This window comes from Streptomyces hyderabadensis (assembly GCF_020404845.1).
GTDB lineage: Bacteria > Actinomycetota > Actinomycetes > Streptomycetales > Streptomycetaceae > Streptomyces > Streptomyces hyderabadensis.
Map to the genome: position 1 here is coordinate 1 of NZ_JAIOJZ010000054.1, position 52,255 is coordinate 52,255.

Below are 52,255 nucleotides of genomic sequence, written 5' to 3' on the forward strand. Positions count from 1 at the left end.
GGGGGGGGGGGGGGGGCCCCGCGGCGCGGGGGGGGCGGGGGGGGGCGGCGCGGGCACGGCGGCCGGAGGTGCGGGCGCGGCGGCCGGAGGTGCGTGCTGCGGTTCGTCCACCGAGATGCCGTAGTCCGTGGCCAGGCCTTCGAGACCGCTGTCGTACCCCTGCCCGACGGCACGGAACTTCCAGGCGCCCTGGCGGCGGTAGAACTCGCCGAGCACGAAGGCCGTCTCGACGGTCGCGCCCGGGTTGTCGAAGCGGGCCACGACGCTGTTCTGCGTGGTGTCGCGCACCTCGATGTACAGCTCGGGCACCTGTCCGAAGGCTCCGCCGTCCGAGGAGGCGGCGAGGATCACGGTCTCGATCGCGGGCTCCACGCGCGTGAGGTCGACGAGGAGGCTGTCGGTCACCCGGCCGCCAGCGTCCCGCTTGCCCTCGTGCCGGACCGATCCGGAGGCGTGGGCCGGCTGGTTGTAGAAGACGAAGTCCGCGTCGGAGCGCACCTTGCCGCCCACCAGCAGGAGGGCGGAGGCGTCCGCGTCGGGCACGCCGGGTCCGGACCGCCAGCCCAGTTCGACCCGCAGCGCCGTGGTCGGCACCGGGGTGTTCGATCCTTTCGACATTGACATGTCCGCCCCCATCACGTGTCACCGAGCCGGGTCGAGTCCCGGCGATTCGTCGAGTTCCTGACGCACAACCTATTCTCCTGGCCGCCCGCCCTTGAAGAAGAGTCCGGCAGAAGGTTCGGCCAACCGCCGGTAACCCGCCCGGAACTTGGCCTTTACCGCAAAATCGCGCGGCCCGACGCCCTATTTTGCCAAGTTCGCTCGCATTGGGGATGCCCGGTCACTGCGGACACGGAAAACAACCCTCTTATCGGTCTCCCCAACCAGCACATCGTGGGCTTAACTTATGGCCATGACCTCCCCCCGCTCCACTTATGGCGGCGGCTACTACTCCGCCTCCTTCCCGGACACCCCGATCTACGACTCGCTCGTGGCCGAACGGGGCACACCGCAGATCGCCCCGATCCGGGTCCCCGCCGCGTACGACATGCCGAGCAGCAGCCATCTGCCCGCGCTGCCGTCCGCCCTGCCCGCCCTGCCGGCGGGCCCCTCGCAGCCCGCCTACGGATATCCGCAGCAGGCCCCGCAGCCCGCCCCGCTGCAGCAGGCGCCCGCCGCGTACATCCCGCACCAGGCGACCGCGCCGCGCGGATACCCCGGCCCCCAGCAGCCGCAGCAGCCCCGCCCGGCCGCGCCCGGTCCCGCGGGGTACGAGGCGATGCGCCCCGCGGCTCCCCGGCCGGCCCCCGCGCCGTACCAGGATCCGTACAACCAGCAGCAGTACCGCGGCTACTGAGCCGTCCTCCGGGTTGTCGCAGCCACCTGGCACGATGACCCCATGGGGTACGCGCGACTGCAGTCGATCCACGTCCATCCGGTCAAGGCCTTGCGGAGCCTGTCGCTCCAGGAGGCCGTGGTGGAGCCCTGGGGGCCGGCCGGGGACCGACGCTGGATGCTGATCGACGACGGGGGAAAGGTCGTCACGCAACGCAGGCAGCCGCGCCTAGCCCTGGCCGCCGCCGAGCTTCTGCCCGGCGGCGGTGTACGGCTGTCCGCGCCCGGCACGGCGCCGCTCACGGTGCCGGTCCCGCGCGCGGGCAGCACCGTGCCGGTGCAGATCTTCCGGGACAAGGTGGAGGCGGTCCCGGCCGAGGACGAGGCCGCGCACGCCTGGTGCAGCGCGCTGCTCGGCACCGACGTCCGGCTGGTGCACCTGGACGATCCCGCCACCCGCCGCCCCGTGGACCCGCGGTACGCGCTGCCGGGCGAGACCGTTTCCTTCGCGGACGGCTTTCCGCTGCTGCTGACCACCACGGCCTCGCTGGACGCGCTCAACTCCCTGATCGCGCGCGGTGAGCACGCGGACGAGGGTCCGTTGCCCATGAACCGCTTCCGGCCGAACCTGGTCGTCTCCGGCACCGCGCCCTGGGCCGAGGACACCTGGTCGCGCATCGCCGTCGGCGAAGTCGTCCTGCGGGTCGCCAAGCCGTGCGGGCGGTGTGTGGTGACGACCACCGACCAGGGCACCGCGGACCGCGGCGCCGAGCCCCTGCACAGTCTCGGCCGGCACCGGCGCGTCGACGGCAAGCTGGTCTTCGGGCAGAACCTGGTCCCGCTCGGCCGCGGCACGGTCCGGGTCGGCGACCCGGTGCGGATCGTCGAGTGAGTCCTCGCCCTCACCGAGTGAAGTCTCGCCCCTCACCGGGGCCGTGCTCCGGTTCCGGACAAACGGCACGGTAACGGGAACCCGGTGCGGGGTACGCGCGTTGGGGTTTCTGAGAGGTTCATGAGAACCCGGCCGTGCCGGGCCGTCCGGAAGGGGCGGCGCGCCTGGGCGGTCCGGCCCGCCCGGGACCGGCGTGACCGGCTCGACGGGGGTGCGGCGGAGGCAGGGAAGGGGGTGCGTGTGTGCGGGCGATCGGAGGGCTGTGGCGTTGGCGAGGCAATCCGCTGTGCCGCACCAGTGACCTGGCCGAGGCGTGGCTGGCCCTGACGGCGCTGCTGCTGATCGTGTTCGTGGCGCCGCTGGCCGGCGTGCTCGTCGGCGGCGCGGCGCAGAGCGCCCTGCAGCGGTCGGTGCGCGAGCAGCACGAGGCACGGCACCGGGTGACGGCCACCGTGGTCCGGGCCCTGGAGCGTTCGCCCCTGACCGTCGACCCGGAGGGTGCCCCGGGCGAGGAGCTGCGCAGCCGTGTGCTGGCCGACTGGACCGGTCCGGACGGCTCGCGGCACGAGGGCCCCGTCCTGGTGGGCATCGACCGCCCGGCCAGCGGCGACCGGTTCGCGATGTGGACGGACGCGCGGGGCCGGGAGGTGGCCCGCCCGCTGGACTCCGCGACCGCGGCCACGCACGCCGTGCTCGCCGGGGCCGGCACCGCGGTGGCGGCCGCGGCCCTGGTGGAGGCCGCCCGGCGGATCGTGGTCTGGCGCATGGTCCGCCGCCGGTACGCGCGTCTGGAGCGCGAGTGGGAGCGGGCGGGACCGGACTGGGGCAGGACCGGCGCGGGCAGTTGACGGGCTTCGGCCTCCGGTCAACTCACCACCTGCGCGCACGCTACGGTGGACCGGCCGAAGCGAATCGGCGACGACCCGCGTACGACGAGGTGGGGGCACAGCAACGCCATGGCACAGGGCACGGTCCAGGTGACGCACACCGGCACCTCGCGGTGGCGGCGCCGCACGGGTGAGTACGCATCGCTCGCCGCCGCCCTGGAGGCCGCGGCCGACGGTGACGTCCTCACCGTCGCCCCCGGGACCTACCGGGAGAACCTCGTCGTCCAGCGGGCGGTGACCCTGCGCGGCCCCGAGGGCGCCCAGGGCTCGGTCCGGATCACGCCCGCCGACGGTGTCCCGCTGACCGTGCGCGCGTCCGCGGTGATCCAGGACCTGCACGTCGAGGGCCAGGACGCGGCGGCGCCCGCGGTGCTGGTCGAGGACGGCACACCGGAGCTGCTGGGCCTCAGGGTCGTGGCCCGTTCCGCCTCCGGGATAGAGGTGCGCGGCAGTGCGCGTCCCACGGTGCGGCGCTGCACCGTCGACAATCCCGCCGGTGTCGGCATCGCCGTCCTGGACGGCGGGGGCGGCGTGTTCGAGGAGTGCGAGGTCGTGGCGGCCGGTCAGGCGGGCGTCGCGGTGCGCTCCGGCGCCCACCCCCGGCTGGAGCGCTGCCGGGTGCACCACGCCGCCGGTTCCGGGCTGACGGCGACCGGCGAGGGCTCCGCCCTGGAGGCGGTGGGCTGCGAGGTCTACGAAGTGCGCGGCAGCGGCGTGCAGGTGACCGGCCGGGCCACGGCCCACCTGACCGACTGCGACGTGCACCGCACCACCGGCGACGGCGTCACCCTGGACACGGACGCGGTGCTGACCCTGGCCGACTGCCGCATCCACGACATCCCGGAGAACGCGGTCGACCTCAGGTCCCGCTCGGTCCTCACCCTGACCCGCACCAGCGTGCGGCAGTTCGGGCGCAACGGCCTGTCGGTGTGGGACCCGGGCACCCGGGTGGACGCCAACCAGTGCGAGATCTTCGACAGCACCGGCGACTACCCGGCGGTCTGGGTCAGCGACGGTGCCACCGCGGTGCTCGACTCCTGCCGGGTGCACGACGTGCCGGACGCGCTGTTCGTGCTGGACCGCGGCTCGCGCGCGGACGTCGTCGACAGCGACCTCTCCCAGGTGCGCAACACCGCCGTGTCGGTGAGCGACGGCGCCACCGCGCAGCTCGACGACTGCCGCATCCGGGACGCCGCCACCGGCGCCTGGTTCCGCGACCACGGCAGCGGCGGCACCCTGAACAACTGCACCCTGGACGGCAACCGCACCGGCGTGATCGTCACCAAGGGCGCCGACCCCACGATCGAGCGCTGCACCGTCGACTCCCCCTCCGAGGCGGGCGTCTACGTCTCGGCCGGCGGCCGCGGCAGCTTCCTCAGCTGCCGGGTCACCGGGAGCGCGGGCTACGGCTTCCACGTGATCGACGGCTGTCGTACGACGCTGCGGAAGTGCCGCACGGAGCGGTGCGCGCGCGGCGGGTACGAGTTCGCCGACGGCGGCCCCGACACGGCGTACGACTCCGGTCCGCTCGTCGAGGACTGCACGAGCGACGAGAGCACCGGCCTGACGGCGGCGCCCGCCGCGCCCGAGCCGGTGGTGCAGACGGCGGCCCAGTCCCCCGGTCTGCTGGGCTCGATCCCCGGGCAGCGCACCACCGAGCAGGAGCCGCTCATCGCGGGCCCCGCCCCCCAGGAGCCGGCCCGGACTTCGAAGGCCGTCCTGGGCGAACTGGACGCGCTGGTGGGCCTGGACAGCGTCAAGCGCGAGGTGCGCGCGCTGACCGACATGATCGAGGTGGGCCGGCGCCGGCAGCGGGCGGGCCTGAAGGCCGCGTCGGTCAAGCGGCACCTGGTCTTCACCGGCTCCCCCGGCACGGGCAAGACGACGGTGGCCCGGCTGTACGGCGAGATCCTCGCCTCGCTCGGCGTGCTGGACAAGGGCCACCTGGTCGAGGTCTCCCGGGTGGACCTGGTGGGCGAGCACATCGGCTCGACGGCGATCCGCACCCAGGAGGCGTTCCAGCGGGCGCACGGCGGCGTGCTGTTCATCGACGAGGCGTACGCCCTCTCCCCCGAGGACGCGGGCCGGGACTTCGGCAAGGAGGCCATCGACACCCTGGTCAAGCTGATGGAGGACCAGCGGGAGTCGGTCGTCGTGATCGTCGCGGGGTACACGGCGGAGATGGAGCGCTTCCTGTCGGTCAACCCCGGGGTGGCGTCCCGCTTCTCACGCACCATCACCTTCGGTGACTACGGCCCGGGGGAGCTGCTGCGGATCGTGGAGCAGCAGGCGGACGAACACGAGTACCGGCTGGGACCGGGCACCTCGGACTCCCTGACGAAGTACTTCACGGAGATCCCCAAGGGCCCGGCCTTCGGCAACGGCCGCACCGCCCGGCAGACCTTCGAGGCGATGGTGGAGCGGCACGCGAGCCGGGTCGCCCAGCTGCCCGACCCCAGCACGGACGACCTGACCCTGCTGTACCCGGAGGACCTGCCCGAGCTGCCCTGACGGCGCCGGTGCCCGGGCCGGACGGCCTCGGCCTCAGCAGTCCCCGGTCGCGTCGTCCGCGGCCGGGACGGGCGCCTCGGCGCCACCGGTGTGGCGCGGCGCGGGTACTCCCGGCCGAAGCCGGGCCAGCAGGCGTCCGCGTTCCTCGGCGAAGGCCGGGTCCGCCTGGTAGTCGGAGTGACCGAGGATCGGCGCCGGCAGCGGGTGGAGTTCGGTCCGGCCGTAGGTCAGCGGGTCCTTGAGGGGCGCGCGGTCCACGGCGGGGCCCGCGTCGCCGGGCAGTCGCATCGGGCCGCCGATGGGGTCGGTGCGCCGGTGGAGGTTGCGCCAGCAGTCGACCTCCTCGTGCAGCGAGGCGAGCGCGTCGGGGCCGAAGTGGGCCGGGAACCAGCGGCCGTACAGGCGCTCCAGCGGGGAGCCGTAGGTGAGCAGGGCGACCCGTTTGCGGGCGGACGGTTCGAGCTGCCAGGACGCGGCGGCCGCGAGCACGCTGCCCTGCGAGTGCCCGGAGATGACCAGCCGGCCGCCGGTGGCGCGGGTCCAGGTCGCCATCCGCCAGGTCAGGTCGGGCACCGCGCGCTCGGCGTAGCAGGGCGGTGCGAAGGGGTGCGCGGCGCGCGGCCAGAAGGTGCCGACGTCCCACAGGATGCCGATGGTGCGCCGCGCGGAGGCGTCCTTGTAGGCGCGCCTGCCCCAGGTGACGAACAGTATGAAGCCGAGTCCGATCAGCCAGGAACCCAGGTCCTGCGCGGTCTGCGCGGCCCCCTGGACGACGGCGTAGGTGCCGCGCGCGGCCTCGCCGGGCACCTTCTCGGTCATCAGGGCGCCCACCAGGGCTCCGGCGCCGAGCAGCAGGGTGGCGGCGGAGGTGATGGCCACGAGGACGGGTGCCCGGTCGGTGAGGGTGGCCATGGCGCGGGTGAGCGCGATGCGCCGGGTGCGGCCCGGGTCCCCGGTCTCGCCCGGGTGGTCGCGTTCCACCGCGTCCCGTTCGGCCCGGGCCAGGCGCAGGGTGTGCCGGGCGAGCACGGCGCACATCAGCAGGACGACGACGAGCAGCGGCGGGATGACGGACGCCTGCCAGGTCAGCAGGACGGGCGGGCCGACCAGGAAGGCGCCGGTGCCGTCCATCCAGTCGGCCACGCGCTGGGCGACGCCGCCGGACATCACGCCGCCCAGCGCGCAGGCCAGCATGGCGACGGCGGGACCGCCCAGGCCCCGGATCGCGGCGCGGGCGTCCGGGCGGCTGCGGTGGAGCAGGTGGGCGACCACGGCCAGCGCGATGACCAGCAAGCCCTGCACCAGGGCGATGCCGCCGAAGGCCGCGTCACCGGCCAGCCGGCCCTCCGACGTCCACGACGGGCGGGTCCAGCCGCCGTACAGCAGGGTGAGGACGAACAGCAGGAGGGCGGCGAGCGGCAGGCGGCGTACGAGGTGCTCGTCGAGGGTCCGGTCGAGGCGCCTCTCGCTGCGGCCCCGGCGGCACACCACCGCGACCACGGCCACCGACCCCGCGGCCAGCGCCCCCAGCAGGACCCAGCCCAGGGCGTCGAGCAGCGCCGGTCCGCCCGGCCGCCGGTCGAAGCGGGCCGCCGGCAGGCCGACCGCCACGGCGACGGTCAGCAGGCCCGCGGCGGTGTGCGCGGCGCGCAGCCGGGCCACCAGGCGGCGCCCGTACCAGAACCCGGGGCGGCCCAGCGCGGCGCGGCGGGGGTCCTCCTCGGCGTCGGCCCCGTGGTCCATCGGCTGCCGGGACTCGTACGCCCGCCAGGTGCGCAGCGACAGGTACCACAGCAGCCCGGTGAGCGCGGCGGGGACCGCGGCCGCGAGGGCGAGCCTGCGGCCGGGCGTGCTCCACCAGCCGCCGTCGGACGTCACCGGCGACAGGAAGCCCAGCCAGGAGTGCCGCTCGGCGCACGCGCGCGTGCCCGCGCACTGCCAGGCCACGAGGTCGAGGGCGACCTCGCAGGCGGCGGCGACCAGGAGCACCGTCAGGGTGAGGCCCGCGAGCCGCAGCAGCAGTCCGTAGAGGCGGATCGTGCGGATCCGGCCATGGGCGGCGGGCCGCATCCAGTGGGCGATGTTGACCACCATGAAGGGCAGGAGCAGCAGCCACAGGGCGCGGGTGCCGTTGCCGGAGGTGAGGTTGCACCAGACGTAGGCCTCGGGCACCGGCCGGCCCCGGTAGTCCTCGGGCCGGGACTCGGCGTCGGCGTCCTCGGTGCGCCGGAAGACGGCCGCGACGTGGTCGCCGGTGATCCGCACGGTCCGCGGGTCGTCCAGCATCTCGGCGGGTGTCGTACCGCCCACTCCGTGCACCAGGAGTTCCAGGGCGGTGCCGCTTCTCGCGTCCGTCCCGCCCGCCCCGGCCCGCTCCTGTGCCTCTTCCACTGTCCGCACTCCCCCGTGACGCGCCGTCGGCTCTGTCCGTGCGGGCACAAGGATCTCCCGTCCGGGTCCCTCCTGCACCCCTCGGCACGGAATCTCCCCGATCCGCGTGACCGGTGACGGCGGGCGGGCGGTGGCGCGGGCCGTGGCGGGGCGTGCGAGGATGGACGTCCGCGCACGGGTGCGGGAAGAAGCCCTCATCGGAGCGGGTGCGTCGGCGTGTCGGACGGTTTTGCGGCGAAAGGACCGAAGCGTACGTGAGTGAGAATCCGAACCTCCTCGCGGAGCAGCGGCGCGCCCTGATCCTCGACGAGGTGCGCCGCCGGGGCGGTGTCCGGGTCAACGAGCTGACCCGGAAGCTCGGCGTGTCGGACATGACGGTCCGCCGCGACCTCGACGCGCTGTCCCGGCAGGGTGTGCTGGAGAAGGTGCACGGCGGAGCGGTACCGGTGGCGGAGGCGAGCACCCACGAACCGGGGTTCGAGGCCAAGTCCGGGCTGGAGCCGACCGCCAAGGAGGACATCGCGCGGGCCGCCGCGGAGCTGGTCGCGCCGGGCGCCGCGATCGCCCTGTCGGGCGGTACGACGACGTACGCGCTGGCGCACCGGCTGGTGGACGTGCCGGACCTGACGGTGGTCACCAACTCGGTGCGGGTGGCCGACGTCTTCCACGTGGCGCAGCGCACCTCGGGCGCGCGGCAGGGCGGGGCGACGGTGGTGCTCACCGGCGGCGTGCGCACGCCCTCCGACTCGCTGGTGGGGCCGGTCGCCGACCAGGCGATCGCGACGCTCCACTTCGACGTGCTGTTCCTGGGCGTGCACGGGATATCGGCCGAGGCGGGTCTGTCCACGCCGAACCTGGCGGAGGCCGAGACGAACCGGCGGCTCGTGCAGTCGGCGCGGCGTGTCGTCGTGGTCGCGGACCACACCAAGTGGGGGGTCGTGGGCCTGAGTTCGTTCGCCGCGCTGGAGCAGGTGGACACGCTCGTGACTGACTCCGGGCTGTCGGCCGGGGCCCGCGCGGAGGTCGCCGAGCACCTCGGGCTGGTCGTGGCGGGCGAGCCGGAGCCCGCGGCGGACTGACGCCGACACCGACGCCGGCGGGCGCGGGAACGCCCTGCCGGCGAAGCGCCGGGCGGAGCCCGCCGTACGGCGCCCGCCCCGCTGACACCCGGCGCGCCCGGGACTATCGTGGCGCCACCCGGCCGACCGTCCGCCACGCGCGGCTTCGTACAAGGGGGTTGTGTCCATGGCTCGCCGTCTGCGTCCGGTGGGTCTCGACTTCGTCGAGACGGCGCCGGTGCGCCTCGTCTTCGCCCGGGAGATCTCGGCCCCTCCGGACGCCGTCTTCCGCGCCCTGGCGGAGGACGTGCCCGGCTGGACCGCGTGGTTCTCCGCGGTGACGTACGCCCGGCCCATCGGTGCGGGAGCGGGGCGCGAGATCAGGCTCAGGGGCGGCACGCGGTTCGTGGAGACGGTGCTGGCGGCCGAGCGGCCCGAGGTGTACGCCTATCGCATCGACGTCACCAACGCGCCGGGTGCCCGGGCCATGCTCGAGGAGTGGCGGCTGACGCCGGCCGGTACCGGTACGCGGGTGCGCTGGACGTTCGCGGCGGACGGTACGGCGCCGTTCCGCTTCGTGCTCGACCGGGCCCGCCCGGGGCTGGGGCGGGCCTTCCGGGGTGCGGTCACCTCGCTGGACCGGCGGCTGCGGCGCCCGTAGCCCGGCGCGGGCCCCGTCAGGCCGGCCAGGTGCCCGTGCGCAGCAGGGACTCGATCGCCGCCGTGTACGGCTCGATGTCGAGGCCCTGTTCGGCGAGCCAGGCGTCCGAGTAGTACTTGTCGAGGTACCGGTCCCCGGGGTCGCACAGCAGCGTCACGACGCTGCCCCGCTCCCCCGCGGCCACCATCTCGGCGACGATCTTCAGCGCGCTCCACAGCCCGGTGCCCGTGGAGCCGCCCGCCTTGCGGCCGATGACCCGCTCCAGGGAACGTACGGCCGCGACGCTCGCCGCGTCCGGCACCTTCATCATGCGGTCGATCGCGCCGGGCACGAAGCTCGGTTCCATCCGGGGCCGGCCGATGCCCTCGATCCGGGAGCCCCGGTCGCAGGCCACGTCCGGGTCGCCGGTGGTCCAGCCCTCGAAGAAGCAGGAGTTGTCCGGGTCGGCGACGCAGACGCGGGTGTCGTACTGCATGTAGTGGACGTAGCGGGCGAGGGTCGCCGAGGTGCCGCCGGTGCCGGCCGTGGCGACGATCCAGGACGGCTCGGGGTACCGTTCCAGCCGCAGCTGGCGGAAGATCGACTCGGCGATGTTGTTGTTGCCGCGCCAGTCGGTGGCGCGTTCGGCGTAGGTGAACTGGTCCATGTAGTGGCCGCCGGTCTCCGCCGCGAGGCGGGCCGACTCCTCGTACATCCGCCGGGAGTCGTCCACGAAGTGGCACCGTCCGCCGTGGAACTCGATCAGGCGGATCTTCTCGGTGCTCGTCGTGCGGGGCATGACGGCGATGAAGGGCACGCCGATCAGGCTCGCGAAGTAGGCCTCGGAGACGGCCGTCGAGCCGCTGGACGCCTCGATCACCGGGCGGTCGGGCCGGATCCAGCCGTTGCACAGTCCGTAGAGGAACAGGGAGCGGGCGAGGCGGTGCTTGAGGCTGCCGGTGGGGTGCGTCGACTCGTCCTTCAGGTACAGGTCGATGCCCCAGTGCTCCGGCAGCGGGAACAGGAGCAGGTGGGTGTCGGCCGAGCGGTTGGCGTCGGCCTGGACCTTGCGGACGGCCTCTTTCAGCCAGGCGCGGTAGGCGGCGTCGCTGTGGTCGACGTCCAGGGTGGCGCCGGTGCCGGTCTGCCGGTCAGTGCTCACTTCGGGGCTCCTTACGCTGCGCGCCGACGGCGGACGGTGCGGCCGACACCCTGGATCATAAACACCTTCCACACGCTTCTCACCTGCATAAACACGGCTTTGGGCGCCTCAAAGGCACCCCTGGGATGCCGGGTACGCCCCGGTGGGGGCACGGTGGGGGGCGCATTCGCGCGAGTGCTCCGGTCGCCCCCGGAAAGGGACGGCGCGTACTGGTGCTCGCGGCACGGTGCGGGCAGACTGCCAGCGGCGGGAACCGACGCGCACGAGGGGGCGACGGCCATGGCGGAGCCGGAGTTCAGGGCCACGGGGGTGCGGATCGGCAAGCGGCTGCGGTCACTCACCCGGGCCGGGACGGTCCGGATCAGCGGTGGCCGGGTGGAGTTGCTGACCAGCTACGGCAGCGAGATAGACAGCGCGCCGGTGCAGGCGGTGCGCGCCTCCCGCCCGTGGTTCGCGCCGCAGGACCGGGCGCTGGCCGACCTCGACGGCAAGCGCTACCTGCTGACCCTCGGCGAGCGTGACCCGGCTCCCGGCGAACCGGGACCGCCCGCCGCCCGCCGCTTCATCGAGGCGGTGCGCAGGGCGGCCGGACGCCGCGCCTGAGAGATGTCCGTAAGTTGCGGTACCGAACCCCTTGCGTCACGCTGGTCTCACGTCACTCTGGGTTTACCGGCGATAACGCTGCGAACCAGCCCGCCGGCCATGACAGCGGGCGGCGTGCGCCAGGTGCGCCTCGCTGGATCCGAACTCCGTGTTCTTCCGGACCTCTATGTCGGGGAGTCGCAGCCGTGATCACTCACCCAAGCAGACACTGCACGGTGGAGCTCCAAGCCCTGCCGTCGCGGATCGGCCAGGTCCGCAGAATCGTATCTGCGCAATTGCGCTACTGGCATATGGAACTCCTGATCGACCGGGCGGTGCTCGGCGTGACGGAGTTGTTGACCAATGTCCACCTGCATGCCCGGCCCGACAAGACGTGCACCGTGGAGCTGGAACTGCTCCTGGACCGGCTCACGGTCTCGGTGCGCGACCACGATCCGCGGCTGCCCGTCGTGGACGACGCGGAGCCGCTCGCGACGTGCGGGCGCGGCCTGGCCATGGTGGCCGCGATGAGCGAGAGCTGGGGCGCCCGGCCGGACGGTGCGTCGGGCAAGGTCGTCTGGTTCACGCTGCCGACGGCCGTCACCGCCGCGCCGGTCACCGCGCCGCCCGTGGCGGCCCGCCCGCCGCGCCGGCTGGTCGAGGAGGTGCCGGCGGCCGCGTTCGCCGAGGCCGGGCACGCGGTCGACCTCGGCAGCCGCCAACCCGCTCCCGCCCGGTCGACCGTTGTCGGCTGACCGGGCGGTGACCGTCCGCTGCCGCGGGCCGTGCGGCGGTTTCCGGCCGACGTCCAGAACGGGTTCCGCACCGTTGGCGGCGCCCCGCGACCGCCGGGGCCCGTGGCGGTCCTGACTGCGTGTCGGAGACCCGCTGGGACCGGGCGCGCGGACGGGTCCGCGGGCGCGTAGGACGGCAGCCCCGCACCGCCCGCCGCCTGTCCCCGGCGGCCGGTGGCCGGTGGCGCCCGCGGTCCGGCGACCGCGAACGGTGACGCTCGCGCCCCGCGGTGGTCCGGGCCTGCCCTCCTCCGCGTGGGCACCCCACCGCGGTCCGGACGGCAGCCCGGCGGCGGACCTTGCGAACCGCCGAGTGCGCGCCGGCCGTGCGACGGCGAACGCCTTCCAGTCCGTGCGTCTGTGCCGCCCGACCCCGCCCCCCACGCGATCCCTGCGACCGGTGACGCCGTGTCACGGAGCGGTCCGCGATGGCCTCCCGGGCAGGCGGGTGTTCCGCGTGCGGCGGCGAGCAGCCCGGCGGCGGGCGGGTGGGGTGAGCGCCGTCAGCCACCCGGGCCCGGCGCCGCTCACGCAAGCCCGTTGGCCGGTACCCCGGTCCGTCGAGGTGTGACGGGGGTGGGGTACCGGCCGGGAAAGCACCGGACGGTCCGGGTCACTCCGCGGCGACCGCGCGCAGTACGTCCAGGCGGGACGCGCGTCGGGCCGGGCGCAGGCCCGCCAGGGCGCCGGCCGCGAGGCCGACCAGGGCCACCACCGTGAGCTGCACCGGCGGCAGGGCGAAGGCGAACGCGCTGTCCGAGGCACCGTCGGAGGCGGCCACCAGGACCCAGCCGAGGAAGGCGCCGAGGCCGAGCCCGCCGACCGTGCCGAAGGCGGCGACCAGGACGGACTCCCAGCGGACCATGGCCCGCAGCTGGGCCCGGGTCTGCCCGACGGCGCGCAGCAGGCCGAGTTCGCGGGTGCGCTCGTGGACCGCCAGGGTGAGGGTGTTGGCGATGCCGAGCAGCGCGATGAGCACCGCGAGGGCGAGCAGCGCGTAGACGAGGGTGAGCATCATGTCGATGCCGCCTGCGGAGGACTGCGCGTACTCGTCCCGGGTCTGCACCTCGGGGTTGCCGTACTGGCCCGCGATCTTCTCCACCGCCGCCTTGCCGGCGTCCGCGTCGACGCCGTTCCGGAAGGAGACGGCGACCAGGGTGTCGGAGTCCTGGGTGCGGTGCGGGGCCCAGGCGGCGCGGGTGATCACGTAGTCGCCGGCGAGTTCGGACTGCCCGTAGACCGCGCGGACGGTGAAGGTGGCGCTGCGCCCGTCGGTGAAGGTGAGGCGCGTGGTGTCGCCGGTGGTCAGTCCCCGCTTGTCCGCCTCGCTCCCGGTGACCGCGATGCCGTCGGTGCCGAGGTCGTCCAGTGAGCCGTGGACGGTGCCCAGGTCGAAGGTGCGGTTCAGGGCGGCCGGGTCGGTGACGGTCAACGCACGTCCCTCGCCGTCCACTTCCGCCACGCCCCGGCCGAGTCCGACCGCGGTGTCCACCTCGGGCAGTTCCCGGACCGCGCCGGCCAGCCGCGGGCTGAGGCCGCTGCCGCCCGCGCCGAAGGACGGCGCGCTGACGGCGACGTCGCCCGCGAAGGACCGGGAGACGGTCTGGTCCATGGTCGCCTTGAGCGAGGCGCCGAACACCGTGAACAGCGACACGACCGCCACGCCGATCATCAGCGCCCCGGCGGTGGCCGCCGTGCGCTTGGGGCTGCGCAGGGCGTTGCGCCGGGCGAGGACGCCGGTCACGCCGCGCAGCCGGTCCAGCGGGGCCCCGAGGACGCGTACGGCGGTGGCGGAGGCGACCGGGCCGAGTACGACGAAGGAGGCCAGGGCGAGCACCGCGCCCGCTCCGGCCAGCCACACCGACGGGGAGAGCAGGACCCCGACGAGCGTCACCGCGAGGGCGAGCACGAGCATCCCCGTGCCGGTCACCGCCCGTGCGCGGGACGCGCCGGAGGTGTCGACAGCCGTCTCGCGCAGCGCGGCCAGGGGTGCGGTGCGGCCCGCGCGGGCCGCCGGCAGCAGGGCGGAGCCGAGGCAGACCACGACGCCGACGGCGAGCGGGAGCAGCAGCGACAGCGCGCTGATCACCAGGGCGCCCTCGGGGAACGGGAAGCCGATCGCCGGGAACAGGGCCTGGAGTCCGGCCGCGATGCCGATGCCGCCCGCGAGCCCGGCGGCGGACGCGGTCACGGCCACGGCGGCCGCCTCGACGAGGGTGGCGGCGGTGACCTGGCGGCGGGAGGCGCCGAGCGCGCGCAGCAGGGCGTTCTCCCGGGTGCGCTGGGCGACCACGATGGCGAAGGTGTTGTGGATCGAGAAGGTCGCGACCAGCAGGGCGATACCGGAGAAGACGAGCAGGAAGGTCGTGAACAGGGTCAGGAACTGACTGGAGATCATGTCGGTGTTCTCCGCGGCCGACTCCTGCCCGGTGATGGCCTCGACGCCCTCGGGCAGCACGGGGGTGAGCCGGTCGACCAGTTCCCGCTGGCCGACGCCCGGTCCGGCCCGCACCTGGATGGTCGCCGCCTCGCCCGGCCGTGCGGTGAGGTACTTCTCGGCGTCGGCCCGGGTCATGCCGGTGAAGGTCACCTGCGCCATGCCGTCCTCGCCGCCGAAGGTGGCCAGGCCGACGACGGTGACCTCGACGGGGTCGGGCGTGCGCAGGATGGTGGTGTCGCCGATCGCCAGCCCGCCCTTCTCGGCGGCGCCGCGGTTGACGACGACCTCGCCGGACCGCTGCGGGGCACGTCCCTCGGCGAGGCGGTACGGGTTCAGCTCCGGGTCGGTGATCCAGTTGCCGGCCAGGGTGGGTGGTCCCTGGCCGCCGATCGGGTCGCCGTCCGCGCCGACGAGCTGGCCCGCGCCCTGGATGCTGGGGGCGGCGGCCGCGACGCCGGGCACCCGCTCGACGGCCCGCACCAGGTCGGCGCGGACCGGCTGCCGTACGCCCTGGCTCTCGCCCGGTGTGGTGATGGCGTCGGCGCTGCGCACCACGGCGTCGGTACCGCCGGCGGCGTTGCCGAACATGCTGTCGAAGCTCGCGCGGAGCGTGTCGCCCATGACCAGGGTGCCGGTCAGGAAGGCGACGCCGAGGACCACGGCGAGGAAGGTCCCGGCGAAGCGGCGTTTGTGGGCCCTGAGCGAGGAGGCGCTCAGGCGGACGGAGGCGTTCATGACGGCACCTCGAAGGCCTTCATCCGGTCCAAAACCTTGTCGGCGGTCGGTGCGTCCATGCGGTCGACGAGGCGTCCGTCCGCGAGGAAGACGACCTCGTCCGCGTGGGCGGCGGCGACGGGGTCGTGGGTGACCATGACGACCGTGCGGCCGGTCTGCCGGACGGTGCGGCGAAGGAGGCCGAGCACCTCGCCGCCGGAGCGGGAGTCGAGGTTGCCGGTGGGCTCGTCGGCGAAGACCACGTCCGGCTGTCCGGCGAAGGCGCGGGCCACGGCCACACGCTGCTGCTGGCCGCCGGAGAGTTCGGCGGGCCGGTGGTGCAGGCGGTCGCGCAGTCCGACGACGTCGATCAGCGCATCGACCCACTCGGTGTCGCCCCGGCGGCCGGCCAGGTCCAGGGGGAGGGTGATGTTCTCGGCGACGGTCAGCGTCGGCACCAGGTTGAAGGCCTGGAAGACGAAGCCGACGCGGTCGCGGCGCAGCAGGGTGAGCCGGCGGTCGTCGAGGGTGCTCAGGTCGGTGTCGCCGATGCGGGCGGTGCCCGAGGTGAGCGTGTCGAGTCCGGCGGCGCAGTGCATCAGGGTGGACTTGCCGGAGCCGGAGGGCCCCATGATGGCGGTGAAGCGGCCGGCCGGGAAGCCGACGCTCACGCCGTCCAGGGCGCGTACGGCGGTGTCGCCACCGCCGTACACCTTGACGGCGTCCACGACCCGGGCGGCGGCCCGGACGTCGGTCGTCGTGGTCATGCCGCACCGCCCTTGCCGGTCCGGCCGAACTGCTCGTCCAGCACGGACAGCCGGCGCCAGTACTCGTCCTCGTCGATCTCGCCGGAGGCGAAGCGGTGGCCGAGCACGGTGATGGGCGAGTTGTCCGCGACGGCCGTCGGCCGTCCCGGGCCGCGTCGTCCGCGCCACACCGTGCGGCGCAGCAGGGTGATGCCGCCGCCGATGACCAGTGCCCAGATCACCGGGAAGAGCAGGATCCACGGGCCGGGCCCGCCGTCGCCGAACTGTGCCAGGGTCTCCATGTCGTCCAACTCCTCGGTCGCGATGTCCCTTGTGTCGCTTCCGAGCCTCGCCCCGGGAGGGGGTCCCGGTCGTCGTACGGCCAGCGGCAGTGTGCGTACGTCGCGGGGAGTACTCCGGCGGTCCGCCTCTGCTCCCCTTGCTCCTCGTCGGCCTCTCGACTTCTGTAACTACTAGTATGTACAGTGACTCTATGAGCACCTCGGAACGACTGATCGAGTCCACCCGCGAGCTGCTGTGGGAGCGCGGGTACGTGGGCACCAGCCCCAAGGCGATCCTGGAGCGGGCCCAGGCCGGACAGGGCAGCATGTACCACCACTTCAAGGGCAAGCCCGACCTCGCGCTCGCCGCGATCCGGCGCACCGCCCAGGAGATGCGGGCCACCGCCGAGGCCGTGCTCACCGGTCCGGGGACGCCGTTCGAGCGCATCGAGGCGTATCTGCGGCGCGAGCGCGACGTGCTGCGCGGGTGCCCGGTCGGGCGTCTGACGATGGACCCGGACGTGATCGCCGACGACACCCTGCGCGCCCCGGTGGACGAGACCCTCGACTGGCTGCGCGAGCAGATCGCCCAGCTCGTCGAGGAGGGCCGGGAGCAGGGCGAGTTCGCGCCCTCGCTGGACGGCGAGGAGATCGCGGCGGCGGTCGTCGCGACCGTCCAGGGCGGCTACGTCCTGGCCCGCGCGTCCGGCTCGCCCGCCGCCTTCGACGCGGGCGTCCGGGGGCTGCTCTCGCTGCTTGCCTCCCACCGGAACGACCGCCACCGGACCAACCCCCACCAGAACATCCCCCACGAGAACACCACCGCGTAGAGGAGCCCGACGACCCGTGTACATCACCCGACAGCGCCCCGGAACCGAGCGGGGCGCGGCCGAGAACTTCACCGGCACGGTCTGGCTGGACGAGATCGCCGCTCCCCCGGCTCCCTCCCGGCTCCGCATGTTCGACGTCCACTTCGCGCCCGGCGCGCACACCGCCTGGCACCGTCATCCGCACGGCCAGGTGCTGCACATCCTCCAGGGCGAGGGCCGGGTGCAGCGCAGGGGCGGGGCGGTGGAGACCGTCCGCGCGGGCGACACCGTGTGGATCGAACCGGGCGAGTGGCACTGGCACGGCGCCGGGCCGCACACCTTCATGAGCCACCTCGCGGTCGTCGAGGCCGCCGGGGACGGCACGACCACCGAGTGGGGCGCACACGTCGCCCACGAGGACCCGCACGCCTGAGGGGGCATCCGATGCACGCCATGCAGTACTCCTTCACCCTGCCCGCCGACTACTCGACGGACGTCATCAGGGAGCGGGTGGCCCGCACCGGGCACCTGCTGGACCACTGGCCCGGGCTCGGGCTCAAGGCCTACCTGATCCGCGAGCGCGGGAAGGACGGCTCGCCGGTCAACCAGTACGCGCCGTTCTACCTGTGGCACACCGTGGAAGGCATGAACTCCTTCCTCTGGGAGGGCGCCTTCCAGCGGCCCACCGACGACTTCGGCCGCCCCGCGGTCCGGCAGTGGACGGGGCTGGCGTACGAGGAGGGCGGCGCCGCCGGCTCCCCCGCGCGCCTGGCGGTCCTGCGGCGGCAGCGGGTGCCGGAGGGGGTGCCGCTGGCCGAGGCGGCGGCCGACGCGGTGCGGGAGACCGGGCGGCTGGCGGGCCTGGACGGGGCACTGCTCGCGGCGGCGGTCGTGGACACCGGGCGCTGGGAGCTGGTGCACTTCTCGCTGCACGCGGGCGAGGCGCCGGGCGGGACGGAGGGCGAGGTCTTCCGAGTGCTGCACCTGTCCGGGCCCGGGCGGGGCCTGCTGACCAGGGGACGCCAGTGGTGAGCGCCGTCCGCACGGTCCTCGGGGACGTGCCAGGCGGTGAGTTGGGCGTGTGCGACGCCCACGACCACCTGTTCTTCGCCAGCCCCCGGCTGCCCGGCGAGGAGCTGCACGACCCGGCGGCGGCGCGGGCGGAGCTGGCCGCGTTCCGCGCGCAGGGCGGCGGCGCGGTGGTGCAGTGGACGCCGTACGGCCTGGGCCGGCGGGCCGCGGACCTGCCGGGTCTGTCCCGGGAGACCGGCGTCCACGTGGTGGCCGCGACGGGACTGCACCAGGACGTCCACTACGGCGAGGGCACGCTCGCGGCGCTGCGGGGCCGGGCCGCCGAGGTCTTCGTCGCCGAACTGACCCGGGGCATCGGGACGTCGGGAGTCCGGGCCGGACTGATCAAGGTGGCCGGCGGCTTCCACGCGCTCGACGCGCACGCGCGGTGGACGATGTCGGCGGCGGCCGAGGCGCACCACGCGACCGGGGCGCCCATCGCCGTGCACCTGGAGCTGGGCACCGGCGCGCTGGACGTACTGGAGCTGTTGTGCGGGGAGTTGGAGGTGCCGCCGGACCGTTTGATCCTCGGGCATCTCAATCGCTCGCCCGACCCCGTGACGCACCGCGCGGCCGCCGGGTCGGGGTGCTGGCTGGCGTTCGACGGGCCGTCGCGGGCCCATCACGCCACCGACTGGCGGATGCCGGACGCCGTGCGGGACCTCGCCGAGGCGGGGTTCGGCGATCGGCTGCTGCTGGGCGGCGACACGACGACGGCGGCCGCCCGGTCGGTCGACGGCGGCCCCGGCATGCCGTACCTGTTGCGCCGCGTGGCTCCGCGGCTGGCGCTCGCCGTGGGCGAGGAGCTGGTGCGGCGCGTCCTCACCGAGAATCCGGCGCGGGCGTTCGCCGTCGACTGGCGCTGACGTCCGCGCGCACCACCGGCCCTCGCCCGACGGGAGATCCCCCTGTGCCCTTCGTCCGCATCGACGCCCACGACGACACCGGCGGCGCCCGGCTCGACGCGCTCGGGCGGGCCGTCCACGACGCCCTGGTCGACACGCTCGGCATCCCGCCCGACGACCGCTTCCAGGTCCTGACGGCCCACGCCCCCGCCCGAGGCACCCTGCGCTACGACGACTACCTCGGGGTGCACCGGGACGCGGGCATCGTGTTCGTGGCCATCACGCTGCGGGCGGGACGGACGACCGGGCGGAAGGAGGCGCTGTACCGCCGGATCGCGCAACTCGCCGAGGAGTACGCGGGGACGGAGCCCCGCAACGTCTTCGTCACCCTGACCGAGAACACCTCCGCGGACTGGTCGCTGGGCGACGGGCTGGCCCAGTACGTAGGGTCGGGATCATGCTGAGACTCGGAATCCCCGTCATCGGTGTCACGGACATCCCCCGCGCGGTGGCGTTCTGGACGGCGGCGCTGCCCTTGGTCGCCACGGAGGAGTGGCGCAGCGAGACCTGGCGCACGCTGGAGTACGCCGACGGCTCCGGCCGGGCCCTCGGTCTGCTGCGCAGCGACTCGCCGCCCGAGCCGCGGCCCCGTCTCCACCTCGACCTGTTCACGGACTCGGCCGAGGAGCAGCAGGCGGAGGTGCGGCGGCTGACCGGTCTCGGTGCGCGCGCCGTGGAGTGGGACCTGTACCCGCCCGACCCCGACTTCGTCGTGCTGGCCGACCCGGACGGCAACGTCTTCTGCGTCGTCGACCTCAGCCACGCCCCGAGCGGCGGCGACCGGCCCTCCCCCAGCGGCGGCGACCGGCCCGCGGTCTGAGCCACGGACGCGTACGGCCGCCTACGCCGGCACGCCCAGCGGGTCGTCGAGGACCGGTTGCCAGGCCAACTCGGCGGCGCCGACCAGGCTGTTGTGGTCGAGGCCGCAGGGCAGGATCGGCACTCCGCCGCTCTGGCCCCACAGACTGCGCCCGGCGACGACCGCGCGCAGCCGCTCGGGGTCGGCGTCGAGGAGCGCCCGGTGCAGTCCGCCGAGGATGATGCGGTCCGGGTTGAGGATGTTCACCAGTCCGGCGAGTCCCAGGCCGAGCCGGTCGATGAGGGTCTCGGTGGCGGTGCGGACGGACGGGTCGGCGTAGTGCTCGCGGATCAGGTCGTAGGACTGCTGGAGCAGGGACACCTCGGGCCCCGGTGCGCGGCCGGCCGCCGTGAGGAAGGCCAGCGGGTCGGTCTCCACGTCCAGGCATCCGCGGCTGCCGCAGTGGCAGGGGCGGCCCTCCGGGTTGACGGCGAGGTGGCCGACCTCCAGGGCGAGCCCGGAACTGCCGGTGTGCAGGCGGCCGTCGAGGACCAGGGCGCCGCCGACGCCGCGGTGGCCGGTGGCCACGCACAGCAGGTCGCGGGCGCCGCGTCCGGCGCCGTGGCGGTGCTCGGCGAGGGCCGCGAGGTTGACGTCGTTGCCGGTGAAGGCGGGGCCCTGGATCCCCGCGGCGCGCACCTGCCGCGCGAAGATCTCCCGCACGGGCGCGCCCGCGGGCCAGGCCAGGTGCAGCGGGTTCAGGGCCAGGCCCTCCGGTTCCGCGACGGCGGACGGCACCGCGAGTCCGGCGCCGACGCAGCGCCGCCCGGTCTCCCGCAGGAGTTCCGCGCCCGCCTCGACGACGGAGCCCAGCACCTTCGCCGGGTCGGCGTCGACGACCTCGCAGCCGGGCGCGGTGGCGACGATCCGGCCGCCGAGGCCGACCAGGGCCGCGCGGAACCCGTCGGCGTGGATCTGGGCGGCGAGGGCGACCGGCCCGTCCTCGGCGACCGAGAGGCGGTGCGAGGGGCGGCCCTGGGAACCGGCCGCCGCGCCGGGCCTGGCGTCCACCCGGATCAGGCCGAGCGCCTCCAGCTCGGCGGCGACCGCCCCGGCGGTGGCCCGGGTCACGCCCAGTTCCGCGGTGAGGACGGCCCTGGTGGGGGCGCGTCCGGTGTGCACGAGCTGCAACGCGGGCCCGAGCGCACCGCGCCCCCGGTCCAGCCGCGTCCTCGAGGTGGTCCCTTCCCCCGCCGCCCGGGGGTCCGCCTTGCCGCTCATGAGGGGGAGTCTCCCATGATCCGTCCGGGCGGGGTGGCTAGAGGCCACTGACCCGGAGCGTGAGGTTCAGCCGGCCGGTGAGTCCCAACTCGGGCGGCGCGGTGCCCGGGTGCACCCTCGGCACCCCGTGGTACGCGAGCCGGGAGGGGCCGCCGAAGACGAACAGGTCGCCGCTGCGCAGCTCGGTGTCCGTGTAGGGACGGGTGCGGGTCTCGGGGTTGCCGAAGCGGAAGACGCAGGTGTCGCCGAGGCTCAGGGAGACCACGGGGGCGTCGGAGCGCTCGTCCGCGTCGCGGTGCATGCCCATCCGGGCGTCGCCGTCGTAGAAGTTGATCAGCGCGATGTCGTACGGCTCCCGTGCCACCGCTTCGGCGCCGAGCGCGTCGGTCACCGCGCGGCGGGCGAGGTCGTCGAGCCAGGCCGGGAAGGGCTTGACCGGGGCGCCGTCGCCGTCGACGGCGGTGGCGGCGTAGCCGTACGGGTACCAGTGCCGGCCGAGGCAGACCTGCCGGGCGGTCATGGTGCCGCCGCCGGGGGTGCGCACCGTGCGCAGTCCGGCCGGTGGGCGGGCCCACGCGCGGCAGGCGTCCAGCAGCTCGCGCTGCCGTCCCGGGGCCAGCCAGTCCGGCACGTGGACGGCGCCGGGCGCGGTCTCGGTACGGGTCCTGGGGAACAGCTCGGCGTCCATGCCCCCCATCCTGCCTCCGCGCCCCGCCTTCCCCGGCAGGACCGGCGCTGAGCTGCGGCTCGGCTAGCCTGGACGCACGATGAACGACGGCAGCACGAACGACCGCAGTGACCGTGACGACCGCATGGCGACGCCCTGGGGCGAGCATGTGCTGTCGCGCTTTCCGCAGGACCCGCGCGACCGGCTCCGCGCCTGGGACGCCTCCGACGAGTACCTGCTGGCGCACCTGGCGGAGCAGGAGGTCCCGCTGGACGGCACGGTCGTGGTCGTCGGCGACCGCTGGGGGGCGCTGGTGACGGCGCTGGCGGCGCACCGGCCGGTGCAGATCACCGACTCCCACCTCGCGCGGGAGGCGACGCGCGCCAACCTGGAGCGCGAGGGTGTCGAGCCGGGCTCGGTGCGTCTGCTCACCACGCAGGACCCGCCGCCGGACCGCGTCGACGTACTGCTGGTGCGGGTGCCCAAGAGCCTGGCGCTGCTGGAGGACCAGTTGCTGCGGCTGGCGCCCGCGCTGCACGGGGGCACGGTCGTGGTCGGCACCGGGATGGTGAAGGAGATCCACACCTCGACGCTCCGGCTGTTCGAGCGGATCGTCGGCCCGACCCGGACCTCCCTGGCCGTGAAGAAGGCCCGGCTGATCTTCGCCCAGCCCGATCCCGCGCTGAAGCCGCCCGCCAACCCCTGGCCGCTCGGCTACCGGCTCCCCGACGACGTCGGTCCGCTCCTTGCCGGCCGGCCCGTCGTCAACCACGCCGGGGTCTTCTGCGCCGACCGGCTCGACATCGGCACCCGCTTCTTCCTCAAGCACCTGCCGGACACCCGGGCCTTCGGGCGGGTGGTGGACCTGGGCTGCGGCAACGGTGTGGTCGGCACGGCGGTGGCGCTGGCCGATCCGGACGCCGAGGTGCTGTTCACCGACGAGTCGTTCCAGGCCGTGGCCTCGGCCGAAGCCACGTACCGGGCCAACGGGGCCGGTGCCCGGGCGGAGTTCCGGGTCGGGGACGGGCTGGCCGGGGTGCCGGACGCCAGTGCCGACCTGGTGCTCAACAACCCGCCGTTCCATTCCCACCAGGCGACGACCGACGCCACGGCGTGGCGGATGTTCACCGGGGCGCGGCGGGTGCTGCGCCCCGGCGGTGAACTGTGGGTGGTCGGCAACCGGCACCTGGGCTACCACGTCAAGCTGCGCCGCCTGTTCGGCAACAGCCGGCTGGTGGCGGGCGACCGGAAGTTCGTGGTCCTGAAGGCGGTCAAGGAGTAGCCGGGGCAGGTGCGGCGGGCGCGGGGTTCGCCCTCCGGAAACCCGGGGGGCGTGCGCGACCTGTTTCCCTCCCGGGTCCCGTGGGCGGGCGTCAGGGGGCGAGGACGACCGAGCGGGTCAGATGGCGCGGGCGGTCCGGGTCGAGGCCGCGGGCGGCGGCGACCGCGACGGCGAGCCGCTGGGCGCGCACCAGTTCGGCGAGCGGGTCCAGCTCACTGGAGACCCACTGCGCCCCGGTGTCGCGGACCTGCTCGGCCAGTCCCCCGGGCGCCTCGCCGATCATCCAGGTCGCCGTGCCCGCGGTGCTGATGCTGATCGGGCCGTGCCGGTACTCCATCGCCGGGTAGGCCTCCGTCCAGGACAGCGAGGCCTCGCGCATCTTGAGGCCGGCCTCGTTGGCCAGTCCGACGGTCCAGCCCCGGCCGAGGAAGGTGAACTGGGTGCGCTCGACGAGCCCTTCGGGCAGCTCGGCGGCGAGCGCGGCACGGGCGTCGGCGACGACGGCCTCGCTGTGCAGGCCCAGGTGGGCCCGGAGCAGGGTGAGCGCGGTGGTCGCGAACCGCGTCTGGACGACCGACCGTTCGTCGGCGAAGTCGAGGACGACCACGTCGTCGGCGGCGGTCATCACCGGCGTCTGCGGGTCGGCGGTGAGCGCCACGGTGCGGGTGCGGCCCTTCAACCGCGCGAGCAGCGTCAGTACTTCGGTGGTGGTGCCGGAGCGGGTGAGGGCGACGACTCGGTCGTACGCCCGTCCCCGCGGGAACTCGGAGGCGGCGAACGCGTCCGTCTCGCCGAGGCCCGCCTCCTCGCGCAGCGCCGCCGCCGACTGGGCCATGAAGTACGAGGTGCCGCAGCCGACGACCGCCACCCGCTCCCCCGCCGCCGGCAGCGCCGCCGTGTGCCGTGCCGCCTCGGCCGCGGCGCGCGTCCAGCAGGCGGGCTGGCTGTTGAGCTCGTCCTCGACATACGTCACGTCGCACACTCCCCGGACCCGGACTGATTGTTCCTGCAAGGTATAGCGATCTTTCGAGCACTATCAAGCAATCGGCGGAAGAGGGCGGTGCGCTAGGGTCGGCGGGGTCGAGGAACGGAGGCGCGGATGTCGCGCGACGCCCGCTGGAAGGCGCTGCTGGAGCTGCTCGTCGAGCGCGGCCGGCTGGACGTCGAGGAGGCGGCGGCCGAGCTGGAGGTCTCGGCCGCGACGATCCGCCGCGACTTCGACCGGCTCGCCGAGCAGCAGATGCTGGTGCGCACGCGCGGGGGCGCGGTCGTCCACGGGGTGTCGTACGAACTGCCGCTGCGCTACAAGACCGCTCGCCGCGCCTCGGAGAAGCAGCGCGTGGCGCAGGCGGTCGCCGCCCTGGTGGCACCCGGTGAGGCGGTGGGTCTGACCGGGGGCACGACCACCACGGAGGTGGCGCGCGCCCTGGCCGTGCGCGCCGATCTGGCCTCCGGCACCCCCGCGCTGACCGTGGTCACCAACGCGCTCAACATCGCCAACGAGCTGGCCGTCCGGCCCCAGTTCAAGATCGTGGTGACCGGCGGGGTGGCCCGGGCGCAGTCGTACGAGCTGATCGGGCCGCTCGCGGACGGGGTGCTGGGCCAGGTGACCCTCGACGTGGCGGTCCTGGGCGTGGTCGCCTTCGACGTCGAGCACGGCGCCGCGGCCCACGACGAGGCGGAGGCCGCGATCAACCGGCTGCTGTGCGAGCGCGCCGAGCGGGTGGTCGTGGCCGCCGACTCCAGCAAGCTGGGCCGGCGGGCGTTCGCCCGGATCTGCGCGACCGGGTCGGTGGACACCCTGGTGACGGACGGTGCGGCCGACCCGGAGCTGGTCCACGGGTTCGAGGAGGCGGGGGTCCGGGTCGTCACGGCCTGAGCGCCCCGGAAGGCAGGCCCCGTCGGCCCCGGCAGCGGTGCCGGTCAGTGCCCGTGGCCGTCGGTGTGCTCCGGCGTGCCGGCCGGGCCGGACTCCGCCGCGCCCGCCGCCGATCCCGCGCGCACGGTGAACGCGGCGGTGTGGACCTCGCCCCCGTGCCGGAAGTCCAGGAAGAGGCGGTAGGCGCCGTCACTGGGCGCGGTGGCCGTGAAGGAGATCTCCGGGCCGGGCTCGGTGGTGCCGTCGCCGGGTTCGCCGTTCGGGTGGACGTGGAGGTAGGCGAGGTCGCCGGCGCGCAGGGCGACGAGGTGGCCGTAGGCGCCGAGGTAGGGCTGGAGGTCGTTGACGGGTTCGCCGTCGCGGGACACCTTCAGCTTCAGCTCGCTCGCCTTGCCGGGGCGCAGGGAGCCGGCGAGTTCGACCTGGTAGCCGTCGATCCGGGCGGTGCCGTTCGGGGCCGGCAGCCGCGCCGGCGCGTAGTGGCCCGAGGCCGCGAGGTCGGCGCCGAGGGTGAGGTTCTCGGCGTCCTTGCCCGCCGGGGTGAAGTCGGCGAAGACGCGGTAGCCGCCGGCCGCGGGCAGGTCGACGGGGGTGCTCCAGGTGCCGTCGGCGGCCCGGGTGGGGTGCAGGTGGCGGTAGGTGACCAGGTCGCGTGAGGCCAGGACGAGGTGGAGTTCCTTGTCGTGCTCCCGCTGGTACGCGGTCACGGCCTCGCCGCGCGCGTCCCGGACCGTGAAGCGCAGTTCGGTGCGCTGACCGGCGGTGACGCGCGGGGTGGCCAGGTCGAGAGTGTAGCCGCCCTCGGAGACCTGCAGCCCCCCGGCCGGGGCGCTCTCGTGTCCCCCGTGGCCGCCGCCCTCCTCCGGTCGCGGCGACGGCTCGCCCCGGCCGCTCCGGTCGCCCTGTGCGTCTTGCGCGTCGTGCGCGTCGTGCGCGTCGTGGGGCGCGGGTGGGCTGTCGGCGACGATCGGGTCCACTCCGGCGCCGACGCCGTAGGCGGTGCCGAAGGTCGCGGTCAGGGCGGCGGCGAAGGCGGTGATCCTCAGTGCGGTGTGCATGGCGGTCGTCTCCTCGGATTGCGGGTCTCCGGGGCACGCGGAGACCTCTCCACGCACTTCAACATACCCCTGGGGGGTACTCAGTCAAGCCATGGAGGCACTTGCTTTCAGTACCCCCCAGGGGTATACATGGAACGGCCGGAGCGGATACCCCCGCCCCGTATTCGTTTCACGACCTCGGAGGAAGCCATGCCCGCGAACGTCACCACTCCCGCCGTCTCCCCCGTGACCACCACCTACGCCGTCGCCGGCATGAGCTGCGGCCACTGCAGCGCCACGCTCACCCGGGTGATCGGCGAGCTGGACGGTGTCACGGGTGTCGACGTCCAGCTCGACACCGGCCGGGTCACGGTCACCGCCGCCGCCGAGCCGGACGACGCCGCGGTCGCCGCGGTGGTCGACGAGGCCGGCTACGAGCTGACCGGCCGCGTCTGACCGGCCCGCACTCCCCCGCCGCACCAGCCGGGACCCGCGCGCCGGGTCCCGGCCGACGACCCCGCATCAGGAGCAGCCATGACCACCAGTACGACCAGCGCACCAGCCGAGGTGGAACTCGCCATCGGCGGCATGACCTGTGCCTCGTGCGCCGCCCGGATCGAGAAGAAGCTCAACCGGATGGAGGGGGTCACCGCCACCGTCAACTACGCGACGGAGAAGGCGAAGGTCAGCTATGCCGGTGACGTGTCCGTCCCGGAGCTGATCGCCACGGTCGAGGCCACCGGGTACACGGCCCGCGAACCGGAGCCGGTCCGTACCGAGCCCGCGAGCGGCACGGCGGGCGCCGAGCCCGACGACGCGCTGCGGCCGCTGCGGCAGCGGCTGGTGACGGCCGTGGTACTGGCGGTCCCGGTCATCGCCATGGCGATGGTGCCGGCGCTGCAGTTCGAGTACTGGCAGTGGCTGTCGCTGACCCTGGCGGCGCCCGTGGTGACCTACGCGGCCTGGCCCTTCCACCGGGCCGCGTTCACCAACGCCCGGCACGGCGCGGCCACCATGGACACCCTGATCTCGGTCGGCACCTCGGCCGCCTTCCTGTGGTCGCTGTGGGCGCTGTTCCTCGGCACCGCGGGCACGCCCGGCATGACCCACCCCTTCGAGCTGACCATCGCCCGCGGCGACGGCTCCGGGAACATCTACCTGGAGGCGGCGGCCGGGGTGACCGCCTTCATCCTCGCCGGGCGCTACTTCGAGGCCCGCTCCAAGCGCAAGGCCGGTGCCGCGCTCAAGGCCCTGCTGGAACTGGGCGCCAAGGACGTCACCGTGATCAGGGACGGCCGCGAGGAGCAGATCCCGGTCGGTGACCTGAAGGCCGGGGACCGCTTCCTGGTGCGCCCCGGCGAGAAGATCGCGACCGACGGCACGGTCGTCGAGGGCACGTCGGCCGTCGACGCGTCGATGCTGACCGGCGAGTCCGTGCCGGTCGAGGTCGGCGTGGGCGACGGCGTCACCGGGGCGACCGTGAACGCGGGCGGCCGGCTGGTCGTCGAGGCGACGCGGGTCGGCGCGGACACCCAGCTGGCGCGGATGGCCAAGCTGGTCGAGGACGCGCAGAACGGCAAGGCGGCCGCCCAGCGGCTCGCCGACCGCATCTCCGGCGTCTTCGTCCCCGTCGTCATCGCCCTCGCGCTGGCCACCCTCGGCTTCTGGATCGGCAACGGCTCCGGGCTGACCGCCGCGTTCACCGCCGCCGTCGCCGTCCTGATCATCGCCTGCCCCTGCGCGCTGGGCCTGGCCACCCCGACCGCGCTGATGGTCGGCACCGGGCGCGGCGCCCAGCTCGGCATCCTCATCAAGGGCCCCGAGGTCCTGGAGTCCACCCGCAAGGTCGACACCATCGTGCTGGACAAGACCGGGACCGTCACCACCGGTCGCATGACCCTGCTCGCCGTGCATCCCGCCGACGGCACCGACGAGGCCGAAGTGCTCCGGCTGGCCGGGGCGTTGGAACACGCCTCGGAGCACCCGATCGCGCAGGCGGTGGCCGCGGGTGCCACCGAGCGGGCCGGCGCCCTGCCCGCTCCGGAGGACTTCGCCAACGTGCCGGGGCTCGGCGTCCAGGGCGTCGTCGAGGGCCATGCGGTCCTGGTGGGCCGCGAGCAGCTGCTCGCCGAGTGGGCCATGGAACTGCCCGCCGGCCTGGCCCGGGCCAAGGCCGAGGCGGAGCGGGCCGGCCGCACCGCGATCGCCGTCGCCTGGGACGGCGAGGCCCGGGCGGTCCTGGAGGTCGCCGACGCGGTCAAGGACACCAGCGCCGAGGCGATCACCCGGCTGCGCGCCCTCGGCCTGACGCCGGTGCTGCTGACCGGTGACAACGAGGCGGTGGCCCGCTCCGTCGCCCGCGAGGTCGGCATCGACGCCGAGCACGTCGTCGCCGAGGTGATGCCCGAGGACAAGGTCGCCGTCGTCAAGCGCCTGCAGGGCGAGGGGCGTTCGGTGGCGATGGTCGGCGACGGGGTCAACGACGCCGCCGCGCTCGCCCAGGCCGACCTGGGGCTCGCCATGGGCACCGGCACGGACGCCGCCATCGAGGCGGGCGACCTTACCCTCGTCCGCGGGGACCTGCGCGCCGCGGCCGACGCCATCCGGCTGGCCCGCAAGACGCTCGGCACCATCAAGTCCAACCTGTTCTGGGCCTTCGCCTACAACGTCGCCGCGCTGCCCCTCGCCGCGGCCGGGCTGCTCAACCCGATGATCGCCGGGGCGGCCATGGCCTTCTCCTCCGTCTTCGTCGTCGGCAACAGCCTGCGCCTGCGGGGTTTCAAGGCCGCGCACTGACCCACCGCCGCACCGGGCCGCCGGCCAACTCCGCGAGGAGCGACCGGCGGCCCTCCGGTGCCCGGACCCGCCCGTTCGGTCCACACCGCGCGTACCGGTGCGGGACGCCTCCGCCCCCGCACCGCACCGCCCCGGACCGGGGCGCGCCGGGACCGGGCCACCCCGCCCGGAACCCCGGACGAGGACCGGCCGAAGCACACGGCCCGGACCAGGACGCGGACGGGCCGAAGCACACCGCCTGTTCCGGGGCAGGACGGGCCGAGCCACGCCGCCCCCGGACCGGGACACGACGCGACCGACCCGCCCCGCCCAAACGCGAGCGCGACGCGACCGAACGACCCGCCCACCCAAAATCCGAGCACGACGCGACCGAACCGACCCGCTCCGCCCAAACCCGAGCCCGACTCGATCAAACCACCCCGCCCGTGCCGTTACCGCTCGCCGGAAGCCCCGGCATCCCCCGGACGGCCCCCGTCCACGCGCCGCCGGGGCCTCCGGCGACCAGGATGGACCGGATCCCCGTCTCCCCGCGGAGCAGGAGCCCATGACCGAACCGACCCACGCCGACGGCGGCAGCCGGGGCCCGCTCGGGCGGTCGCCCGGTCCGGGATCCGCGCCGGAGCGGGCCCTCGCGGCCGTGCTCGGGGAGCTGCGCGCCGTGGACGGCGCGCTGTACGCGGCGGTGGCCGCCACGTCCACGCCCACGCTCGACCGGGCGCTGCGGCGCCTGTCCCGAGCCGCGGACCATTCGAAGATCTCGCTCGGGATCGCCGCCGCGCTCGCGCTCGGCGGTGCGCGGGCGCGGCGCGCGGCACTCGTCGGCGTGGGGGCCGTCGCCGTCGCGTCGGCCTCGACGAACCTGCTGGGCAAGCGCCTGGTGCACCGGGCGCGACCGGACCGGGAGGCGGCGCGGGTGACGGTGGACCGGTATGTGCCCATGCCCGCGTCGGCGTCGTTCCCGTCGGGGCACACGGCCGCGGCGGTCGCGTTCGCCACGGCCGTCGGTGTCGTCCTGCCCGAGGCCGCCGTGCCGCTGGGCGCGCTGGCGGGCGCCGTCGGCTACTCCCGGGTCCACACCGGCGTGCACTATCCCGGTGACGTCGCCGCGGGCGCCGTCCTGGGCATCGCCAGTGCGGCGGCCGCTCTCGCGGCGGCGGCGTCGGCCCGGGTGCGTCAGCCGAACGCCTTCACGGCCTGGTAGTACGTCCAGGCCGTGCTGTTGCAGGCGGTCTTGGTGGCGCCGCCGTAACCGGCGCAGACGCGCTTGAGATCCTCGTAGAAGGCGCTGTCCAGACGGGACTTGTTGGCGCTGAAGGTGCCCGCGTCCTTGTAGTTGCGGTAGCCGAAGTCGTGCCGTGCGCAGGAGGTGCTGAAGGGGAATCCGAACGGGTTGTCCGGCGAGGAGGAGCAGTAGTCGGTGGTCCAGTCGAAGCCGTAGGCGGACCAGGCGGACTGGTTCGCCCGTGCGGCGGTCCAGGCGTTGTAGCTGGACGCGCTGGTCTGCGTCCAGCTCGCGAGTACCTGTGCCTTGTCGGCGGGAGCTGCGTCGGCGGCCGTCGCGGTGGCGACGACGGTGGTCACGGCCAGGGCCGCGGCGCCGAGTCCGGTGGCGAGTCTGCGGTGCATTCCCACACCTCCATGAGGACGCGGCCCACCCCTGGGCCGCAGGTTCATGTCAAGATGATGCGCATCCGCACCCCCCGTTCACACCTCCGGCGGCCCAACTCGCTGTGAACATCTCGGCTTTGAGGTCTTACGCGCGCCCCTCGGGAGCCCAGTCCGGGTGGTCGCCGTGCATCGCGGAGTGGAAGGGGTCACCGGCGACGATCTCGCCCGCGCGCACCGGCCGTCCGGTGAACGCCGCCTTGTACAGGGCCGCGGCGAACTCCAGCGTGGCGCGGGCCTCCGGGCCGCTGCCCGGCGGGCGGGTGCCGGCGTCCCAGGCGTCCAGTACGGCGCCGAGCTGCGCCGCGTGGGAACTGGGCACGTCGGCGGCGGGGCCGCCCCAGGCGGCGGCGCGTTCGGGCCGGACGTGCCGGGCCGGGGTGTAGCTCCAGTCGGCGTTGCGGTGCCCGTACAGGTGCGTCAACTCGACCGTGGCGTCGGCGCAGTCGACGCGTATCCGGCTCACCTCGTCCGGGGAGAGCACGCTGTTGACGACGGTGGCGAGGGCGCCGCTGCCGAAGCGCACCAGGGCGGTGGAGACGTCCTCGCTCTCGGTGTCGTGCACCAGCCGCGAGGCCATGGCCCGTATCTCCGCCCAGGGGCCGAGCAGATGGAGCAGCAGGTCGTACTGGTGGATGCCGTGGCCCATGGTCGGGCCGCCGCCCTCGGTGGTCCAGCGGCCGCGCCACGGCACCGCGTAGTAGGCGGCGTCGCGGTGCCAGGTCGTCTGGCAGTGCGCGACCAGCGGGGCGCCCAGTTCGCCGCTCCTGATCAGTGCGCGGGCGTGCGCCGCGCCGGAGCCGTACCGGTGCTGGAAGACCACGGACGCGTACGCCCCGGAGGCCTCCTCGGCCGCCGCGATGTCGTCGTACTCGGCGAGGGAGAGGCACAGCGGCTTCTCGCACAGCACCCAGGCACCGGCCTTCAGCGCGGCCACCGTCTGCTCCCGGTGCAGCGCCGGCGGCGTGCCGATCAGCACCAGGTCGGGCCGTACGGCGTCCAGCATGGCGCCCGTCGACGCGTACCCGGCGATGTCGCCGGGCACCTGCGCGCGGAAGGCGTCGAGCCGCACGGGGTCCACGTCGACGGCGGCGACCAGTTCGGTGCGGTCGGCGTGGGCGGCGAGGGCGGACAGGTGACTGCCGGTGACGATGGCACCGGTACCGATCACGGCCACCCGGCGGCGGGCGGGACGTGGGGCCATGCGGTCCTCCTCGGCGGGCGGCGCGACGGGACGCGCACCCGGGTAGAAAGCGCTTTCAAACAGAGCCGACCCTAAGCGGGGAGCGATGGCCCGGACAACCCCCACCGTTTGCGGGCCGGGCGTACGGCTGGTCGACTGTCGCGGGGGGACCGGGGCCGACGCGATCGCGTCGGCCCGCCCTCGAGTTCTCTCCGGAAGGAGTCCAGGCGTGAGTTCCCCGAAGCCGAAGTCCTCGTCGTCCGCGGAGCACCGGTCGGACGGCAGCCAGCCCTGGCTGCACCAGAAGGGCCGGACCATTCAGGAGTTCGGCACCGTCAAGCAGTTCCCCGTGGCCCTGAGCATGGACACCCGGCTCTACTCCTGCCAGCGGCTCAACAAGGTCCTGGCGGACACCCGGATCCTGCACGACCTGTACAAGAAGTACCACTGGCTGATGCGCGGGGCGACGTTCTACCAACTGCACCTGCTGCTGGACAAGCACGCGGGCGAGCAGCTGGAGCTGATCGACACCATCGCCGAACGCGTCCAGACGCTCGGCGGTGTCGCGGTCGGCGACCCGCGGCACGTCGCCGAGATCACCACCGTGCCGCGCCCGCCGGACGGGGTGGAGGAGGTGCCGTCGATGCTCTCGCGGCTGCTGGAGGCGCACGAGCTGATCCTGACCGAGTGCCACGACGCGGCGGCCCGCACCCAGGAGTACGGCGACGACGGCACCAACGACCTGCTGGTCTCCGAGGTCGTGCGCACCAACGAACTGCAGGCGTGGTTCGTGGCGGAACACCTCGTGGACACTCCGCTGGTCCACGCCTGACCCCGTCGGACATGGCGCACACGTCGCAGGACGCCGAAGGCCGCCCGCCGGGGGGCGGGCGGTGGTCCGCGTTCCGGCAGTCGCCGTTCTGGCCGGCCACCGTGCTGGTGCTGATCCTCGCGGCCGCGGCGGGCCTCTTCGCGGGCTCGTACACGTACTCGATGGCGAACCCGACGCCGCGCCTGATCCCCACGGCCGTGGTCGGCTCCTACCAGGAGGCGGGCGGCCGGGAGTTCCTGTACGGCCTGGAGAAGGCGCTGGACACCTCGGTGCGGGTGCATCCCTACGAGTCGCGCGCCGCGGCCCGCGAGGCGATCGAGCAGCAGGAGGTCTTCGCGGTCTTCGAACTGCACGACGACGGGCGCGACGCCGCCCTCGACGTGTCCGGCGCGTCCGGTGCGTCGGTCGCCGAGCTGCTCGCGCAGACGGCGCCGGCCGTCGGGAAGAAGCTCGGCGTCCACGTCACCGTCCGGGACGTCAACCCCTTGCAGGAGGGTGACCCGCGCGGGCTGGCGATCTTCTACATCTCCCTGGCCGCCGTGATCATCGGCTTCGTCGGGGCGATCCAGCTGAGCGTGCACGCGCGGGCGCTCACCCCGTTGGAACGCATCCTGTTCACCGTGGCCTACGCGCTGCTCGGCGGGTTCGTCATCGCGGCCGCGGTGGACTGGCTGCTGGGCGCGCTGGACCTGCCGTTCGCCGAGTCGTGGCTGATCCTGGCGCTCACGATGTTCGTGTCCGGCATGGTCTTCACCATGTTCAACACCCTGTTCGGACGCTGGGCGATGCTGCCGACCTGGGGTCTGATGGTGATCATCGGCAATCCCTCCTCGGGCGGCGCGGTGTCCTGGCCGCTGCTGCCGTCGCCGCTGGGGGTGATCGGCCGGTGGCTGCCGCCCGGGGCCTCGGTCAACGCCCAGCACACCGCGGTGTACTTCCAGGGCCACCAGCACGCGTTCCCCTTCCTGGTGCTGGGCGGGTGGGCGCTGTTGTCCTGCACGGTCTTCTGGGTGTGGCGGCACCGGCATCCCGGCGGACGGGAGAAGGGGCCGCCGGAGCCCGGGCCGGAGGCCGCCGCGTCCTGACGGCCCGCCGGTGCTCGGGCGGGGTCAGGGGGTGGTCAGGGCACGGCAGGCCATCTGGAGGGCGAGCCGGTTGCTGGGGTCGTCCAGGGGGACGCCGAGCCGTTCGCGGACCTGCCGCAGCCGGGCGGCGACGGTGTTGCGGTGCAGCCCGAGGGCGCGTGCGGTGGCGGCGGCGGAGCCGCCGTGCTCCAGGAAGACCCGCAATGTGGTCAGCAGGTGGGCGTGGTCGGGGTCGCGCAGCGGGGCGAGCGCGGTCTCGGCGAAAGCGCGGGTGATGTCGGACTGCTGCCAGGCGGCCAGCAGTCTGCCCACCCCGAGTTCGTCGGTGTGTTCCACGGACGGCCGGACGTCCCTGGCCGCCGCGAGCCGCGCCGCGTTGCGGGCCTCGGTCAGGGTGTCGGCCAGGCCGCCGGGACCCTGGCGGGGCCTGCCGATGCCGGCCACCAGCCGCCAGGAGGCGGGCAGTTCGGCGAGCGCGCGGCGCACCCGGCGCAGCAGCAGCCGGGGCTCGTCGTCGGCGGGCCGGGGGCCGCTGCTGCACCACAGGGCCCAGTCGCCGTCGCCCTCCGCCACCGCCTGGGTGGCGACGCCGTGCCGGGACAGGGCGGCGAGCAGCGGTGCGGGGACGGTGCCGGGACGGTCGGCCGCGGGGGGTTCCTCGGCGCGCACGGCGAGGCCCACGTGCCAGTCCTCCAGCCGCCAGCCCAGGGCGACCGCCTGTTCGACGACCTCCCGGCTCACCGTGCCCCGGCCGGTGACGACCTCCGCCAGCAGGCGGCGGCGGACGGCGCTGTCGTGGTCGGCCCGGGTGCGTGCCCCGGCGAGCCAGGACCGCACGAAGGGTTCGAGCAGGGCGAGGCCCAGCGCGACGGTGTCGGCGCGGTCCTCGTCGGCCCGCTCGAAGGGCCACACCAGCCAGGCGGTGACCGGTGCGGTGCCGCCGGGCAGGTGCCCGGCGGACGGGACGGCGTGCACGGGGTGGGCCAGCAGGCCCGGGGTGCGCTGCGGCACGGCCAGTTCCGGGCGCAGGGTGTCGGGCACCACCGGGTCGCCGACGATGGCTCCGCCGTCGGGGGTGACGAGGCTGACGTCGGCGGCGAGCACGGTCCGGGCCGCGGCGATCAGCTCCGGTCCCGCCGTGCGGGTGGTGAGCCGGCGGAGCAGGTTCTCGACGGTGCGGGCCCGCGTCACCTCGGGGGCCCACACCCGCAGGGTGAGGTCGAGGGCGAGCCGGAACGGGTCGTCCGTGGCGGCCCACAGCACCGGGATCCGCAGCCGGTCGGCCAGCCGTACGGCGGACAGCGGCGGCCTGGCGGTGCCGTCGGCGGTGACGCACAGCGCCGCCGCACCGGCCTCCTGGGCGCGGCGGACGAGTGCGTCGAGCCGGTAGGCCGGGGTGACGTCCTGCACGGCGCAGAGCAGCAGATGACCGTCGACCGGGGCGAGAACACCGCGGTGGATGGTGACGTCCCGCACCGGCCGCCCTAGCCCGGCGTGCCCGGCCAGCGTGCGGGCGTCCCCGAGCAGCGGATCGGCCAGCAGGTCGGCGACGCTCGGGACGCCGGTCATGACCGCCCCCGGCGCGGGAGGACGCCGCGACCGCGGCGGCACACGGACGGCCGGACGTACGGGACCGGAAGGCGCGACGTGCCCCGGTCACCCCCGGCGTCGCACAGGCCGGCGACGCTGACGACCGGCCCCACGGCGCAATGGCGCCACGACCCGGCCGAAGCGGAACCAGCCCTGTGAGCGCCGTCAGGACGACACCGAGCGCCACCGGACCGACCGAGGAAGCGACCACGGACGGCCACACCCCCAACGCCGGAAGGAGCGGCAGGAAACAGGGCGCCGACGGTGCGCCGCAGGTCGTCGACGCTCATGACCCGCCCCGCCATGAGAACGTGCCGCGGCCCGGGACCGGGCCGGTGGGCGGTGGTGGTGTCAGGTCGAGGCCGAAAGCAGCAGGACCGACCAGGACCCCGGCCACGGACGGCCGCACACCCGACACGGGAAAGCCCGGCAGAAAACGCGGCGCCGACGGTGCCGCACAGACCGGCGACACTCATGACCCACCCCGCCATGAGAACGTGCCGCCGCCCGGGACGGGGCCAGTGGGCGGTGGTGGTGTCAGGTCGAGGCCGAAGGCGGGCGGGCCGACCAGGGGATCGGCCTCGGAGGGCCAGGTGTGCAGGGGCGGGAGGCGGAGGAGGATCAGGTGGCCGCCGGTGCGGAGCTGGTCGGCGCGCAGGGGGCGGTGCCCGCGGGGATCGACGGCGGCGATGATCTGCGGGACGGCGGCCTGGGTGACGCCGTCGACCGTGACGGCCAGGTACTCGTCCAGGAGGTCCACCCGGACCACGGCACCGGTCCGTCCGTCGGTGACGGTCGCCCAGCCGGGGGTGAGGTCCTGGCGGGGGACGATCTCCTCGACCCGTCCGGCCGCCAGCAGCTCGGCCTCCAGGGCGTCGGCCAGGTCCTCCGGCGTGCCGCCCGCCTCGCGCGCGGCGAGGAGGCGGTCGCCGAGGCCGAGGCAGGCGGAGACGGAGCCGCGTACCCCGATCGCGGCGAGCCGGGCGGCGGGCAGCGGGTGGACGGCGAGGGCGGCGGCCCCGCCGAGGGCGAGGACGTTGGCGCGCAGCAGCCGTTCGGCCAGGCGGCGTGCGCACTCCCGCACGACGACGGTGTTCCCGCCGGGGCCGACCAGGACGAGCGGCGCCGGGTCCACGCCGGCCACGGCGGTCACGGTCTGGTCGATGCGGGGGAAGGCCCGCCCCATGAGGTCGCCGTCGACGAGCGGCAGACCGAGCCGGGCGGCGGCGACCGCGGCGACGACGGCGTTGAGGCCGCCGATCTCGATGACGCCGACCGCGCCGGCCCGCACGCCCGCCACCTCGGCGGCGGTGCGTACGGCGTGGGCGAAGTCGTCGGGGTCGGCGAGCCGCTCGGCCAGGACGTCGGGGGCGCCGACCAGCCCGGCGTGCACCACCAGGGTGTCCGGCGCCTGCGCGGCGGCGGGCACCAGCGGCACCGGTGCCCCGGCCAGCTCACGGCTCAGCAGCAGCGCACCGGTGGCCACCTCTCCCCCGCCGCCGGAGCCGAGCAGGGTGGCCCCGGCGGCCAGCGCCGGCACCCGCGCGGCGGTCAGCGGCGCGGGCGACACGGGCGCGGGGGCCTCGGCGGACGTGCGGGTCACCCTTCGATCATCACACTTCGGCGCCCCGGAACGGCACGTACTCGTGCGCGTAGCCGAAGTAGCCGGGCCCGGCCAGGGCGAGGCCCTCGGGGGTGCGCCAGCGCGGGTCGCAGGGCACGCCGAGGACGCTGACCCGCAGGCCGTAGCGGAGCGTCTCGGTGGTGACCGGTTCCCCGGAGTCGGTGTCGAGGACGCAGATCAGGTCGGGGACGCTGACGACGACCTCGCCGTCGCGGGTGGCGACCAGGTTCTCGTTCTGGAAGGACAGCTCCAGCGCGGACCCGGTGTCGGCGTCGAGGCCGGTGAGCCGGGCGGTGCCGCGGGCGAAGCCGCCCGTCGTGGTGCGCTGCACGTCGCCGATCTTCCCGGTGAAGACCGTGCGGCCGCCGAGGACACCGGACGCCGCAGCCACGGGGTCCTCGTGGCCCTCGCGGGCCTCGCGGATGGCCCGCCCGACCCGCTCGCACAGGGTCAGGGTGCCCGGCACCAGGTGGTCCTTGGCCTGCCGGCCGGTGAGGGCGTAGAGGCTGACCGCCGCGCTGCAGCCCATCTCGACGGTGGCGGCGCGGGCGAGGCGTTCCGCCCAGGCGTTGCCGTCGGTGCGCAGGGTGACGGAGTTGCCGCGCTCGTCGGCGAGCGCCATCGGGGAGGCCTGCACACCGCCCAGGGTGGGCAGCAGCATCTGCAGTTCGGGGAAGGCGCGGCCCATGCCGTCGGCGTCGATCAGCGGGACGCCCGCCTCGGCGGCGGCGACGAACGGCGACATGGAGTTCAGTCCGCCCGCCTCGATGGAGACGGTGTGGGTGGCCTTGCGGCCGAGGAGTTCCTCCAGGGCCCGCATGGCGCCGGTGATCTCGTCGCCGGAGGGGAGCTTCTCCAGCATCACCGTGGGCGCCCCCATGAAGGCGGTCGGGACGATGAACGCCGCGTCGTCGATCTCGTCGAGGCCGAGGAGGGTGACGGGACCGTTCCGCTTCAGCGCCTGCTCGGCGAGGAGGCGGCCGACGAACGGGTCGCCGCCTCCCCCGGTGCCGAGCACGGCGGCCCCGCGGGCGAGGTCGGGCAGGTGGTCGGCGGTGATCTCACGCACGGGAGCCTCCCAGGCTCAGCTCTCCGACGGCCTTGACCCGGATCCGGGTGGCGTTGCCCGGCAGGTAGGCCAGCGGTACTTCCTCGATGTCGACGATCTCGACGGAGCCCGGCCGGGCTCCGGCGGCCACCGCCCGGTCGACGGCCTCCTGACGGGCCTCGTCGAGCACGGTGTCGCGCTGCTGCGGTACGACCGAGTAGACCCGGTCGACCTCGCCGCCGACCTGGGCGATCGCCGCGCCGATGGCGTTGGCCACGGCGAAGTGGTCGGGGCGCACGACGCGGGACGCGCCCGCGAGGTCCTCGGGCACCAGGATGCTGCCGCCGCCGACGGCGACGACGGGCACCGGTTCGGCGGAGGCCCGCATCCGGTCGACGACCTCGGCGAGCCGGTCGTCGACGACGCGCAGCGCGGCGTCCACCACGCTCTTGTCGAGGTGGGCGACGAGTGAGGCGTCCCCCACCTCGGCGCGCCCGCCGGCCACCGCGATGTCGGTGGCGGTGAGGCGGGTGCCGCCGAAGACGAGGGCCTCCTGGGCGAGCCGGTAGCCGACGCTGGCGGGGCCGACGGCGGTGCCGGAGGCCTGGTGCACGACGTGGCTGCCGCCGCCGATGCCGATCGACAGGACGTCGGGCATGCGGAAGTTGGTCTGCACCCCGGCCACGTTGACGTCCGTGGACGCCTCGCGGGGGAAGCCCTGCTGGAGGATGCCGACGTCGCTGGTGGTGCCGCCGATGTCGACGACGGCGCAGGACGGCAGCCGGGACAGGAACGCGGCGCCGCGCATGGAGTTGGTCGGTCCTGACGCGAAGGTCGCCACCGGGTAGCGGCGGGCGTAGTCGACGTCCATCAGGGTGCCGTCGTTCTGGCTGAGGAAGACCGGCGCGTTGATGCCCGCCTCGGCGACCGTGCGGAGCAGTCCGGTGGCGACCTGGTCGGCGAGGCCGCGCAGGGCGGCGTTGACGACGGTGGCGTTCTCCCGGCCGAGCAGGCCCATGCGGCCGATCTCGTGGGAGAGGCTCACCGGGGCGCCGGGCAGCTGCTCGGCGATGATCTCGGCGGCGCGGTTCTCGAACTCCGCGTTGACCGGGGAGAAGACGGAGGACAGCGCGAAGGAGGTGGCGCCGGCGGTGACGGCCCGGTCCAGGACCGCGCGGAACTCGGCTTCGTCGAAGTCCGCGATGGGGCTGCCGTCGTACTCGTGTCCGCCGTGGCACAGATGGCTGTGGCCGCCGATCGCGGTGACCAGGCGGTCGGGCCAGTCGACCAGCGGGGGCAGGGCGCGGGTGGCGGGCAGCCCGAACCGGATGGCGGCGGTCTGCGCCAGGCGCTCGCCCTCCACCAGCGCGTTGATGAAGTGCGTGGTGCCGATCATCACCGCGTGGACGGCGGCCGGGTCGAAGCCGGTGGCCTGCCGGAGGTCGCCGATGGCGGTGACGATGCCGCCGGTGACGTCGGCCGTGGTGGACGCCTTCACGGCGCCCAGCACCCGGTCGCCGTCGATGAGGACGGCGTCGGTGTTGGTGCCGCCCACGTCGATGCCCAGTCGGAGCATGTGGGTTGTCCTGCCTTTCTCTTTCGGTGGCCGCGTACGCCGGTGGCGTGCGCGGTCAGGCGGCGGGGACGCCGGGGGTGCCGGTCGCCGTCCCGGGGACGGCGCGGCGGGTCGGTGCGGTGCCCACCCCGCGGACCAGGCCGAGGCGGGCGGCGGCGAGGTAGAGCACGAAGGCGACGGCGATCGAGTTGACCGACGGCAGGCCCCAGTCGACGTACTTCCCCACGACGGCCGCGACGGCCCAGGTGATCAGTCCCGCGGGCACCCACATGGGCGAGGCGGCGGGGAGTTCGCCGCTGTCCCGGGTCTGGTCGAGCCCGGCGCGCCAGGTCCGGGCCACGAAGTACTCGGCGACCATGATCCCGGCGATCGGCGGGAAGAGGACGCCCAGCAGGTCGAGGAAGTCGGTGAAGTTGTCGAGGACCCCGGCCGCGCCCAGCAGGGAGCCGAGCACCCCGACGACGACGGTGACGGCGCCCCGGTGCAGGCGGCGGCCGAATGCCTGGTCGACGAAGGTGACGACGCCGAGGGAGGCGGCGTACAGGTTCCAGTCGTTCACCTTGATGGTGGCGGCCACGATGATCAGTGTGCCGAGGAAGCCGGAGGTGGACGTGACGATGGCGATGACGTCGTTGGTGCGCAGGGCGAGCGCGAGGAGCACGCCGATCAGGCCGATGACGTACTCGCCGACCGTGATGCCGACGACCGTCTGCTTGACGACGTCCTTGCCGCTGCGGTTGAAGCGGCTCATGTCGGGGGTGATGACCGCGCCGACGATGAAGCCGCCCGCCACGATGGTGGTGCCCTGGAGCAGGGACAGCGAGGGCCCGGCGGGCTGGGCGGAGGTCAGCGCGCCCAGGTCGTGCCGGGACAGCTCGACGGTGATGGACCAGCCGGCCATGAGCAGGAAGGCGGGGACGGTGACGTAGGCGGCCCACGCCATGGAGCCGACGCCGTGGACCACGATCGCGGTGATGGCCAGGCCCACGACCAGGGCCCAGCCCCAGGAGGGCAGGACGCCGACGAGGTTCACCAGGCCGTCGGCGGAGACCGCGTTCTGGATGCCGAACCAGCCGACGGCGCTGATGCCGATGGCGAGTCCGATGAGCGAGGCGCCGGCCGCGCCGAAGCCGGTCCAGCGGGCCAGCAGCGAGGTGGACAGCCCCTCGCGCTGGCCGGCGATGCCGGTGAAGACCGTCATGACTTCGAGGATCACCGCGCCGAGGGTGATGGCGAGCACGGCGTTCCAGAAGGTCATGCCGAAGCCGAGGGTCGCGCCGATGAGGAAGCTGGCCAGGGTGGAGAGCTGGCCGAAGCGCTGGGTCGCCACCGAGAACCAGTGGAACCGGGCCGACTGCGGCACGCGGGCCAGCGCGTGGTCGTCGTGTCCTGAGGAGGACGCCATGGGGACTCCAGGGGGCGGGCGGGGACGGAGGGCGTGCGGGAAGCGGTACGCACGGCCGGCGCCGGGTGCGGTCCGCCGAGACTAGGCGGCCGCCCTCGGCCGGTCACCGTGCATCAGGCACTCGTTCGCGGCACCGGCAGGGCACCGTGCACAGTCGGGGCGTGGCCGCGGACGGCGGCGGGCCCGTCGGCGGTGCGGTCCGCACCGTCCCCGCGGCCCGGCTGTGCGGCTCGCACCTTGCGGCCGCCGGCGGGCCCGCACAGGGTGGGCCGACCGCCCCTGCCCGTCCACCTGGAGGTGCTGTGAAGCTCACGGTCGTGCTGCCCGTCATCACCGACGCGTTCACCGAGGAGGTCCGCCGCGAGGTGGGTGCCTGGGTGTCGCCCGGCACGGAGGTCGAGGTCCGCCGCATCGCGCGCGGCACCGCCTCCATCGAGTCCGAGTACGACGAGGCGCTCGCCACACCCGGCATCCTCGACGCGGTCCGCGAGGCGGCGGCGGAGGGTGCCGACGCGGTGTTCGTCAGCTGCTTCGGCGACCCCGGTGTGCAGGCCGCCCGGGAGATCGTGGACATCCCGGTGGTCGGCGGCTTCGAGCCCGCCGTGCTCACCTCCCTCGCGCTCGGCGAGCGCACGGGCGTGATCACCGTGCTGCCGAACGTGCTGCCGATGCTGCACGGCCTGGTCCGGCGCTACGCGCTGACCGGACGGGTCGGCCCGATCCGGGTGGTCGACATCCCGGTCCTGGACCTGGACGCCGGCGACCGGCTGCTCGACGCGCTGGCCGGGCAGGCCCGGGCCGCGGTGGCCGCGCGGGAGGCGGACGTGATCGTGCTCGGCTGCACCGGAATGCTCGGGGTGGCCGCGGCCCTCCAGGAACGCCTCGCGGCCGAGGGCCCGTTCGTCCCTGTCGTCGACCCCACCGGGGCTGCGATCATGTGGCTGGAGTCGCAGGTGCGGCTCGGGGTGCGGCCCAGCCGTACCACCTACCAGCCGCCCCGGCCGAAGGACCGCATCGCCTGACGACCATCCCCCGTCCGCCTGGCCCCACGACCCTGGAGTTGCCCCATGGCCCTCGACGTCGCCGCGATCCGCGCGCACGTGCCCGCCCTGAAGTCCGGTACCGCGCGGTTCGACGCGCCGGGCGGTACGCAGACCCCGCAGCCGGTGATCGACGCGATCTCGGCGGCGCTGACCGCCCCGCTCGCCAACCGGGGGCGCACCACGGAGGGCGAGCGCAACGCGGACCGCATCGTCGACGGGGCCCGGTCCGCGCTCGCCGACCTCCTCGGCACCGCGCCGGGGACGGTCGTCTTCGGGCGCAGCGCCACCCAGCTCGCCTACGACCTGTCCCGGACCCTGGCCAAGGGGTGGGGGCCGGGCGACGAGGTGGTGGTCACCCGGCTCGACCACGACTCGAACATCCGGCCCTGGGTGCAGGCGGCCGAGTCGGTGGGGGCGGGGGTGCGGTGGGCGGACTTCGACCCGGCCACGGGCGAGCTGCGTCCCGAGCACCTCGCGGCGGTGCTGGGTCCGCGCACCAGGCTGGTCGCGGTCACCGGCGCGTCGAACCTGATCGGGACCATGCCGGACCTGCCCGCGCTGGCGTCCCTCGTGCACGCGCAGGGGGCGCACTTCCACGTCGACGCGGTGCACTACGCCTCGCACGCCGTGGTGGACCTGGCTGCGACGGGCGCGGACACGCTGGTGTGCTCGCCGTACAAGTTCCTCGGCCCGCACCTGGGCGTGCTGACCGGCCGGGCCGAGCTGCTGGAGTCGCTGCGCCCGGACAAGCTGCTGCCGTCCGCGGACACCGTGCCCGAGCGGTTCGAGCTGGGCACCCTGCCGTACGAGTTGCTGGCCGGGGCGAGCGCGGCGGTGGACTTCCTGGCGGGGCTCGACCCCGAGGCCGGGGGCTCGCGCCGGGACCGGCTGGTCGCCTCCTTCGCGGCACTGGAGGCGCACGAGGACGCGCTGCGGGAGCGGATCGAGCGAGGGCTCGCGGACCTCGGCGGGGTCACGGTGTACTCGCGGGCCGCGCGGCGCACTCCCACGCTGCTGTTCACCGTGGCGGGCCTGCGCCCGGCGGACGTGTACCGGCAGCTGGCCGGGCACGGGATCGACGCGCCGGCCGGTTCCTTCTACGCCGTGGAGGCCGCGCGCCGGCTGGGTCTCGGCGACGAGGGCGGCGTGCGCGTGGGCCTCGCGCCGTACAGCAGCGCGGAGGACGTGGACCGGCTGCTGACGGCGCTCGGCGCCCTGGAGCGCTGAGGCACACCCCGCAGCACGCCACGTGAAGCGAAGCGGCACGCGCCCCCCGCGTGCCGCTTCGCCGTGTGGTCCACCGGCCTGCCGGGTTCAGGTCAGCGGCACGGTCACCTCTCCGGTGCCCTCTCCCTCCGCGCCGCCCGCGACCCGGACGGTGAAGGGGCGGTCGGTGCCGCTCGCGGTGACCCGCAGGACGTCCCCGTCGCGCCGCACGCGGAAGGCCGCGGCCGGGGTGCCCAGCAGGTCGGGCACGGTGACCTCGGCCGCGTAGCCGGCGTCTGCGGAGGGGTGGACCAGCAGGGTCGGGGCGTCCAGCCAGTCGCCGTCGGGCCGCCGGTCGTCGGAGGCCAGCGGCAGGACGGCGCCCTCGCGGACGTACAGCGGCAGGCTGTCGTAGCCGTGCCGTTCGGTGCGCCAGGCCGGGCCGGTGACGCGCTCGCCGGTCAGGAGGTGGGTCCAGGTGCCCTCGGGGAGGTAGACCTCGACCTCGCCCTCCTCGGTGAACACCGGGACGACCAGGAGGTCGGAGCCGAGCATGTACTGGCGGTCCAGCACACGGCACGCCGGGTCGTGCGGGTACTCCAGGACCATCGGCCGCATCATCGGCACGCCGGTGCGGTGGGCCTCGGCGGCGACGCCGTACAGGTAGGGCATCAGGCGGTGCTTGAGGAGGGTGAAGCGGCGGGCGACGTCGACCGCCTCCTCGCCGAACTCCCACGGCACCCGGTACGACGAGGAGCCGTGCAGCCTGCTGTGCGAGGAGAGCAGGCCGAAGGCGAGCCAGCGCTTGAAGACCGCCGGGTCGGGCGTGCCCTCGAAGCCGCCGATGTCGTGGCTCCAGAAGCCGAAGCCGCTCAGGGACAGGGACAGGCCGCCCCGCAGTGACTCGGCCATCGCCTCGAAGGACGACCAGCAGTCGCCGCCCCAGTGGACGGGGTACTGCTGGCCGCCCGCGGTCGCCGAGCGGGCGAAGAGGACGGCCTCGCCCTGGCCGCGCTCCTTCTCGAGGAGTTCGAAGACGGTGCGGTTGAACAGGTGCGTGTAGTAGTTGTGCATGCGCTCCGGGTCGGAGCCGTCGTGCCAGACCACGTCGGTGGGGATGCGCTCGCCGAAGTCGGTCTTGAAGCAGTCCACCCCCTGGTCGAGCAGCGGCTTGAGCTTCCCGGCGTACCAGTCGCGGGCGGCGGGGCTGGTGAAGTCGACCAGGCCCATGCCGGCCTGCCACAGGTCCCACTGCCAGATGTCGCCGTCCGGCCTGCGCACCAGGTGCCCGAGGGCGGCGGCCTCGTCGAAGAGCGGGGACTTCTGGGCGATGTAGGGGTTGATCCAGGCGCTGACCCTGAGCCCCTTGGCCTTCAGCCGGGCGAGCATGCCGTCCGGGTCCGGGAAGACGTCCGGGTCCCACTGGAAGTCGCACCACTGGTACTCGCGCATCCAGAAGCAGTCGAAGTGGAAGACGGAGAGCGGGATGCCGCGCTCGGCCATGCCGTCCACGAACGAGGTCACCGTCTGCTCGTCGTAGGAGGTGGTGAAGGAGGTGGTGAGCCACAGGCCGAAGGACCAGGCGGGGGGCAGGGCGGGGCGTCCGGTGAGGGCGGTGTAGCGGGTGAGGACGTCCTTCGGGGTGGGTCCGGCGACGACGTGGTACTCCAGCGTCTGGTCCTCGACGCTGAACTGCACCTGGCCGACGGACTCGGAGCCGACCTCGAAGGAGACCGCGCCGGGGTGGTTGACGAAGACGCCGTAGCCGCGCGAGGAGAGGTAGAACGGGACGTTCTTGTAGGCCTGCTCGCTGCTGGTGCCGCCGTCGGCCTGCCACATGTCGACGACCTGGCCGTTCTTGACGAACGGGGTGAACCGCTCGCCGAGGCCGTAGACCTGCTCGCCGACGCCGAGGGCGAGGCGGCTGACCATGTGGTGGGCGCCGTCGCCGGTGGTGGCGAAGGCGGTGCCCTTGGCGTCGGCGCGGGTCAGCTCGCGCCCGTCCGCGTCGTGGAAGGTGAGGCCGAAGGGGCCCTCGCGGTCCAGGCGGAGGGTGAGCGGGCCGCTGGTCAGCTCGGTGACGGTGCCCTCCTGGCGCACCTCGCCGGCGCCGTCCTCCGCCTCGGTGAGCGCGAAGTCGGGGCCCGGCCGGCGCTTTCCGGCGTGGTGGGTGACGCGGACGCCGATGACGCCCTCGGCGGGAGAGAAGCACTCGACCGTGAGGAGCGGCGCGTTGAGCGTGTCTCCCCTCCGCGTCACCTTCTTCACGGCGGCATGCGCGGTGAAGCGCTTCGATTCGGGGCGTACATCGCGCACCTCGGTGGCGTACGAGAGATGCACACCCTCACGGATGAGCCAGAAGCCGTCGGTGAACTTCATGATCTTCCTTGGGTGGGGCGGGAGCTGTCGGATGGGAGCACGGGGGCCGTCTCACAGCGTTTTGATCGTACACAAGACAAACCCCGCCGCAGCGGGGTTTGTGACACTCACACCTTGCTGAACTGGGACTATTACGCAAGAGAGCGTTCTCGTCACGGCACGGAACGGAGAGAGTGAGGCCACTTTCCTCTAGCGCGGAAGCGGGTCGGTGACGTATTAGTCATCACAACAAACAAATCGGTCCGGCAAGGAAGCCGGACGGTACGACAGCAAGGGCCGCACCATGTCGAAGCGCTTCACCTCGCTCGCCTTGACAGCACACCCTCCGGCTGCCGCGCGCCGCGGGCGAGGGCGCTCACGCCGAGTCGTCGCCCCGCTCACCGCCGTGTCCGTGCTGGTCGCCGGGGCGGCACTGACCGGCTGCGGACAGCAGCGCGACGCCGGCACGTACACCGTGATGAACTCCTCGACCGACGAGTCGTACCACCGCTGGGACGCGGAGGCGATGGCCCGCTGCGGCAAGCGGCTGGGCGTCACGATCGAGCAGCAGAGCGTCCCGGCGGCGCAGGTGATGACGAAGGCCCTGCGCATGGCCTCGTCCAAGTCGCTGCCCGACATCGTGCAGTTCGACGCGTCCGAGATGCCGACCTTCGCCGACGCGGGCGGACTGGTCGACCTCAGGACGCTCGGGCTGAGCACCGACGACATCCCCGACGGCATCGTCGACTTCGGCTCCTACAAGGGCACGTACTACGGCGCGGCCCGCTCCGTGAACACCCTCGCCCTCTTCTACAACAAGGACGTCCTGGACAAGGCGGGCGTGAAGGTCCCCACCACCTGGGCCGAACTGCGGGAGACCGCGAAGAAGCTCACGCAGGGCAAGCAGTACGGCCTCGCGCTCAGCGCGGGCGGCGCGGAGGACGGCGTCTTCCAGTTCACGCCGTTCATGTGGTCCAACGGCGGCGACGAGACCGACCTGGACGGTCCGAAGGTGGTCGAGGCGCTGGACTACTGGAAGGGCCTGCTGAAGGACCGTTCGCTGTCGAAGTCGACGGTCAACTGGACCCAGGCGGACGTCAACGACCAGTTCATGGCCGGGAACGCGGCGATGATGATCAACGGCCCGTGGCAGGTGGAGACCCTCAACAGCGACAAGTCGCTGCACTGGGGCATCGCGCCGATCCCGGTGCCGAAGGCCGGGGACGACTCGGTGGGCCCGCTCGGCGGTGCCGTCCTCACCGTGCCCAACACCGGTGACGAGGCCCGGGAGAAGACGGCCGGGAAGATCGTCGCGTGTCTGGCGAGCGAGCAGGAGCAGCTGACCTACGCGCTCAACAGCTGGATGGTCCCGGCCAACGCCAAGGCCGCCGCCGTCTGGCGCGAGAAGGTGCCCGAGCTGGACTCCCTCGCCGACCAGGTGGCCGTCGCCCGGTCCCGGACGGCGAAGCTCGGCGCGGGCTGGTCGAGTGTGTCGCTCGCGCTGCAGAGCGCCTTCCAGTCGGCCCTGACCGGCCAGTCCAGCGAGACCGCCCTGAAGCGCGCCCAGCAGCGGGCCACGAGCGGGAACTGAGGTACGCCCCCATGACCACGCCCATGCCCACGTCCACGGTCTCCGCGCAGGGGCCCGCGAAGGCGTCCGCGTCCGCCGCCGCGCCGGACCCCGGCCGGATCGCGCGGCGGCGCAGGCTCACCCAGTGGGGTTTCGTCGCCCCCGCCGTCGTCTTCATGCTGCTGTTCTTCGGCTACCCGCTCGTGCGCAACGTCGTGATGAGCTTCCAGGACTACACGCCGAAGACCTTCTTCACCGGTGAGGCGCCGTTCAACGGCGCCGACAACTGGTCCAACGTCTTCCAGGACGCCCTGTTCGGCAAGGCCCTGTGGCACACGCTCGTCTTCACGGCGGGCTCCCTGCTCGGCCAGTTCTGCATCGGCCTGGCGCTCGCGGTCTTCTTCAGCCGCCGCTTCCCGCTGAACGGGCTGCTGCGCTCGCTGATCCTGCTGCCCTGGCTGGTGCCCATGGTGGTGTCCGGCATCGTCTGGCGCCGCATCCTCGACCAGGACACGGGCGTGCTCAACTCGTTCCTGGACACCCTCGGCATCGGCGGCCACACGCCCTGGCTGACCAGCCCGGAGATGGCCCTGGTCTCGGTCATCCTGGTCAACATCTGGATCGGCATCCCGTTCAACATGGTCATCCTGTACGGCGGTCTCCAGGAGATCCCGAAGGAGCTGCACGAGGCGGCGGCGCTGGACGGCGCCTCGGCCTGGCGGACCTTCCGCTCGGTCACCCTGCCGATGCTCAAGCCCGTCGTCACCGTGGTCCTCGTGCTGGGCTTCATGTCGACGGTGAAGATCCTGGACCTGATCCTCGCCCTGACCGACGGCGGCCCGGCCGACGCCACCCAGACGCTCGGCACCCTGACCTACCAGAACTCGTTCGTCCAGCTGGACTTCGGCGCGGGCGCCGTGGTCGGCAACGTACTCATCCTGATCTCCGCCGTGTTCGCGGTGTTCTACCTGCGGGCCAACCGCACCGAGGGGAAGTGACGTCCATGGCCTCCCACCCGCCCACCGCATCCCGGCGCCGCTGGGGCTCCACCGTCGCCGGCGTGCTGATCCTGTGCGTGATGCTCTTCCCGCTGTACTGGATGCTCAACACCGCGCTCCAGCCCGACTCGGGGCTGCTTCAGGTCGACCCGGTGCCGGGCAGCCTGGATCTGTCCGGCTTCTCCAAGGCGATCAGCGACCAGGGCGGTCACCTGCTGACCTCGCTGGCGGTCTCGCTGGGCGCGGTCGCCATCTGCCTGGCGATCTCGGCGCCCGCCGCGTACGGTCTCGCGCGGTTCGGTCTGCGCGGCTCGCGCACCATCGTGTTCGGCACGCTGATCACCCAGATGGTGCCGGGCATCGTCATCGCCAACGCGCTCTACAACTCCTACGTCGACCTGGGGCTGGTCAACTCCTACTTCGGCCTGATGCTGGCGGACGCCTCGCTGGGCATCCCGTTCTCCATCGTGCTGATGCGCTCCTTCATGGTGTCGATCCCGGGCGAGGTGATCGAGGCCGCGCAGATCGACGGGGCCGGGCCGGTGCGGACGTTCCTGCGGGTGGTGCTGCCGATGAGCCGCAACTCCCTGATCACCTCGGGCCTGTTCGCGTTCCTGTTCTCCTGGAGCGACTTCATGTTCGCGCTCACCCTGAACACGACCGACGACGTCAAGCCCATCACCCTGGGCATCTACCAGTACATCGGCGCGCACGTCGGCGACTGGGGCTCGGTGATGGCGGCCTCGGTGCTGTCGGCGGTGCCGGCGGCCGTCCTCCTCGTCCTCGCCCAGAAGTACATCGCCGCCGGGATCACCGGCGGTTCCGTCAAGTGAAACCCGCACGCCCCGCAAGCACGGAGATGAGCAGCACAGCATGAGTGAGTACCCCGGTTTCCCGCCCGGCTTCGTCTTCGGCGCCGCGACCGCCTCGTACCAGATCGAGGGCGCGGCCACCGAGGACGGCCGCGGACCGTCGATCTGGGACACCTACAGCCACACCCCCGGCCTGGTGGTGGGCGGCGACACCGGTGACGTGGCCTGCGACCACTACCACCGCTACCCCGAGGACGTGGCCCTGCTGCGCGACCTGGGCGTGGACTCGTACCGCTTCTCGATCGCCTGGCCGCGCATCGTGCCGGACGGCTCGGGCGCCGTGAACCCCAAGGGGCTCGACTTCTACTCCCGGCTGGTGGACGAACTGCTCGCGGCGGGCATCGAACCGGCCGCCACCCTCTACCACTGGGACCTCCCGCAGGCCCTGGAGGACCGGGGCGGCTGGCGGGTGCGGGAGACGGCGGAGCGCTTCGCCGAGTACACGGCGGTGGTCGCGGAGCACCTGGGCGACCGCGTACCGCGCTGGATCACCCTCAACGAGCCGTGGTGCAGCTCCTTCCTCGGCTACTCCATCGGCCGGCACGCGCCCGGCGCCAAGGAGGGCCGGGGCGCGCTGGCCGCCGCCCACCACCTGCTGGTCGGGCACGGACTGGCCATGCAGGCGCTGCGCGCGGCCGGTGTGCGCGAGGTCGGCATCACGCTCAACCTGGACCGCAACCTGCCCGCCACCGACTCCCCCGCCGACCTGGCGGCGGTGGTCCGCGCCGACACCCAGCACAACCTGGTGTGGACCGAGCCGATCCTGGCGGGCCGCTACCCGGCCACCGAGGAGGAGACCTGGGGCGAGCTGATCACCGGGGCGGACTTCCGGCGCGACGGCGACCTGGAGCTGATCTCCCGGCCGCTGGACTTCCTGGGCGTCAACTACTACCGGCCGATCGTGGTCGCCGACGCCCCGTACCGCGAGAGCGACCCGGCGCTGCGGGTGGCGACGGACAACCGCTACGAGGAGGTGCGCCTGCCCGGGGTGCGGCACACGGCGATGAACTGGCCGGTCGTGCCGGACAGCTTCACCGATCTGCTCGTCGCCCTGAAGCAGCGGTACGGCGACGCGCTCCCGCCGGTGCACATCACCGAGAACGGCTCGGCGGAGGACGACGCGCCCGCCGCCGACGGCACGGTCCACGACACCGACCGGGTCGACTACCTGCGCGACCACCTCACCGCGCTGCGGGCGGCGATCGACGCGGGCGTGGACGTACGCGGGTACTACGTGTGGTCCCTGCTGGACAACTTCGAGTGGGCGTACGGCTACGGCAAGCGGTTCGGCATCGTGCGGGTCGACTACGACACGCAGGAGCGCACCCCGAAGGACAGCTACCGCTGGTACCGGGAGCTGATCGCCGCGAACCGCGGGTGAGGTGAGGAGGGCGCGCCCCGCGGACGGTCAGGCGGGGCGCGCCCTCGGTGCTCTTGAGGTCAGGCCGGCAGGTTCCACTTCTGGGTGCCGAGGCCGTTGCAGTCGTAGATCTGCAGCTTGGTGCCGTTGGCGGTGCCGCCGGACGGAATGTCCAGGCAGCGGCCGGACTGCGGGTTGAACAGCGAGCCGTCGGCCTGGTGGCGCCACTGCTGGCCGCCGACGCCCGGGGCGCAGTCCCACACCTGGACCTTGGTGAAGTTGGCCGTGCCGTTGCCGTCGATGTCCAGGCACTTGCCGAACGCGCGCACCGTGCCGTCGGGGGCGACGGACCAGCGCTGTCCGGTGGCGGTGTTGCAGTCCCACAGCTGGGCGGCGTTGCCGTTGCGGCTGGTGTTGGTGTCGACGTCCAGGCACTTGCCCGCGACCCACGGCGTGGTGACCTGGCCGACCGGTCCGCCGAGGCCGCCGGTGCCGAACCGGACCTGGCACTGGTTGCCGGTGCCGAGCCAGGTGGCGGTGAGGTAGAGGAAGGAGCTGCCGTCGGCGCGCGGCACGATCGGTGAGCTGTAGCCGGGGCAGGACGGCTCACCGGGGTTGTAGCCGCCGGTGGGGTTCGTCAGGACCGGGGCCTCGATCTCGGTCCACTCCCCCGCGCCGAGGTCGGTGTTGGCGAAGACCACGGTGCCGGACTCCGCCAGCACCGTCTTGTTCCCGGTGGGTCCGCTCACCACCCGCTGGCCGGACATCAGCAGCGTGCCGTCGGGGCCGCCGCCCGGTACCCAGGCGAGGTAGGGGGTGTGCAGCAGCTCCCTGCCGTCGGCGGTGCGCACCAGGGTGCCGGGGTTGTCGGCGGGCGCCCAGTTCAGGCCGTCGGGGCTGGTCTTGGTGTACACCTCGCAGGCGTGGTCGGCGTCGGTGGCGTCCCGGCACATCTCGTAGGCCATCATGAACCGCCCGTCGGGCAGCGGGACGACGATCGACATGCCGGGGCGGGCGAGGTTGTCGGCGGGGAAGGCGACGTCCTGGGTGAGCGTGCCGCTCCAGGTGCGGCCGCCGTCGGTGGAGGTGTAGTGGCCGATGACCTGGTTGTTGGTGGGGCTGTTCGCGGGCCGCTCGTCGGAGATGAAGCAGGCGAGCGTGTTGTCGGGGGCCAGCAGGAACCAGGGTTCCCAGATGCCGTGCCCGATGGTGTCGGGCAGGCCGCTGGTGCGGGTGCAGTCGGAGAGGTACTGCCAGCTCTGGCCGTGGTCGGTGCTCTTGAACACCTCGACGCGCTGCGTGGTGTAGTCACCGGCCTGCCAGGCGGTGCCGGCGGCAAGGAGGTCGCCCTGGTTCAGGCCGTTCGCGGTGCGCGGCACCTCGTAGAGGACGGGTGCCTCGATGTCCCAGCCCGCCGTGTGCGAGGTGATGGTGGAGATGGGGGCGGCGCTCCAGGTGCGGCCGCCGTCGGTGCTGCGGTGCACGGGCAGGGTGTTGGTGGCGCCCTGTTCGCGCTTGGCATAGGTGGCGAGCATGGTCTGGCCGGCCGAGCCGTCGTGATCCAGGCGGACGGCGCGGGGGTAGCTGTTGTCGCCCTGCGGGTGGGCCGCGAGGTCGGGCGAGGCCAGGACCTGCCCGGCGGGCGCGGCCGACGCGGGGTGCGCCCACAGGGACAGCAGGGCCGTGAGCAGGGCGAGGACGCCGAGCAGGGCCGGTGATCTTCTGTGGGCGGGTGACGGGTTGCGCACGGATCGACTCCTTGATGGTGGGGATGTCGGGTGGTGCGGGTCGGTGGGGCGGGGTCGGGATGCGGCGGGGGGGGGGGCAGGAGGCGGGGCGGGGCTGTGGGTCGGCGCCGGTGTACGGGTCGGGCCCCGGGGC

Annotated in this window: 46 protein-coding genes; 27 read left to right on the plus strand and 19 right to left on the minus strand. The window is 74.0% G+C overall.

Annotated elements, in window-relative coordinates; genetic code table 11:
• Positions 1 to 618: TerD family protein (locus tag K7854_RS30600; protein ID WP_226029797.1), on the minus strand; the 618-nt coding region annotated here is incomplete at its 3' end.
• A 295-nt stretch (positions 619 to 913) separates the two neighbouring features.
• Between K7854_RS30600 and K7854_RS30605 the strand changes: the two genes are divergently transcribed.
• The 4 genes from K7854_RS30605 to K7854_RS30620 all read left to right on the plus strand — a co-directional run bounded on the left by K7854_RS30605 (position 914) and on the right by K7854_RS30620 (position 5,625).
• The gene (locus K7854_RS30605) at positions 914 to 1,357 is read left to right on the plus strand and encodes a DUF6643 family protein (protein ID WP_226029798.1); all 444 of its coding nucleotides are present in this window, start codon (positions 914 to 916) and stop codon (positions 1,355 to 1,357) included.
• Between the two features lie 42 nt (positions 1,358 to 1,399).
• Entirely contained in the window at positions 1,400 to 2,227 is an 828-nt protein-coding gene (locus K7854_RS30610; RefSeq protein WP_226029799.1) for an MOSC domain-containing protein, read from the plus strand.
• Positions 2,228 to 2,469: 242 nt separating this feature from the next.
• A complete protein-coding gene (locus K7854_RS30615) occupies positions 2,470 to 3,075 on the plus strand; it encodes an Rv1733c family protein (protein ID WP_226029800.1) in 606 nt (201 codons plus the stop codon).
• Between the two features lie 108 nt (positions 3,076 to 3,183).
• The gene (locus tag K7854_RS30620) at positions 3,184 to 5,625 is read left to right on the plus strand and encodes a right-handed parallel beta-helix repeat-containing protein (protein ID WP_226029801.1); all 2,442 of its coding nucleotides are present in this window, start codon (positions 3,184 to 3,186) and stop codon (positions 5,623 to 5,625) included.
• Between the two features lie 33 nt (positions 5,626 to 5,658).
• On the opposite strand, the gene K7854_RS30625 is transcribed toward K7854_RS30620, so the two are convergent.
• On the minus strand, positions 5,659 to 8,016 hold the full coding sequence (locus tag K7854_RS30625) for a hypothetical protein (protein WP_226029802.1): 2,358 nt from the start codon (positions 8,014 to 8,016) through the stop codon (positions 5,659 to 5,661).
• A 254-nt stretch (positions 8,017 to 8,270) separates the two neighbouring features.
• Between K7854_RS30625 and K7854_RS30630 the strand changes: the two genes are divergently transcribed.
• A complete protein-coding gene (locus K7854_RS30630; RefSeq protein ID WP_226029803.1) occupies positions 8,271 to 9,095 on the plus strand; it encodes a DeoR/GlpR family DNA-binding transcription regulator in 825 nt (274 codons plus the stop codon).
• A 166-nt stretch (positions 9,096 to 9,261) separates the two neighbouring features.
• Complete coding sequence (locus tag K7854_RS30635; RefSeq protein WP_226029804.1) at positions 9,262 to 9,735, plus strand: SRPBCC family protein; 474 nt, start codon at positions 9,262 to 9,264, stop codon at positions 9,733 to 9,735.
• Positions 9,736 to 9,751: 16 nt separating this feature from the next.
• Here K7854_RS30635 and cds1 read toward each other — a convergent pair whose 3' ends face one another.
• Positions 9,752 to 10,876, minus strand: a complete 1,125-nt coding sequence (gene cds1 / locus K7854_RS30640; protein ID WP_308112581.1) for an L-cysteine desulfhydrase Cds1 — start codon at positions 10,874 to 10,876, stop codon at positions 9,752 to 9,754.
• A gap of 279 nt (positions 10,877 to 11,155) precedes the next feature.
• Between cds1 and K7854_RS30645 the strand changes: the two genes are divergently transcribed.
• Complete coding sequence (locus tag K7854_RS30645) at positions 11,156 to 11,479, plus strand: hypothetical protein (protein ID WP_104633681.1); 324 nt, start codon at positions 11,156 to 11,158, stop codon at positions 11,477 to 11,479.
• Between the two features lie 185 nt (positions 11,480 to 11,664).
• Entirely contained in the window at positions 11,665 to 12,213 is a 549-nt protein-coding gene (locus K7854_RS30650) for an ATP-binding protein (protein WP_226029805.1), read from the plus strand.
• Between the two features lie 652 nt (positions 12,214 to 12,865).
• Here the strand turns inward: K7854_RS30650 and K7854_RS30655 are convergent.
• From K7854_RS30655 to K7854_RS30665, 3 genes are read right to left on the minus strand one after another with little or no spacing between them, the layout of a single operon-like run.
• Positions 12,866 to 15,427 (minus strand): ABC transporter permease, encoded by a 2,562-nt coding sequence (locus tag K7854_RS30655; RefSeq protein WP_226029806.1) that lies wholly within the window; start codon positions 15,425 to 15,427, stop codon positions 12,866 to 12,868.
• Positions 15,424 to 16,173, minus strand: a complete 750-nt coding sequence (locus tag K7854_RS30660; protein ID WP_226029807.1) for an ABC transporter ATP-binding protein — start codon at positions 16,171 to 16,173, stop codon at positions 15,424 to 15,426. Before K7854_RS30660 ends, K7854_RS30655 begins: the two co-directional genes overlap by 4 nt.
• Complete coding sequence (locus K7854_RS30665) at positions 16,170 to 16,454, minus strand: SHOCT domain-containing protein (RefSeq protein WP_226029808.1); 285 nt, start codon at positions 16,452 to 16,454, stop codon at positions 16,170 to 16,172. Before K7854_RS30665 ends, K7854_RS30660 begins: the two co-directional genes overlap by 4 nt.
• 191 nt (positions 16,455 to 16,645) lie before the next feature.
• Here K7854_RS30665 and K7854_RS30670 point away from each other — a divergent pair, with 191 nt between their 5' ends.
• Genes K7854_RS30670 through K7854_RS30695 form a run of 6 tightly spaced genes read left to right on the plus strand, consistent with a single transcriptional unit; the run spans position 16,646 to position 20,038 of the window.
• Positions 16,646 to 17,263: a TetR/AcrR family transcriptional regulator gene (locus K7854_RS30670; protein WP_226029809.1), complete on the plus strand. Its 618-nt coding sequence runs from the start codon at positions 16,646 to 16,648 to the stop codon at positions 17,261 to 17,263.
• Positions 17,264 to 17,279: 16 nt separating this feature from the next.
• Positions 17,280 to 17,675 (plus strand): (R)-mandelonitrile lyase, encoded by a 396-nt coding sequence (locus K7854_RS30675; protein WP_226029810.1) that lies wholly within the window; start codon positions 17,280 to 17,282, stop codon positions 17,673 to 17,675.
• 11 nt (positions 17,676 to 17,686) lie between these two features.
• Positions 17,687 to 18,274, plus strand: a complete 588-nt coding sequence (locus K7854_RS30680; RefSeq protein ID WP_226029811.1) for a DUF4865 family protein — start codon at positions 17,687 to 17,689, stop codon at positions 18,272 to 18,274.
• Positions 18,271 to 19,179: a phosphotriesterase family protein gene (locus K7854_RS30685; protein ID WP_226029812.1), complete on the plus strand. Its 909-nt coding sequence runs from the start codon at positions 18,271 to 18,273 to the stop codon at positions 19,177 to 19,179. Before K7854_RS30680 ends, K7854_RS30685 begins: the two co-directional genes overlap by 4 nt.
• 44 nt (positions 19,180 to 19,223) lie before the next feature.
• Positions 19,224 to 19,622: a tautomerase family protein gene (locus K7854_RS30690; RefSeq protein WP_226029813.1), complete on the plus strand. Its 399-nt coding sequence runs from the start codon at positions 19,224 to 19,226 to the stop codon at positions 19,620 to 19,622.
• Positions 19,616 to 20,038, plus strand: coding sequence for a VOC family protein (locus K7854_RS30695; protein WP_226029814.1), 423 nt, complete (start codon positions 19,616 to 19,618; stop codon positions 20,036 to 20,038). The genes K7854_RS30690 and K7854_RS30695 overlap by 7 nt, the downstream gene beginning before the upstream one ends.
• A gap of 21 nt (positions 20,039 to 20,059) precedes the next feature.
• Here the strand turns inward: K7854_RS30695 and K7854_RS30700 are convergent, their stop codons facing one another.
• Together K7854_RS30700 and K7854_RS30705 are read right to left on the minus strand one after the other, a co-directional pair.
• Complete coding sequence (locus tag K7854_RS30700; RefSeq protein WP_226029815.1) at positions 20,060 to 21,298, minus strand: ROK family protein; 1,239 nt, start codon at positions 21,296 to 21,298, stop codon at positions 20,060 to 20,062.
• Positions 21,299 to 21,335: 37 nt separating this feature from the next.
• A complete protein-coding gene (locus tag K7854_RS30705) occupies positions 21,336 to 21,986 on the minus strand; it encodes an alpha-ketoglutarate-dependent dioxygenase AlkB family protein (RefSeq protein ID WP_226029816.1) in 651 nt (216 codons plus the stop codon).
• Between the two features lie 79 nt (positions 21,987 to 22,065).
• Here K7854_RS30705 and K7854_RS30710 point away from each other — a divergent pair, with 79 nt between their 5' ends.
• A complete protein-coding gene (locus tag K7854_RS30710) occupies positions 22,066 to 23,247 on the plus strand; it encodes a methyltransferase (RefSeq protein WP_372481091.1) in 1,182 nt (393 codons plus the stop codon).
• A 91-nt stretch (positions 23,248 to 23,338) separates the two neighbouring features.
• Here the strand turns inward: K7854_RS30710 and K7854_RS30715 are convergent, their stop codons facing one another.
• Entirely contained in the window at positions 23,339 to 24,220 is an 882-nt protein-coding gene (locus tag K7854_RS30715; protein ID WP_226029817.1) for an SIS domain-containing protein, read from the minus strand.
• Positions 24,221 to 24,346: 126 nt separating this feature from the next.
• Here K7854_RS30715 and K7854_RS30720 point away from each other — a divergent pair, with 126 nt between their 5' ends.
• Positions 24,347 to 25,126, plus strand: coding sequence for a DeoR/GlpR family DNA-binding transcription regulator (locus K7854_RS30720; RefSeq protein WP_226029818.1), 780 nt, complete (start codon positions 24,347 to 24,349; stop codon positions 25,124 to 25,126).
• 44 nt (positions 25,127 to 25,170) lie between these two features.
• On the opposite strand, the gene K7854_RS30725 is transcribed toward K7854_RS30720, so the two are convergent.
• On the minus strand, positions 25,171 to 26,184 hold the full coding sequence (locus tag K7854_RS30725) for a DUF8832 domain-containing protein (RefSeq protein ID WP_226029819.1): 1,014 nt from the start codon (positions 26,182 to 26,184) through the stop codon (positions 25,171 to 25,173).
• Positions 26,185 to 26,373: 189 nt separating this feature from the next.
• Here K7854_RS30725 and K7854_RS30730 point away from each other — a divergent pair, with 189 nt between their 5' ends.
• From K7854_RS30730 to K7854_RS30740, 3 genes are all read left to right on the plus strand, one after another.
• On the plus strand, positions 26,374 to 26,619 hold the full coding sequence (locus tag K7854_RS30730; protein WP_226029820.1) for a heavy-metal-associated domain-containing protein: 246 nt from the start codon (positions 26,374 to 26,376) through the stop codon (positions 26,617 to 26,619).
• A 78-nt stretch (positions 26,620 to 26,697) separates the two neighbouring features.
• Positions 26,698 to 28,959, plus strand: coding sequence for a heavy metal translocating P-type ATPase (locus K7854_RS30735; RefSeq protein WP_226029821.1), 2,262 nt, complete (start codon positions 26,698 to 26,700; stop codon positions 28,957 to 28,959).
• A gap of 544 nt (positions 28,960 to 29,503) precedes the next feature.
• Positions 29,504 to 30,160, plus strand: coding sequence for a phosphatase PAP2 family protein (locus tag K7854_RS30740; protein WP_226029822.1), 657 nt, complete (start codon positions 29,504 to 29,506; stop codon positions 30,158 to 30,160).
• On the opposite strand, the gene K7854_RS30745 is transcribed toward K7854_RS30740, so the two are convergent.
• Entirely contained in the window at positions 30,133 to 30,585 is a 453-nt protein-coding gene (locus K7854_RS30745) for a phospholipase (RefSeq protein WP_226029823.1), read from the minus strand. The two genes, K7854_RS30740 and K7854_RS30745, sit on opposite strands and share 28 nt — an antisense overlap.
• A gap of 127 nt (positions 30,586 to 30,712) precedes the next feature.
• A complete protein-coding gene (locus K7854_RS30750; RefSeq protein WP_226029824.1) occupies positions 30,713 to 31,828 on the minus strand; it encodes a Gfo/Idh/MocA family protein in 1,116 nt (371 codons plus the stop codon).
• A gap of 208 nt (positions 31,829 to 32,036) precedes the next feature.
• On the opposite strand from K7854_RS30750, the gene K7854_RS30755 reads away from it, so the two are divergent.
• Together K7854_RS30755 and K7854_RS30760 are read left to right on the plus strand one after the other, a co-directional pair.
• The gene (locus tag K7854_RS30755) at positions 32,037 to 32,639 is read left to right on the plus strand and encodes a Dps family protein (protein ID WP_226029825.1); all 603 of its coding nucleotides are present in this window, start codon (positions 32,037 to 32,039) and stop codon (positions 32,637 to 32,639) included.
• Positions 32,640 to 32,650: 11 nt separating this feature from the next.
• Positions 32,651 to 33,724, plus strand: a complete 1,074-nt coding sequence (locus K7854_RS30760) for an ABC-2 transporter permease (RefSeq protein ID WP_226029826.1) — start codon at positions 32,651 to 32,653, stop codon at positions 33,722 to 33,724.
• Positions 33,725 to 33,748: 24 nt separating this feature from the next.
• On the opposite strand, the gene K7854_RS30765 is transcribed toward K7854_RS30760, so the two are convergent.
• From K7854_RS30765 to K7854_RS30785, 5 genes are all read right to left on the minus strand, one after another.
• A complete protein-coding gene (locus tag K7854_RS30765) occupies positions 33,749 to 35,293 on the minus strand; it encodes a helix-turn-helix domain-containing protein (protein WP_226029827.1) in 1,545 nt (514 codons plus the stop codon).
• A 493-nt stretch (positions 35,294 to 35,786) separates the two neighbouring features.
• Positions 35,787 to 36,917 (minus strand): S-methyl thiohydantoin desulfurase family protein, encoded by a 1,131-nt coding sequence (locus K7854_RS30770; protein ID WP_226029828.1) that lies wholly within the window; start codon positions 36,915 to 36,917, stop codon positions 35,787 to 35,789.
• Between the two features lie 10 nt (positions 36,918 to 36,927).
• Positions 36,928 to 38,007, minus strand: a complete 1,080-nt coding sequence (locus K7854_RS30775; protein WP_226029829.1) for an S-methyl thiohydantoin desulfurase family protein — start codon at positions 38,005 to 38,007, stop codon at positions 36,928 to 36,930.
• Positions 38,000 to 39,562, minus strand: coding sequence for a hydantoinase/oxoprolinase N-terminal domain-containing protein (locus K7854_RS30780; RefSeq protein WP_226029830.1), 1,563 nt, complete (start codon positions 39,560 to 39,562; stop codon positions 38,000 to 38,002). Before K7854_RS30780 ends, K7854_RS30775 begins: the two co-directional genes overlap by 8 nt.
• A 55-nt stretch (positions 39,563 to 39,617) precedes the next feature.
• Entirely contained in the window at positions 39,618 to 40,967 is a 1,350-nt protein-coding gene (locus K7854_RS30785; protein WP_226029831.1) for a purine-cytosine permease family protein, read from the minus strand.
• A gap of 302 nt (positions 40,968 to 41,269) precedes the next feature.
• On the opposite strand from K7854_RS30785, the gene K7854_RS30790 reads away from it, so the two are divergent.
• Both K7854_RS30790 and K7854_RS30795 read left to right on the plus strand, forming a co-directional pair.
• Positions 41,270 to 41,989, plus strand: coding sequence for an aspartate/glutamate racemase family protein (locus K7854_RS30790; protein ID WP_226029832.1), 720 nt, complete (start codon positions 41,270 to 41,272; stop codon positions 41,987 to 41,989).
• Between the two features lie 45 nt (positions 41,990 to 42,034).
• The gene (locus K7854_RS30795; protein WP_226029833.1) at positions 42,035 to 43,237 is read left to right on the plus strand and encodes a cysteine desulfurase-like protein; all 1,203 of its coding nucleotides are present in this window, start codon (positions 42,035 to 42,037) and stop codon (positions 43,235 to 43,237) included.
• Positions 43,238 to 43,324: 87 nt separating this feature from the next.
• On the opposite strand, the gene yicI is transcribed toward K7854_RS30795, so the two are convergent.
• Positions 43,325 to 45,595: an alpha-xylosidase gene (yicI, locus tag K7854_RS30800; protein ID WP_226029834.1), complete on the minus strand. Its 2,271-nt coding sequence runs from the start codon at positions 45,593 to 45,595 to the stop codon at positions 43,325 to 43,327.
• Between the two features lie 283 nt (positions 45,596 to 45,878).
• On the opposite strand from yicI, the gene K7854_RS30805 reads away from it, so the two are divergent.
• From K7854_RS30805 to K7854_RS30820, 4 genes are read left to right on the plus strand one after another with little or no spacing between them, the layout of a single operon-like run.
• Positions 45,879 to 47,165 carry an ABC transporter substrate-binding protein gene (locus K7854_RS30805; RefSeq protein WP_226029835.1) on the plus strand — a complete coding sequence of 429 codons (1,287 nt, stop codon included), beginning with the start codon at positions 45,879 to 45,881 and terminating at the stop codon, positions 47,163 to 47,165.
• Between the two features lie 23 nt (positions 47,166 to 47,188).
• The gene (locus tag K7854_RS30810; RefSeq protein ID WP_226029841.1) at positions 47,189 to 48,142 is read left to right on the plus strand and encodes a carbohydrate ABC transporter permease; all 954 of its coding nucleotides are present in this window, start codon (positions 47,189 to 47,191) and stop codon (positions 48,140 to 48,142) included.
• Positions 48,143 to 48,147: 5 nt separating this feature from the next.
• Positions 48,148 to 48,975, plus strand: coding sequence for a carbohydrate ABC transporter permease (locus K7854_RS30815; protein ID WP_226029836.1), 828 nt, complete (start codon positions 48,148 to 48,150; stop codon positions 48,973 to 48,975).
• Positions 48,976 to 49,015: 40 nt separating this feature from the next.
• The gene (locus K7854_RS30820; RefSeq protein ID WP_226029837.1) at positions 49,016 to 50,395 is read left to right on the plus strand and encodes a GH1 family beta-glucosidase; all 1,380 of its coding nucleotides are present in this window, start codon (positions 49,016 to 49,018) and stop codon (positions 50,393 to 50,395) included.
• 59 nt (positions 50,396 to 50,454) lie between these two features.
• On the opposite strand, the gene K7854_RS30825 is transcribed toward K7854_RS30820, so the two are convergent.
• Positions 50,455 to 52,122, minus strand: a complete 1,668-nt coding sequence (locus tag K7854_RS30825; protein ID WP_226029838.1) for a sialidase family protein — start codon at positions 52,120 to 52,122, stop codon at positions 50,455 to 50,457.
• Positions 52,123 to 52,255: the final 133 nt, after the last annotated feature.

Bases quoted from the DNA above. Each gene is read 5' to 3' on its own strand.
- K7854_RS30605 (WP_226029798.1), top strand. From the start codon at position 914: ATGACCTCCCCCCGCTCCACTTATGGCGGCGGCTACTACTCCGCCTCC.
- K7854_RS30610 (WP_226029799.1), top strand. From the start codon at position 1,400: ATGGGGTACGCGCGACTGCAGTCGATCCACGTCCATCCGGTCAAGGCC.
- K7854_RS30620 (WP_226029801.1), top strand. From the start codon at position 3,184: ATGGCACAGGGCACGGTCCAGGTGACGCACACCGGCACCTCGCGGTGG.
- K7854_RS30635 (WP_226029804.1), top strand. From the start codon at position 9,262: ATGGCTCGCCGTCTGCGTCCGGTGGGTCTCGACTTCGTCGAGACGGCG.
- K7854_RS30645 (WP_104633681.1), top strand. From the start codon at position 11,156: ATGGCGGAGCCGGAGTTCAGGGCCACGGGGGTGCGGATCGGCAAGCGG.
- K7854_RS30655 (WP_226029806.1), bottom strand. From the start codon at position 15,427: ATGAACGCCTCCGTCCGCCTGAGCGCCTCCTCGCTCAGGGCCCACAAA.
- K7854_RS30660 (WP_226029807.1), bottom strand. From the start codon at position 16,173: ATGACCACGACGACCGACGTCCGGGCCGCCGCCCGGGTCGTGGACGCC.
- K7854_RS30665 (WP_226029808.1), bottom strand. From the start codon at position 16,454: ATGGAGACCCTGGCACAGTTCGGCGACGGCGGGCCCGGCCCGTGGATC.
- K7854_RS30670 (WP_226029809.1), top strand. From the start codon at position 16,646: ATGAGCACCTCGGAACGACTGATCGAGTCCACCCGCGAGCTGCTGTGG.
- K7854_RS30680 (WP_226029811.1), top strand. From the start codon at position 17,687: ATGCACGCCATGCAGTACTCCTTCACCCTGCCCGCCGACTACTCGACG.
- K7854_RS30695 (WP_226029814.1), top strand. From the start codon at position 19,616: ATGCTGAGACTCGGAATCCCCGTCATCGGTGTCACGGACATCCCCCGC.
- K7854_RS30700 (WP_226029815.1), bottom strand. From the start codon at position 21,298: ATGAGCGGCAAGGCGGACCCCCGGGCGGCGGGGGAAGGGACCACCTCG.
- K7854_RS30705 (WP_226029816.1), bottom strand. From the start codon at position 21,986: ATGGACGCCGAGCTGTTCCCCAGGACCCGTACCGAGACCGCGCCCGGC.
- K7854_RS30710 (WP_372481091.1), top strand. From the start codon at position 22,066: ATGAACGACGGCAGCACGAACGACCGCAGTGACCGTGACGACCGCATG.
- K7854_RS30720 (WP_226029818.1), top strand. From the start codon at position 24,347: ATGTCGCGCGACGCCCGCTGGAAGGCGCTGCTGGAGCTGCTCGTCGAG.
- K7854_RS30725 (WP_226029819.1), bottom strand. From the start codon at position 26,184: ATGCACACCGCACTGAGGATCACCGCCTTCGCCGCCGCCCTGACCGCG.
- K7854_RS30730 (WP_226029820.1), top strand. From the start codon at position 26,374: ATGCCCGCGAACGTCACCACTCCCGCCGTCTCCCCCGTGACCACCACC.
- K7854_RS30735 (WP_226029821.1), top strand. From the start codon at position 26,698: ATGACCACCAGTACGACCAGCGCACCAGCCGAGGTGGAACTCGCCATC.
- K7854_RS30740 (WP_226029822.1), top strand. From the start codon at position 29,504: ATGACCGAACCGACCCACGCCGACGGCGGCAGCCGGGGCCCGCTCGGG.
- K7854_RS30745 (WP_226029823.1), bottom strand. From the start codon at position 30,585: ATGCACCGCAGACTCGCCACCGGACTCGGCGCCGCGGCCCTGGCCGTG.
- K7854_RS30750 (WP_226029824.1), bottom strand. From the start codon at position 31,828: ATGGCCCCACGTCCCGCCCGCCGCCGGGTGGCCGTGATCGGTACCGGT.
- K7854_RS30760 (WP_226029826.1), top strand. From the start codon at position 32,651: ATGGCGCACACGTCGCAGGACGCCGAAGGCCGCCCGCCGGGGGGCGGG.
- K7854_RS30765 (WP_226029827.1), bottom strand. From the start codon at position 35,293: ATGACCGGCGTCCCGAGCGTCGCCGACCTGCTGGCCGATCCGCTGCTC.
- K7854_RS30780 (WP_226029830.1), bottom strand. From the start codon at position 39,562: ATGCTCCGACTGGGCATCGACGTGGGCGGCACCAACACCGACGCCGTC.
- K7854_RS30785 (WP_226029831.1), bottom strand. From the start codon at position 40,967: ATGGCGTCCTCCTCAGGACACGACGACCACGCGCTGGCCCGCGTGCCG.
- K7854_RS30795 (WP_226029833.1), top strand. From the start codon at position 42,035: ATGGCCCTCGACGTCGCCGCGATCCGCGCGCACGTGCCCGCCCTGAAG.
- yicI (WP_226029834.1), bottom strand. From the start codon at position 45,595: ATGAAGTTCACCGACGGCTTCTGGCTCATCCGTGAGGGTGTGCATCTC.
- K7854_RS30805 (WP_226029835.1), top strand. From the start codon at position 45,879: ATGTCGAAGCGCTTCACCTCGCTCGCCTTGACAGCACACCCTCCGGCT.
- K7854_RS30810 (WP_226029841.1), top strand. From the start codon at position 47,189: ATGCCCACGTCCACGGTCTCCGCGCAGGGGCCCGCGAAGGCGTCCGCG.
- K7854_RS30815 (WP_226029836.1), top strand. From the start codon at position 48,148: ATGGCCTCCCACCCGCCCACCGCATCCCGGCGCCGCTGGGGCTCCACC.
- K7854_RS30820 (WP_226029837.1), top strand. From the start codon at position 49,016: ATGAGTGAGTACCCCGGTTTCCCGCCCGGCTTCGTCTTCGGCGCCGCG.